Below are 57,351 nucleotides of genomic sequence, written 5' to 3'. Positions count from 1 at the left end.
AGCAGCGGGGATGGAACGGCACACCTTCGTGCCACGCGGGCGCTCTTGTAGAAAAGCGCCTGATTGAAAACCGGATCGGCAATGCGTTGCTGGTTCATCAGCCAAAGGCTCTGGAAAAACCATGTCCGACCGTTTCGAACTCTTCCTCACTTGCCCCAAAGGCCTTGAAGGCCTGCTCATCGAGGAAGCCGTCGGGCTTGGCCTTGAAGAGGCCCGCGAACATACCTCCGCCGTGCGTGGCATGGCGACCATGGAAACCGCTTATCGCCTGTGCCTCTGGTCGCGTCTGGCCAACCGGGTGCTGCTGGTGCTCAAGCGTTTCCCGATGAAAAACGCCGAAGACCTGTACCACGGCGTACTTGATGTCGACTGGCAGGACCACATGCTGGCCGACGGCACTCTGGCCGTGGAATTCAGCGGCCACGGTTCGGGCATCGACAACACCCACTTCGGCGCCTTGAAGGTCAAGGACGCCATCGTCGACAAACTGCGCACTCCGCAGGGCGACCGTCCAAGCATCGACAAGCTCAACCCGGACCTGCGCATTCACCTGCGTCTGGATCGCGGCGAAGCGATTCTGTCCCTCGACCTTTCCGGCCACAGCCTGCACCAGCGCGGCTACCGCTTGCAGCAGGGCGCTGCGCCGCTGAAGGAAAACCTGGCGGCCGCGATCCTGATCCGTTCCGGCTGGCCGCGCATTGCCGCCGAAGGTGGCGCGCTGGCTGACCCGATGTGTGGTGTCGGCACGTTCCTGGTAGAAGCCGGCATGATCGCCGCCGACATGGCGCCGAACCTGCGTCGCGAGCAATGGGGCTTCACCGCCTGGCTCGGTCACGTACCGGCACTGTGGAAAAAACTGCATGAAGAAGCGGTCGAGCGTGCTGCTGCCGGTCTGGCCAAGCCGCCGCTGTGGATCCGTGGTTATGAAGCTGATCCACGGTTGATTCAGCCGGGCCGCAACAACGTTGAACGCGCCGGTCTGAGCGAATGGATCAAGATTTATCAGGGCGAAGTCGCGACCTTCGAACCGCGTCCGGACCAGAACCAGAAAGGTCTGGTCATCTGCAACCCGCCGTACGGTGAGCGTCTGGGTGATGAAGCCAGCCTGTTGTACCTCTACCAGAACCTCGGCGAGCGTCTGCGTCAGGCCTGCCTGAACTGGGAAGCGGCGGTGTTCACCGGCGCGCCGGACCTGGGCAAGCGCATGGGCATCCGCAGCCACAAACAGTATTCGTTCTGGAACGGCGCGCTGCCGTGCAAGCTGCTGTTGATCAAAGTCCTGCCGGATCAGTTCGTCACCGGCGAGCGCCGTACCCCGGAGCAACGTCAGGCCGAGCGCGAGCAAGCCGCCTACGATCAGACGCCGAACGAGCCGCAAGAGCGCAAGTTCAACAAGAACGGCAACCCGATCAAACCGACGCCGGCCCCGGCGCCAGTGATCGAGCAGCCGCGCCTGAGCGAAGGCGGGCAGATGTTTGCCAACCGCCTGCAGAAAAACCTCAAGTCGATGGGCAAGTGGGTCAAGCGCGAAGGCATCGACTGCTACCGCGTCTACGATGCGGACATGCCGGAATACGCGATGGCCATCGACCTGTACCACGACTGGGTGCACGTTCAGGAATACGCCGCGCCGAAGTCGATCGACCCGGAAAAGGCCTCGATCCGCATGTTCGATGCGTTGGCGGCCATTCCGCAGGCGCTGAACATCGACAAGAGCCGCGTGGTGGTCAAGCGCCGCGAACGTCAGAGCGGCACCAAGCAGTACGAGCGCCAGGCGGCCCAGGGCAAGTTCAATGAAGTGACCGAGGGCGGCGTGAAGTTGCTGGTCAACCTCACCGACTACCTCGACACCGGGCTGTTCCTCGACCACCGGCCAATGCGCATGCGGATCCAGAAAGAGGCCGCCGGCAAGCGCTTCCTCAACCTGTTCTGCTACACCGCGACCGCCAGCGTACACGCGGCCAAGGGCGGCGCGCGCAGCACCACCAGCGTCGACCTGTCGAAAACCTACCTCGACTGGGCGCGCCGCAACCTGTCGCTCAACGGTTTCTCCGACAAGAACCGTCTGGAGCAGGGCGATGTGATGGCGTGGCTGGAGAACTCCCGCGACGAATACGACCTGATCTTCATCGATCCGCCGACGTTCTCCAACTCCAAGCGCATGGAAGGCATCTTCGACGTGCAGCGTGACCAGGTGCAGTTGATCGACCTGGCCATGGCGCGTCTGGCAGCGGGCGGGGTGTTGTACTTCTCCAACAACTTCCGCAAGTTCCAGCTCGAAGACAACCTGGCCGAGCGTTACGCGGTCGAGGAAATCACCGCCAGCACCATCGACCCGGATTTCGCCCGTAACGGCAAGATCCACCGCGCCTGGAAAATCACGGCTCGTTGACACTCTGCGAAATTGGATCCACAGAGCCTTGATTTTTAAAGGCTCTTGGATCCGTTCAGAACTAGCCAAATTAGTGGCTAATAGCTATAACTCACACACGGCCGATGGGGTTTTTCCCGCAGATGCTGACGTAGTGAGTGGCTTTTATGTCGTTGCACCCCGTGCGCCCGAAGATATTGGGTTTTATCAGCGAAGACGTCTCGGCCTGGCTGGTCGGGCTGCTGGTATTGCTCGCCGGCGGGATTCTCACGGGGCTGCTGGCCTGGGGCACCCTCAATCAGTTTCATAGCCAGTTGCGCCAACGCTTTCAGCTACTGGCCAACGAGCGCTACAGCCGCATCGAAGAACGTTTTCAGGATCAGGAGCAACGCCTTGATGGCCTGCGACGGTTCTTCGCCAACTCCGAATCGGTGTCCCGCGCCGAATTCGACGGCTATACCCGACCTTTATTACTGCGCACCCAGGCCTATTCGTTCGCCTTGCGGGTGAGCGGCGCCGAGCGTGCAGCGTTCGAGAAACAGGTGCGAGACGAGGGCCTGACCACCTTCAGCGTGCTCGAACTCAATGCACGCGGCGAACTGCAACTGGCCGCGGCTCGCGATGAATACGTCGTGGTGGTGTACAGCCAGACCCAGAGTCGGCTCGGCTCGCCGCTGGGGTATGACTTGCTGGCGCAACCGTTGCGCCGATCGACCCTTGAACGGGCTGACCAGCTCCACGGTCTGGCGGTGTCGCAGCCGATGCATCTGGTGTCTATCGAGCCGGCTTATGCACGCGGCGTCCTGCTGGTCGCGCCAGTGGTTCGTCAGGGCGAAAACGTCTCTTTCGGTTATGTGATGGCAGTGATCAGCATGCGTCAACTGCTGGCGGACGGCTTGCCGGACGCACTCAATGACTATCTGTCAGTACGCATTCTCGATCTGTCCAACAGCGATCAACATGAAGTGTTGTTCGAGTCGACCAATGAACCGGCGCCAAGCGATCTGTCCGCCACCCGGCTGGTGCGCATGGCCGATCACGACTATCAGGTGGATATTCTTCCCAGCGAAGCGTTCATGCAGGCCAACCATTCGTCGGTTGGCAGCGTGGTGGTGCTGGGCGGATTGCTCAGTCTCCTGTTGAGCGCGCTGCTTTATGTGCTGGTCAGTCAGCGCCAGCGCGCGTTGCGCATGGTCGAGTTGCGCACTCAGGAACTGCATGAGCGTGAACAGGAACTGCGCGGCACTCACGGCCAGTTGCGCGGGGTGCTGAACGCGGCGACCCAGGTTGCAATCATCGCCACCGACCTGCGTGGCGTGATCAACACCTTCAACCCCGGTGCCGAGCAGATGCTCGGTTATCGCAGTGTTGAAGTGGTCGGCCACATGACCCTGGAGAACCTGCATTTCCCTCGGGAACTGGTGGCTCGCGCGGCGGAGCTCAGCACCCGTTATGGCAAGGTCATTCCGACCTGTCAGGCGATGCTGGTGGAGGGCGGCGAAGTCGGCGGGCACGAGGCGCGAGAGTGGACGCTGGTGCGCAAGGATGGCAGCCACATTCCAGTGAACATGCTGGCCACGCCGGTGCTGGACGAGCAGGGGCTGTGGGTCGGCCATCTGGCGATCTGCATCGACATCACCGAACGCAAGCGCGTGCACGAAGCGCTGGCCGCACGGGACGTACTGTTGAAGAAGCTCAGCGCGCACGTTCCCGGCGGGATCTATCAATTCAAAATGGAGTTCGACGGGCGCTTCAGTGTGATCTACGCCAGCGACGGGATTCGCGAAATCTACGAGCTGGAGCCGGACGTGCTGCTGCTCAACGCCGAAGCGATCTTCACCCGCATCCATCCGCAGGACGTCAGTCGTGTGCGCAAGTCGATCCGCGCCTCGGCGGACAACCTCAGTCCGTGGCGCGAGGAATATCGCGTGCAGTTGCCCGAACGCGGCCTGCGCTGGGTTCGTGGCGAGGCGACCCCGGAGGAACTGCCGGGCGGCGGCGTGCTGTGGCACGGTTATATTTCCGACATCTCCGATCTGAAGCGCGTCGAAGAAGAGTTGCGCGCCTTGTCGGTGACCGACGCCCTGACCGGGATTCACAACCGGCGCTATTTCCAGGAGCGCCTGACCACCGAAATGGCGCGGGTAGAGCGTGGTGGTGGTGAGTTGTCGGTGATCATGCTCGACATCGACCACTTCAAACGGATCAACGATCAGTACGGTCATGCGGTGGGCGACCGCGTGTTGCAGGCGGTCTGCGAGCGCATCGGCCATCGTCTGCGGCGTACCGACGTGTTCTGCCGGTTGGGCGGCGAGGAATTCATGGTGCTGTGCCCGGACATCGACGGTGATCACGCCCTCATGCTGGCCGAAGAGTTATGGCACAGCCTGCGCAGTGCACCGATCGACGTGGTGGGGGTGGTGACGGCCAGTTTCGGGATTGCCAGCTGGCGACCGGGAGAGGGCGCGGACGCGCTGTTGCTGCGGGCGGATTCCGGGGTGTACGCGGCGAAGCAGGGCGGACGGGATCGGGTCGAGCGGCAGATGAACTGACCCATTCGAATGATCGTTCCCACGCTTTACGTGGGAATGCCTCCGGGGACGCTCCGCGTCCAATGACGCAGAGCGTCACGGGCTGTATTCCCACGCGGACGGTTCGACGCCTCGACGTGGGAACAATCAGGTTTGGGGGGGCGGCAGTTTCGGCTGTGATGATTGTTCCCACGCAGAGCGTGGGAACAATCATTTACGGGGATTACAGGACCGAAGCAGTCTGCGGCGTCCGTGGCTGTTTATAAAGATCCAGCAGCACCTGATCCAGTACCGACGACGCGCCGAACGGGGCCTTGTCGTTGAGGATCGCCACCACCGCCCAGGTGTTGCCGTTGACGTCGCGGCTGAAACCGGCAATCGCCCGTACGGTGTTCAGGGTGCCAGTCTTGACGTGGGCTTCGCCGCGCATCGCGGTGGTCTTCAGGCGTTTGCGCATGGTGCCGTCGGTGCCGGCAATCGGCAGCGAGCTGATGTATTCGGCAGCATATGGGCTGTGCCAGGCCGCTTGCAGCATGTTGGCCATTTCACGGGCACTGACTCGCTCGGAACGCGACAGACCGGAGCCGTTCTCCATCACCAGATGCGGCGCGGTGATGCCTTTCTTCGCCAGCCACTGGCGCACCACGCGTTGCGCGGCCTTGGCGTCATCGCCGTCGGCGTCGTTGCGGAATTTCTGGCCCAGGCTCAGGAACAGCTGCTGAGCCATGGTGTTGTTACTGTACTTGTTGATGTCGCGGATGATTTCCGCCAGATCCGGCGAGAACGCGCGAGCCAGCACTTTGGCGCTGCTCGGCGTCGGGGCCAGACGATCCTTGCCCTGGATGCTACCGCCCAGTTCTTTCCAGATTGCCCGGACGGCGCCGGCGGTGTAGGTCGCGTGGTCGAGCAGCGACAGGTAAGTCTGCGAGCTGCAACCTTCGCCCAACTGACCGGCCACGGTCACGGTCACGCTGCCATCGGCCTGCGGCACCGGGTTGTAGCGCACGCCGCCGGTGCATTGTTTGGAGTTGAGCGCTTTGACGGTGTTCTCGATGTTGATGCTGGCAATCGGCGGTTCGACCGAGATCAACACCCGGCCATTGTCATTGCGGGCCACGAAACGCAGGGCCTTGAGGTTGACCAGCAGCGAATCCGGCTTGACCAGAAATGGCTTGTTCTCGTCGTTGCCGTCGTCGTTGAATTCCGGCAGTTGCGGCTGCACGAAGAAGCTGCGGTCCAGTACCAGATCACCGGTGACCTGGGTCACGCCGTTGGCGCGCAGGTCGCGCATCAGCAGCCAGAGTTTTTCCATGTTCAGCTTCGGATCGCCACCACCCTTGAGGTAGAGGTTGCCGTTGAGAATCCCGCCGTTCAGGTCGCCGTCGGTGTAGAACTCGGTTTTCCACTGATGGTTGGGGCCGAGCATTTCCAGCGCCGCGTACGTGGTGACCAGTTTCATGGTCGAGGCCGGGTTGACCGACACGTCGGCGTTGTACACGGTCGGCGTGCCCGGGCCGTCCAGCGGCACCATCACCAGCGACAGGGCAGTGGGCTGCAGCTTGCTGGCCTTGAGGGCTTTTTCGACGTTGGGGGTCAGGGCGGTATTGATGGTGGCAGCGGAGACGGGCAAGGCCAGTGGCAGAAGAAGACCGGCCAGGAGCAGAGGACGCAACGATTTGATCATATGAAATAAAACCCTACAGCCGAGGGGAAAAAAGACGAGGACATGGATGAAAAGGCCCTCAGTGGTCATGAAAGTGTCGGCATTATGCCCCAAGGTGTAACAGCTTGTGCCTTTCGCAAGGGTGCCAATTCGTTATTTTTTTACAGGCGGTCGCACGCACGTCCCGGATAGGCGGGCAATCGCCGGCTTAAACTGGTAAAGTGCCGGCCGTTATTACTTAAGAGGATTGTTCCAATGGCGACTAACCGTTCCCAGCGTCTGCGCAAAAAACTGTGCGTCGATGAATTTCAAGAGCTGGGTTTCGAACTGAACCTGGACTTCAAAGAAGATCTGTCCGAAGAAGCCATTGATGCTTTCCTCGAAGCTTTCATCAAAGAAGCCATGGACGCCAATGGTCTGGGCTATGTCGGCGGCGAAGGCTTCGGTCTGGTTTGCCTGCAGAAGCGTGGTTCGGTTTCCGAAGAGCAGCGCGCTGCCGTGGAAGCCTGGCTGAAAACCCGCACCGAGCTGACCAAGACTGAAATCAGCCCGCTGCTGGACGTCTGGTATCCGGAAAAGCCGATCAACGCGGCCAAGTGATACTGAAAAAACGGCGACCCGAGGGTCGCCGTTTTTTTATGCCTGTTTTTTCATCAGGCCTTGCGCCAGTTGAGGATCAGCAAGGTCAACACCCCCGCGACAATCCCCCAGAAGGCCGAACCGATGGAAAACAGCGTCAGCCCCGACGCCGTGACCATGAAGGTGATCAGCGCCGCTTCCCGTTCCTTCACCTCGGTCATGGCGATGCTCAAGCCGTTGATGATCGAACCGAACAGCGCCAAAGCAGCAATCGACAGCACCAGTTCCTTGGGCAGCGCGGCAAACAGCGCCGCCAGCGTGGCGCCGAACACCCCGGCAATCCCGTAGAAAATCCCGCACCACACCGCAGCGGTGTAGCGTTTGTTGCGATCCTCATGGGCATGCGGCCCGGTGCAAATCGCCGCGCTAATCGCTGCGAGGTTGATGCCGTGGGAACCAAACGGCGCCAGCAGCAGGGACGCGATGCCGGTAGAGGTAATCAGCGGCGAGGCCGGGACGTTGTAACCATCGGCCCGCAGCACGGCGATGCCGGGCATGTTTTGCGAGGTCATCGCCACAACAAACAGCGGAATGCCGATGCTGATGGTCGCGGCCAGGGAAAAATGCGGCGTGGTCCAGACCGGTGTCGCCACCTCCAGGTGAAAACCGCTGAAGTCCAGCAACCCCATGACGCCCGACAGCGCGGTGCCGATCAGCAGCGCAGCGAGCACCGCATAACGGGGCGACAGGCGTTTGACGATCAGATAAGTGAAGAACATCCCCAGCACCAGGCCGGTGCGGTGCTGCGCGGCGACGAAAATTTCGCTGCCGATCTTGAACAGAATCCCTGCCAGCAGCGCCGCGGCGAGGGAGGCCGGGATCTTTTTCACCAGCCGTTCGAAGCTGCCGGTCAAGCCGCAAATGGTCACCAGCACCGCGCAGGTGATATAGGCGCCAATCGCTTCGCCATAGGTCACGCCGCCAAGGCTGGTGATCAACAGCGCCGCGCCGGGCGTCGACCAGGCGATGGTGATCGGCGTGCGATAACGCAGCGACAGGCCGATCGAACACACCGCCATGCCGATGGAAATCGCCCAGATCCACGAAGAAATCTGCCCGCTGCTCAGGCCCGCCGCTTGCCCTGCCTGGAACATCAGCACCAGCGAACTGGTGTAGCCGGTCATCATCGCGATGAAGCCGGCGACGATGGCGGAGGGCGATGTGTCCGCCAGCGGGCGCAGTCGGGTGTGGGTAATTTCGTTCATGACAGGGGTATTCCTTGTACCAATGAAGATATTCGCAGCTACGCGAAACCCTTGTGGGAGCGAGCTTGCTCGCGATGACGGCGGAACAGTCGACATAGGAGTTGAATGTCCAACCGCTATCGCGAGCAAGCTCGCTCCCACAGGGATCGCGGATTCTGCGATCAAGCCTAAACTCAAACGTAACGAAGCGTTGCAATACAGCCGAAGCCACAAACAGCCGTACAGTCGTGTTGCCACCTTCCATTGTGTACAATCGCGCTGTTTTTTACGCGATACTTGCCAGCGACCCACTGTGCCGTATTACAGTCACGGTCAATTCGCCGCCGTTCTTCCCGACTCGAGTGCCCATGAACGAACAGTTGCAACCCCTCAAGAAACAACCGCGAGCAGGCAAAGCCGGCCGCAGCGGAACCCAGGACGATATTGTCTATGCGCATATCTTCGAGGCCATCCTCGAACAGCGCCTGGCGCCCGGCACAAAGTTGAGCGAAGAAGCGCTGGGGGAAATTTTCGGGGTCAGCCGAACCATCATTCGCCGCGCGCTCTCGCGTCTGGCCCATGAAGGCGTGGTGCTGTTGCGGCCGAACCGTGGCGCGGTCGTGGCCAGCCCGAGCGTTGAAGAGGCGCGTCAGGTGTTCCTCGCCCGACGTCTGGTGGAACGCGCGATCACCGAGCTGGCGGTGCAGCACGCCACCGCCGAGCAAATCGCCGAACTGCGCCAGATGGTCAATGACGAACGCGACAGTTTCTCCCGTGGCGATCGCGGCGCCGGCATCCGGTTGTCGGGTGAATTTCACCTGAAACTGGCCGAGGCAGCGAAGAACGCGCCGTTGATCAGCTTCCAGCGCAGCCTGGTTTCGCAGACGTCGCTGATCATCGCCCAATATGAAAGCGGCAACCGCTCACACTGTTCCTATGACGAGCACACCCAGTTGATCGACGCCATCGAAGCACGCAACGGCGAGCTGGCGGTGGACCTGATGATGCATCACATGGATCACATCGACAGCAAGCTCAACCTCGACGAGGAAAGCGCTTCGGACGATCTGCATGCAGTGTTCTCGCACTTGTTGCAGACCAAGAAGCCGGGGCGGCCGGCGGTCAAGCTCTGACAGGCACCGAGTCGCGGCATTCGCGAGCAAGCCCGCTTTGAAATGCATTCCCCCTGTGGGAGCGGGCTTGCTCGCGAAGACTTCCTGACAGGCAATAAAAATCCCCCGGACTAAAAAGTACCGGGGGATTTTTTTGTCTGCGGAAAACTAGCGTCCTGATCGTTCCCACGTCGAACCGTCCGCGTGGGATGCAGCCCGTGACGCTCCGCGTCACTGGACGCGGAGCGTCCCCAGAGGCATTCCCACGCAGAGCGTGGGAACGATCGAGCAATCAGTTAGCGCTGGTGCACCAGCGCGCCCGCCGCGTAGGTCTGAGCTACGGTGCGGTCATCGCCCAGGGTCATCAGTACGAACAGCGTTTCAGCAATGTTGTTGGCCTGCTTCAAGCGATAGCTCATCAGCGGCGTGGCATTGTAGTCCAGCACCAGGAAGTCGGCGTCGGAGCCCGGTTGCAGGTTGCCGATCTTGTCTTCCAGACGCAGCGCCCGCGCGCCGCCGAGGGTGGCGAGGTACAGCGACTTGAACGGGCTCAGGCGCGCACCTTGCAGTTGCATCACTTTGTAGGCTTCGTTCAGGGTTTGCAGCAGCGAGAAACTGGTGCCGCCGCCGACGTCAGTCCCGAGGCCGACGTTCAGTTTATGCTTCTCGGCCATCGGCAGGTTGAACAGGCCGCTGCCGAGGAAGAAGTTCGAGGTCGGGCAGAACGCGACCGCTGAACCGGTCTGCGCCAGACGCGCGCATTCGTCGTCGCACAGGTGCACGCCGTGGGCAAACACCGAACGCTCGCCGAGCAATTTATAGTGATCGTAAACGTCCAGGTAGCCTTTGCGCTCCGGGAACAGCTCCTTGACCCACTCGACTTCCTTGAGGTTTTCGCTGATGTGGGTCTGCATGTACAGATCCGGGTATTCGCTGAGCAACTGGCCGGCGAGGGTCAGCTGTTCCGGGGTGCTGGTCGGGGCGAAACGCGGGGTGACGGCATAGTGCAGACGGCCCTTGCCGTGCCAGCGCTCGATCAGCGCCTTGCTGTCGACGTAGCTCGATTCCGGGGTGTCGGTCAGGTAGTCCGGCGCGTTGCGGTCCATCATCACCTTGCCGGCAATCATCCGCAGATCCAGCTTCTCGGCGGCTTCAAAGAACGAGTTGACCGATTGCGGGTGCACGCTGCCGAACACCAGCGCGGTGGTGGTGCCGTTGCGCAGCAGTTCCTTGATGAAGATGTCCGCGACTTCATCGGCGTGGGCCTTGTCGGCGAACTGGCTTTCGCACGGGAAGGTGTAGGTGTTCAGCCAGTCCAGCAGTTGCTCGCCGTAGGCGCCGACCATGCCCGTCTGCGGCAGGTGGATGTGGGTATCGATGAAGCCCGGGGTGATCAGCGCATCCTTGTGATGCGTGATCTCGATGTCCGCCGGCAGGGTCGGCAGCAGTTCGCTGGCGTGGCCGAGGGCGCTGATCTTGCCGCCATCGACCACCAGCAGGCCATCCTCGAAATACTCGTAGGAGGCTTCGATGCCGACCTCGGCAGGGTCGGCAATGCTGTGCAGGATGGCGGCGCGGTAAGCTTTGCGAGTCAGAGGCATGAGGGTTCTCTAATCAGTTTGAGGCTTTGAGTGTGGCGGCCTGACTGCGCCGGGAAACCGGCAGCAGTTTGGCAATCGGTTCGGCACTGGCGGTGTGCTGGCCGAAATTGGCGTTATAGGTGGCGATGATTTCGCCGGCGATGGAGATGGCGATTTCCACAGGCAACTTGCCTTTGACTTCGCCGATGCCCATCGGGCAGCGCATGCGTTGCACGACGCTGGCGTCGAAACCACGGTCACGCAGGCGATGTTCGAACTTGGCCCGTTTGGTTTTCGAGCCGATCAGGCCGAACCAGGTGAAGTCGTTGCGCTTGAGGATCGCGGCGGTGAGTTCCAGATCCAGTTGATGGTTGTGGGTCATGACGATGCAGTAGCTGCCGGCGGGCAGGTCGTCGATTTCATCCACAGGCTCCTCGGCGACGATTTTGCGCACGCCGTGGGGAATCTGCTCGGGGAATTCCTCTTCCCGGGAATCGATCCAGCGCACCCGGCAGGGCAGGCTGGCGAGCAAGGGGACCAGCGCGCGACCGACATGACCGGCGCCGAACACGGCGATCTGCGCCTGCACCTGGCCCATCGGTTCGAACAACAGCACTGTCGCGCCGCCGCAGCACTGGCCGAGACTGGCACCGAGGCTGAAGCGCTCCAGATGGGTGTCCTGCTTGCCGCTGGCGAGCATCTCGCGGGCGATCTGCATGGCTTTGTATTCCAGGTGCCCGCCACCGATGGTGTCGAAGGTCTGGCGGGCGCTGACGACCATTTTCGAGCCGGCATTGCGCGGCGTCGAGCCGAGCTCTTCGATGATCGTCACCAGAACGCAGGGTTCGCCCTGGTTCTGCAGGTCGGCGAGGGCGTCGATCCAGTTGTACATGTTCACCTCGACATCTGTCGTTGTCTATTCGGGCCTCTTCGCGAGCAAGCTCGCTCCCACATTGAATTTGCACAAGTCCAACAGTCAGCGCATATCTCTGTGGGAGCGGGCTTGCCCGCGAAGGCCGCGCCTCGGTCCTTAGAGCGGAGCCAACTCGGTTTCAGCCTCGACGGCTTTCACCGCCTTGAGCTGGCGCATCTGCTCGCAACCCCACAACACCCGCTCCGGGGTCGCCGGCGCGTCGATCTTCGGTTGATGCCTGTAGTCGCCGAGGCTGGCCACCGCATCCTTGATCGCGCACCACGCGGCGATGCCAAGCATGAACGGCGGCTCACCGACAGCCTTGGAGTGGAACACGGTGTCCTCCGGGTTCTTGCGGTTTTCCACCAGCTTCACCCGCAGGTCCAGCGGCATGTCCGCCACGGCCGGGATCTTGTAGCTGGCCGGGCCATTGGTCATCAGCTTGCCCTTGTTGTTCCACACCAGTTCTTCCATGGTCAGCCAGCCCATGCCCTGAACAAAGCCGCCCTCAACCTGGCCGATGTCGATGGCCGGGTTCAGCGAGGCGCCGACGTCGTGGAGGATGTCGGTACGCAGCATCTTGTACTCGCCGGTCAGGGTGTCGACGAGCACTTCGCAGCACGCCGCGCCGAAGGCGAAGTAGTAGAACGGCCGGCCACGGGCCTGGCTGCGGTCGTAGTAGATTTTCGGGGTTTTGTAGAACCCGGTGCTCGACAGCGACACCTGGTTGAAATACGCCAGCTGGATCAGCGCTTCGAAGGTCATGATGTGGTCGCGCACACGGACGTGGCCGTTGTGGAATTCCACGTCTTCTTCGCTGACCTTGTAGTGCCGTGCGGCGAATTCGACCAGGCGTTGCTTGATGATTTCTGCTGCGTTCTGTGCAGCTTTGCCGTTGAGGTCAGCACCGCTGGAAGCCGCGGTCGGCGAGGTGTTCGGCACCTTGTCGGTGTTGGTCGCGGTGATCTGCACGCGGTCCATTTCCACCTGGAACACTTCGGCCACGACCTGCGCGACTTTGGTGTTCAGGCCCTGGCCCATTTCCGTGCCGCCGTGGTTCAGATGGATGCTGCCGTCGGTATAGACGTGCACCAGCGCACCAGCCTGGTTGAGGAAGCTGGCGGTGAAGGAAATGCCGAATTTTACCGGGGTCAGCGCCAGGCCTTTTTTCAGGATCGGGCTGTTGGCGTTGTAGCGACGGATCGCTTCGCGGCGCTCGGCGTACTGGCTGCTTTCTTCAAGTTCAGCGGTCATTTCCTCGAGCATGTTGTGCTCGACGGTCTGGTAGTAGTGAGTGACGTTGCGCTCGGTCTTGCCGTAGTAGTTGGCCTTGCGCACGGCCAGCGGATCGAGGTTCAGGTGACGGGCGATGGCGTCCATCACTTCTTCGATCGCGACCATCCCTTGCGGGCCGCCGAAACCACGGTATGCGGTGTTCGACGCGGTATTGGTCTTGCAGCGGTGACCGTTGATGGTCGCATCGCCGAGGTAGTACGAGTTGTCCGAGTGGAACATCGCCCGGTCAACGATCGAGGCCGACAGGTCTGGCGAGCAACCGCAGTTGCCGGCCAGATCCATCGCAATCCCGTGCAGGCGTCCGGTGCTGTTGAAGCCCACGTCGTACTCGACATAGAACGGGTGACGCTTGCCGGTCATCAGCATGTCTTCGACCCGTGGCAGGCGCATCTTGGTCGGCTGGCCGGTGAGGTGCGCGATCACCGCGCACAGGCATGCCGGGCTCGCGGCCTGGGTTTCCTTGCCGCCGAAACCACCGCCCATGCGGCGCATGTCGACCACGATTTTGTTCATCGATACGTCGAGGACTTCGGCCACCAGCTTCTGCACTTCGGTGGGGTTCTGAGTCGAGCAGTAGACGATCATGCCACCGTCTTCGGTCGGCATTACCGAGGAGATCTGCGTCTCCAGATAGAAGTGTTCCTGGCCGCCGATGTGCAGCGTGCCTTGAATGCGATGTTCGGCGGTGGCCAGAGCCGTGGTCGAATCGCCACGTTGATGAGTGTGGCTGTCTAGCACGAAATGGCGTTTGCGCAGGGCTTCGACCACGTCCAGCACCGGCTCCAGATCTTCGTATTCGATGATCGCGGCCATCGCGGCCTTGCGTGCAGTTTCCAGGTCTTTCGCGGCAACGGCCAGCACCGGTTGACCGACGAACTGCACGTCATCGATGGCCAGCAGCGGATCGCCCGGCAGCAACGGGCCGATGTCTTTCAGGCCCGGCACGTCTTCGTGAGTGATGGCGATGCGCACGCCTTCGAAGGCATAGCAGGGTTTGGTGTCGATGCTGATGATTTTTGCGTGGGCGCGATCCGACAACCGTGCGTAAACGTGCAACTGGTTAGGGAATTCCAGGCGGTCATCGATGTACTGCGCTTCACCGGACACATGCTTGGCGGCGCTGTCATGCTTGACGCTGCGGCCGACGCCGGTGGTCAGATCCCTGGCGAACAATTCAGCCAGTTCAGCTTGCGTTTTCTCTACGCCGTGATGGTTAGACATAAGCGGTCACCCGAGTCTCGATGTGCGGTGTTTGCAGTTCGATGAAGTATTTGCGCAGCAGGTTCTGCGCGCTGAGCAGGCGGTATTCCTTGCTGGCGCGGAAGTCCGAGAGCGGGGTGAAATCCTCGCCCAGCGCGGTGCAGGCGCGTTCGACCACCGCGTTGTTGAATGGCTGACCGAGCAGCACGGCTTCGCAATGAGCGGCGCGTTTCGGGATCGCGGCCATGCCGCCGAAGGCGACGCGGGCGTCGGTGATCACGCCGTTTTCGACGCGCAGGTTGAAGGCGGCGCAGACGGCGGAGATGTCATCGTCCAGACGCTTGGAGACTTTGTAGGCGCGGAAACGCTGCTCGGCCATGGCGCGAGGCACGATGATTTTCTCGATGAACTCGCTTTCCTGGCGCGCGGTGACCCGGTAATCGATGAAGTAATCCTCGAGCGCCAGCGTGCGGCGGGTCTCGCCCTTGCACAACACGATCTGCGCGCCGAGGGCGATCAGCAGGGGCGGCGAGTCACCTATCGGCGAAGCGTTGCCGATGTTGCCGCCGAGGGTGCCCTGGTTGCGGATCTGCAGCGAGGCGAAGCGGTGCAGCAGCTCGCCGAAGTCCGGGTACTCGGCGTTCAACGCTTCGTAGCAGTCGGAGAGGGCGGTAGCGGCGCCGATTTCAATGCGATCCTCGAAGTGCTCGATGCGCTTCATTTCGGCGACGTTGCCCACGTAGATCATCACCGGCAGGGTGCGGTAGAACTGGGTGACTTCCAGCGCCAGGTCGGTGCCGCCGGCCAACAGGCGGGCCTGTGGATAAGCGTCGTAGAGGTCGGCCAGATCGGCCACGGTCAGCGGCACCAGGCAGCGTTTGTCGCCGCTGTTGAGTTCGCCGATCGACGTCGGGGCAATGGCTTTGAGGCGGGCGATGGTTTCCGCTTCACGGGCGTCGAACTGGTCCGGTTGCTTGGCGCAGCAGGATTGTTCGGCGGCGGCCAGGATCGGCCGGTAACCGGTGCAGCGGCAGAGGTTGCCGGCCAGCGCTTCGTGGGCCTTGGCATGATCCGGTGCATCGCTGTTCTTTTGCAGGGCGAACAGCGACATCACGAAACCGGGGGTGCAGAAACCGCACTGCGAACCATGGCACTCGACCATGGCTTTCTGCACGCTGTGCAGTTCGCCCTTGTGCTTGAGGTCTTCGACGCTGATGAGTTGTTTGCCGTGCAGCGACGAAACGAACGTCAGGCACGAGTTGAGGCTGCGATAGCGAATGTGCTCGCGGCCATCGTCATCCGTCTGCAACTCGCCGACCACCACAGTGCAAGCGCCGCAGTCACCGCTGGCGCAGCCTTCTTTGGTGCCGGATTTACCCACGTGTTCGCGCAGGTAGTTGAGCACAGTCAGGTTCGGGTCCAGGGCGTGCTCGCTACGGAGTTCCTGGTTAAGTAAAAACTGGATCACGGAAGGCCTCGCAGACTCATTATTGTTGTTGAGCGACTTGAGCCGAATTTAGCAGGTCTGACTTTTCGGTCAATGGTTTTCTGACTTAAAGGTCAGGAAAAGCCGTTTTGTCGCTCAACCACGTGTCTCTTCAGTATTGACCCTCATTGGATCAAGCGCTTTTTTGCGGGATTCGTGCCAAAAACCGCTGTGCGGGCACTCCGCCATGACCGCGCATTGCGCTACACTGCGCCGCTTGTGCAGATCGAAGAGTTTGAAGGACAACCATGACGTTCAAGGCGCCGGACAGCCTCGCCGAGCAAATCGCTCACCACCTCGCCGAACGGATCATTCGCGGCGAAATGAAGCCGGGAGAGCGTATCCAGGAACAGAAGGTCACGCTGGCGCTGAACGTCAGCCGCGGCTCGGTCCGCGAAGCCTTGCTGATCCTCGAGCGCCGTCACCTGATCGCGATCCTGCCGCGCCGCGGCGCCCACGTCACTGAGCTGACGGCGCACAAGGTGCAGAGCCTGTGCACGCTGATGAGCGAGCTGTACATCTTGCTCGGCAACGCGGTGGCCAATGGCTGGCAAGTCCAGTCCGACATGGCGCCGTTCGTGCAGATCCAGCAGCGCCTGACCGCCAGCTACGAGCGTCAGGACATCCGCACCTTCGTCGACGACAGTTTCAACGTGATGCGCGCCGCGTACCCGTTCGCCAACAACCCGTACCTGCAGGAAACCGTCGAGAACCTGCAACCGGCCATGAGCCGTGCATATTTCCTCGCGCTGGAGCAGCGCAAGGCCGAGATGAGCGAGTTCCTCGAACTGTTCGAACGCCTGCTGGCCGCCGTCCTCGCCCGTGACCTGCCGCAGATCCGCATCGTGCTGACGGCTTACGCCCAGCGCAGCTGCGATCTGGTGGTGTCCGCCCTGACGGTTGCCTGACCTTGCGGCTCAAGTGCATCAAGCTGGCGGGGTTCAAATCCTTCGTCGACCCGACCACGGTGAACTTCCCCAGCAACATGGCGGCTGTCGTCGGGCCGAACGGTTGCGGCAAGTCGAACATCATCGACGCCGTGCGCTGGGTGATGGGCGAAAGTTCAGCCAAGAACCTGCGCGGCGAGTCGATGACCGACGTCATCTTCAACGGCTCGACCAGCCGCAAACCGGTGAGCCAGGCGAGCATCGAACTGGTGTTCGACAACTCCGACGGCACGCTTTTGGGCGAGTGGGCGGCGTACGCGGAAATTTCGATCCGCCGCAAAGTGACCCGCGACAGCCAGACGACTTATTACCTCAACGGCGCCAAATGCCGTCGTCGCGACATCACCGACATCTTCCTCGGCACCGGCCTTGGCCCGCGCAGCTACTCGATCATCGAGCAGGGGATGATCTCCAAGCTGATCGAGTCCAAGCCCGAAGACCTGCGTAACTTCATCGAAGAAGCGGCAGGCATCTCGAAGTACAAGGAGCGCCGGCGCGAGACCGAAAACCGCATTCGTCGCACCCACGAAAACCTTGCCCGTCTGACCGACCTGCGCGAAGAGCTCGAACGCCAGCTCGAACGCCTGCACCGTCAGGCCGAGGCCGCCAAGAAGTATCAGGAATACAAGGCCGAAGAACGCCAGCTCAAGGCGCAATTGTCGGCCCTGCGCTGGCAGGATCTGAACGATCAGGTCGGCCAGCGTGAGTCGATCATCGGCAACCAGGAAATCAGCTTCGAAGCGCTGGTCGCCGAGCAACGCAACGCCGACGCAGCGATTGAACGCCTGCGCGACGGTCACCATGACCTCTCCGAGCGCTTCAATCTGGTGCAGGGACGCTTCTATTCGGTCGGCGGCGACATCGCCCGGGTCGAGCAGAGCATCCAGCATGGCCAGCAGCGTTTGCGCCAATTGCAGGACGATCTGAAAGAGGCAGAGCGCGCGCGCCTGGAAACCGAATCGCACCTGGGCCATGACCGCACCTTGCTGCTGACCCTCGGCGAAGAGCTCGATCAACTGACTCCCGAGCAGGAAATCACCAACGCCGCCGCCGAAGAGGCCGCCGCGGCGCTGGAAGATTCCGAAGCCGTCATGCACGGCTGGCAGGAGCAGTGGGACGCCTTCAACCTGACCGCCGCCGAACCCCGTCGTCAGGCCGAAGTGCAGCAGTCGCGCATCCAACAGCTGGAAACCAGCCTGGAGCGTCTGGCCGATCGACAAAAGCGTCTGGGTGAAGAGCGGGCGCTGCTGTCGGCCGACCCCGAAGACGCGGCGATCATGGAGCTCAGCGAACAGCTCGCCGAGTCCGAAGCCACCCTTGAAGATTTGCAGACCAGCGAAGCAGCCCAGGTCGAAAAGCTCGAGCAACTGCGCCAGGAATTGCAGCAGGCGCTGACCGCGCAGCAGCAGGCGCAGGGCGATTTGCAGCGTCTCAACGGTCGCCTGGCATCGCTGGAAGCTTTGCAGCAGGCCGCGCTCGATCCGGGCACGGGCACCGCTGAATGGCTGAAGGAACACAACCTTGCCGAGCGTCCGCGTCTGGCCGAAGGCCTGAAGGTCGAGGCCGGTTGGGAGCTGGCGGTGGAGACCGTGCTCGGCGCCGACCTGCAAGCGGTGCTGGTGGATGATTTCGACGGTTTCGATCTGTCCGGTTTTGCCCAGGGCGATCTGCGATTGCTAAGCCCCGGCAATGACGGCGTGCGCGTGGCCGGCAGCCTGCTGGACAAGGTCGAGGCGCAGATTGATTTGTCGCCGTGGCTCGCTCAGGTCAAACCGGTCGACAGCCTTGAACAGGCGCTGGCCCTGCGCGGCCAACTGGCTGCCGGTCAGAGCCTGATCAGTCGCGACGGCTACTGGGTCGGTCGGCACTTCCTGCGGGTACGCCGCGCCAGCGAGGCCGAAAGCGGCATGCTTGCGCGCGGTCAGGAAATCGAATCGTTGCATGCTGAACGCGAAGAGCGCGAAGCCACGGTCGAGGCCATGGAAACCCGTTTGCAGACCCTGCGCGCGCAACAGCGTCAGCAGGAAAACGGTCGCGAACATCTACGTCGCTTGCTGCAAGACGAAGCCCGTCAGCAAGGCGAACTGAAAGCTCAGCTGTCTGCCGGTAAAGCCAAGGCCGAACAGTTGAACTTGCGTCGCACCCGTCTCGACGAAGAACTGGTCGAGCTCGCTGAGCAGCGCGAGCTGGAACACGAAAACATCGGTGAAGCGCGAATCCAGTTGCAGGACGCCCTCGACGCCATGGCCCTCGACACCGAGCAGCGCGAATTACTGCTGGCCCAGCGCGACAGCCTGCGCGAACGACTGGATCGGGTGCGTCAGGAAGCCCGCCAACACAAGGATCACGCCCATCAATTGGCCGTGCGTCTGGGTTCGCTGCGGGCACAGCATGATTCGACGCGTCAGGCCCTTGAGCGTCTGGAAATGCAGGCCGAGCGCCTCACCGAAAAGCGTGAACAACTCAGCCTGAATCTGGAGGAGGGCGAGGCGCCGCTGGAAGAGCTGCGCCTCAAACTCGAAGAGTTGCTCGACAAGCGCATGAGCGTCGACGACGAACTCAAGACCGCCCAGATCGCGCTGGAAGACGCCGACCGCGAACTGCGCGACGCGGAAAAACGCCGGACCCAGGCCGAGCAGCAATCGCAATTGATCCGTGGCCAGCTCGAACAGCAACGCATGGAATGGCAGGCCCTGACCGTGCGCCGCAAGGCCCTGCAGGATCAACTGCTGGAAGACGGCTACGACCTGCACGGCGTGCTCAATACTCTGACCGCCGAGGCCAGCGAGAAGGCTGCCGAAGAAGAACTTGAACGCATCGCCGCGCGCATTCAGCGCCTGGGCGCGATCAACCTCGCGGCGATCGACGAATACCAGCAGCAATCCGAGCGTAAACGTTATCTGGATGCCCAGGACGCCGATCTGGTCGAGGCCCTCGAGACTCTGGAAAACGTCATCCGCAAGATCGACAAGGAAACCCGTAATCGTTTCAAAGATACCTTTGATCAGATCAATGGCGGTTTACAGGCGCTTTTCCCGAAAGTTTTCGGTGGTGGACGCGCGTATTTGGAACTGACGGGCGAAGATCTACTCGATACAGGGGTGACGATCATGGCGCAACCGCCCGGGAAGAAGAACAGCACCATCCATTTGCTCTCCGGCGGCGAGAAAGCCCTGACCGCACTGGCACTGGTTTTTGCGATCTTCAAGTTGAATCCGGCGCCGTTCTGCATGCTCGATGAGGTTGACGCGCCACTGGATGACGCTAACGTTGGACGCTACGCACGGTTGGTCAAAGAGATGTCGCAGACCGTGCAGTTCATCTATATCACCCACAACAAGATCGCCATGGAAATGGCTGACCAGTTGATGGGTGTGACGATGCACGAGCCGGGTTGTTCGCGACTGGTAGCCGTGGATGTCGAGGAGGCGATGGCGATGGTGGATGCCTGAGCCGGCGCTGTCGGAAAAGGTATTTGTAGTCTGTAGGACATATTTACCGGCTTCGACTTGCTGGCCAATCGACATAATCGCGCAAGCCAATGAGACAGACGGTGTAAAGTTGTCTTTGGTCGTGCTAGTTTAATGTCAATTTTTCGTATACGTGGGCAAAACGCCTGTCAGAACATAGAGTTGGCGCCACGTTTTAAAGCGGTTTGCACAGTGTAAACCCCTTATTTTTCAGCATTTTTTATAGAGGCACGGGATTACATGGAAATCGGTCTGCGCGAGTGGCTGATCGTCATCGGCATCATTGTGATAGCCGGTATTCTTTTCGATGGCTGGCGCCGTATGCGCGGCGGCAAGGGAAAACTGAAGTTCCGTCTTGACCGAAGTCTGTCCAACCTGCCGGACGAGGACACCAGCGCCGAGCTGTTGGGCCCGGCCCGCGTGCTGGATACCCATAAAGAGCCGCAACTGGACGAACACGATCTGCCATCGGTGAGCATGCCGGCCCGCGAACCACGCGAGCCTCGCGAGTCCGGTTCCAAGCGCGGCAAGCGTGGCAGCAACGGTCCGGCCCAGGGCGACCTGAACCTCGATCTGGACCTGGACGGCGGTCCGAGCTTCAGCAGCCGCGACGATGATTTCGTCGAGCCTGCCGCCAAGTCCTCGCCGGCCGTTGCCGACAAGGATCAGCCGCAAGCCGAAGAAGTGCTGGTGATCAGCGTGATCTGCCGCGATCCGGCAGGCTTCAAGGGCCCGGCACTGCTGCAGAACATTCTGGAAAGTGGTCTGCGTTTCGGCGAGATGGATATTTTCCACCGTCACGAAAGCATGGCCGGCAACGGTGAAGTGCTGTTCTCCATGGCCAACGCGGTCAAGCCGGGTATCTTCGATCTGGACGACATCGACCATTTCAGCACCCCGGCGGTAAGCTTCTTCCTCGGCCTGCCAGGCCCGCGTCATCCGAAGCAGGCCTTCGACGTGATGGTCGCGGCAGCCCGCAAGCTGTCCCAGGAACTGAACGGCGAGTTGAAAGATGACCAGCGCAGCGTCCTGACCGCACAGACCATCGAGCACTACCGTCAGCGCATCGTCGAATTCGAACGTCGCGCCCTGACCCAGAAGCGTTGATTGAAAAGGTTGCCTCGCAATAAAGGGGCAATCGGCAAAATAGATTGAGCAGCCTCGGCTGCTCTTTTGCTTTATGAGAGAACACCCATGACTGCCGCCAAAGACCGCATTCTAGAGCTGCGCGCTGAGCTCGATCAGCACAACTACCGTTACCACGTCCTCGATGAGCCGAGCATTCCGGATGCCGAGTACGACCGGTTGTTCCACGAGCTCAAGGCGCTGGAAGCGGCCAATCCGGAACTGATCACCAGCGACTCGCCAACCCAGCGCGTCGGCAGCGTGGCGCTGACCGCGTTCACCCAGGTGCGTCACGAAGTGCCAATGCTCAGCCTCGGCAACGCCTTCGAAGAAACCGACATGCGCGAGTTCGACCGCCGGGTGACCGAAGGTCTGGATCTGCCGGCCGGTGACCTGTTCGGCGGTGGCGCGGCGGTGGAATACAGCTGCGAACCGAAACTCGACGGCCTGGCGGTCAGCCTGCTGTATCAGGACGGTGTGCTGGTGCGCGGCGCCACGCGTGGCGACGGCACCACCGGTGAAGACATCAGCGTCAACGTGCGCACGGTGCGCAACATTCCGCTGAAGCTGCACGGCGAAGGCTGGCCGGCGACCCTGGAAGTGCGCGGCGAAGTGTTCATGTCCAAAGCCGGTTTCGAGCGCCTCAACGCCTCGCAACTGGAAGTCGGCGGCAAGACGTTCGCCAACCCGCGCAATGCGGCGGCCGGCAGCCTGCGTCAGCTGGACTCGAAGATCACCGCCAACCGTCCGCTGGAATTCTGCTGCTACGGCATCGGCCAGGTCTCTCACGATATTTCCGACACTCACATCGGCAACCTCAAGCAGCTGCAAGCCTGGGGTCTGCCGATCAGCCATGAGCTGAAACTGGCCAAAGGCATCGGTGAATGCCTGGATTACTACCGCGATATTGGTGAGCGCCGCAACTCGCTGGCCTATGAAATCGACGGTGTGGTGTTCAAGGTCAACAGCATTGCCGACCAGCGTGAGCTGGGCTTCCGCGCCCGCGAACCGCGCTGGGCCATTGCGCACAAATTCCCAGCCATGGAAGAGCTCACCGAACTGCTCGACGTGGAATTCCAGGTCGGCCGTACTGGTGCCGTCACGCCTGTGGCGCGCTTGAAACCGGTCAAGGTCGCCGGCGTCACCGTAGCCAACGCCACGCTGCACAACATGGACGAAGTTGCCCGGCTGGGTCTGATGATCGGCGACACTGTGATCATTCGTCGCGCCGGTGACGTAATCCCGCAAGTGGTGCAAGTAGTCATGGAGCGTCGCCCGGAAGATGCGCGCCCTGTGCAGATTCCCGAGAGCTGCCCGGTCTGCGGCTCCCACGTCGAACGCACGCAACTGGTCAAACGCAGCAAAGGCAAGGAAACCATCAGCGAAGGCGCGGTGTATCGCTGCGTCGGTCGTCTGGCCTGCGGTGCGCAGCTCAAGCAGGCGATCATTCACTTCGTTTCCCGTCGGGCGATGGATATCGAAGGCCTCGGTGACAAGAGCGTCGAGCAACTGGTCGACGAAGGTCTGGTCAGTTCGCCGGCCGATCTTTATGCACTGAAGTTCGACGACATCGTCGACCTCGAAGGCTTTGCCGAGGTGTCGAGCAACAAGTTGCTGGCTGCCATCGAAGACAGCAAAAAGCCGGGGCTGGCGCGCTTCATCTATGCTCTGGGCATTCCGGATGTCGGCGAGGAGACGGCCAAGGTGCTGGCGCGTTCGCTGGGGTCGCTGGAGCGCGTCCGGCAAGCCTTGCCGCAAGTGCTGACGTATCTGCCGGATATCGGCCTGGAAGTGGCGCACGAGATCCACAGCTTTTTTGAAGATGCGCACAACCAGCAGGTGATCACCGAGCTGCTGGGCCACGGTTTGCAGATTCAGGATCAGGGCGAGCTGGGTGCCGAGTTTGCTGCGAGCACCACGCTGGGCGGCTTCCTCGACAAGCTGCACATTCCTTCGGTCGGGCCGGGCGGGGCGCAGAAGCTGGCTGACAAGTTCGAATCGCTGGAAGGGGTGATGAACGCTGACTGGCTGGACATGCGTCAGGCTTTGCCGGAGAAGCAGGCCAATTCGGTACGCGAGTTTTTTGCCTTGCCCGAGCATCGTCAACTGGCTGAAGACGCCGAGAAGCAACTGCGCGATTTCGGCATGCACTGGCAGAGCGAAAAGAAAGTCGTCGAAGGCCTGCCGCTTTCCGGCGAAACCTGGGTGCTGACCGGCAAGGTCGAGCTGATGAGCCGCGACGTCGCCAAGGAACACCTGGAAAGCCTCGGGGCCAAGGTCGCCGGTTCCGTGTCAGCCAAGACTCACTGCGTGGTCGCTGGGCCGGGCGCCGGGTCGAAACTGACCAAGGCCAACGAGCTGGGCGTGAAAGTGATGGACGAAGAGGCGTTCATTGCGTTCCTCAAGGGACACGGTATCAACGCCTAACCGATCGACAGATGATCGTTCCCACGCTCCGCGTGGGAATGCCGCCCCGGACGCAGAGCATCACGGTATGCATTCCCACGCAGAGCCTGGGAACGATCTTTGGGCGGGAATGATCTAGTCTTGGCAAGCCCAAGGGAGAGATCGCCATGTACCGCTTTTTCGAGCAGCTCAGTTCCCGCATCGTCGCGCCGTTCATGGGCGAATCCTCGCGCAACAGCAAGGTCTGGCCGTGCCGTTGCGGCCAGTCGCTGTTCTTTCGCAACAGTCAGTGCCTGGCCTGCAACGCGGCGTTGGGTTATCAGCCGGAACACAGTCGCCTGACCTCGCTGCAACCGGGGCCACAAGAGGGCACCTGGACGCTGGATGTCGATCCCGAGGCCGGGCTGTTCCGGCGCTGCGCCAATCTCGACACCCCGGCGGCCTGCAACTGGCTGCTGCCCGCCAACGATCACGACACCCTGTGCGCGGCCTGCGATCTGAATCGCACCATCCCCGATCTGTCCGTCCCGGAAAACCCCGAGCGCTGGCGCAAAGTGGAAATCGCCAAGCGGCGACTGGTGGCGCAACTGATCAGCCTCGGCCTGCCGGTCGTCCCGAAAACTGTCGACGAAGCCACCGGCCTGGCCTTCGATTTCATCGGCGTCGATCTGCAAGGCAATGCGCCCATGACCGGCCACGCCAACGGCCTGATCACCCTCGACATCGCAGAAGCTGATGACGCCCACCGCGAACAGGTCCGGGCGCAGATGCACGAACCTTATCGCACATTGCTCGGGCACTTTCGTCACGAGGTCGGGCATTACTACTGGGATCGCCTGATCGACAACGGCCCGTGGCTCGGTTCATTCCGCAACCTGTTCGGCGACGAACGCGCCAGTTATGCCGAGGCACTGGAGCGGCATTATCAACAGGGCGCACCGGCGGACTGGGCGCAGCATTACGTCAGCGCCTACGCCACCATGCATCCATGGGAAGACTGGGCGGAAACCTGGGCGCATTACCTGCACATGATGGACGCGGTGGATACCGCGCTGGGTTTCGGCATGAGCGCCCGGGAGATGGACCTGGATTACCAGCCGTTCCCGTCGAGCACGCTGTACGACCCCGAGCATCCCGGCGGCGCGGCGTTCCTGTCGTTCGTCAACGCGTGGATCGAACTGGCCGGCATGCTCAACGAACTGTCGCGCAGCATGGGCCAGCCGGATTTCTATCCCTTTGTGCTGCCGCCGGCGGCGATCGCCAAGCTGCACTTCATTCATCTGGTGATCCAGCAGGAGGGTGGTCGGGCAGACGAGGTGCTTCAGGCGCAATAGCAAGTGCTTGAAGCCCTTCATGTTTTTTATCTGCAACCAGCGGTTGTAACTTCGTCTCAGATAGGTACAATGGCGCGGCTCGCCGACAGGCAAGCGTCGTTATGGTGACCCTATCGGTCCCCCCGCAACGATTACCCGTGAACCTGGTCAGAGCCGGAAGGCAGCAGCCACAGCGGGAACATTGTGTGCCGGGGTGTGGCTGGTAGGGTTGCCACCTTAACGCTGCAATACAATCCAAATTCAAATTTCTACACAGCCCCGATCCAGTTCGGCGTTGTGTTTTTTGCTGTCTGGAGGATTGCCAGCGTCTTTATTTCTGTTTGCCAGGAGGCCTCACATGTCATTTCCCAAGCTCATTCTCTGCCTGATGGCATCCGCCATGCTTGCATCCTGCGCCACGCCGCTGACGCCCCAGGAGCTGAAGGCGCAGGAAGCTGAAACAGCTGCTGCCCGCGACTACTTTTCGCGCAAGGTCGAGCTTACTGATGACGGTGGTGATTCAGCCGGTTACACCACGCTGGAGCTGAAAAACACGGACCAAGGCTACATCCTCGCGTACTACGGCAAGGACAAGGCGACCCCGCTCTATACCGAACAGGTGACCGAGTGCGTCGGCAAGTCCGGTCCGTTTCCTTCGCTCGATTGCAAGCTGTACAACGGCGTTCACCGCTGGGCGGGGTTTTCGTACACCGTGGCGTCTGAAGACACGGTCGTGAAAGACCCTCGACTGATTCCGATGCAAAGCCGGATCAACGTCAAAAAAGGCGACATCATCGTGATGACGCGCCACTCTCCTCAGCACTGGCGGTTTGCAGGTCGTTTCGCCCAGGAGTAACGCGCAGTCCATCGCCGCATTGAGGTTGATGGCGACCATGAGGTCGGCGTGTGCGCTGAAACGCCAAGGGGGCTCATTCTTATGAAGCCCCTTTTTCATGGCTTCAATTCGGGGGAAGGCTCTGAGTTGCCGGTATACAACCGGATAATGTCATCAATCTCCCCCGACATTTTCATCCGCAGCAACGTCCTCAATATCCGCTGCACCGGCACATTAGGATCATTGCGCACGTAGCAGCCGACCTTCTGTTCCTGTAACACTGCCACCCCTTGTAGTTGCTCTGCCGGCGACAGCCGCTGATTGAACCAGTCCAGTGTCCATTGATTGCTCACGGCGTAGCGGTAGCGGCCGGCCAGCAGTTTGTCTAGTACCTGCTCCTGATTGCGCGCGTCTTCGCGCCATACTCGATCGGCGTCAAATATCGGTTGCAGTGTGGGGTAGCTGTAGCCAAGCACGGTGCCGATCGACTGGCGGGGCAGGAGGGCCGGGTCGGCGTTGGGCGGTTGGTCCTGACGGCTGATCAGCAGGTCGCGCTGGAAGAACAGCGGGATGCTCCAGATGTAATCCCCGGACAGGTTCGGCAGCCAGGATTGTGCGGCATAGCAGCGCACGTCGACTTCGCCGTGTTCCATGGCGTTCTGCACCCGGGCGCGGGGCAGGACGTGAAATTGTGCCGGCACGCCGACCTGGGTCGCCAGGCTGAGCATCATGTCGTAGAGGATGCCCTGGGTCGGGCGGCCGCGTTCGATCTGCACCATCGGCATCGCCCAGCTGTCGGCAACGACGAAGCGCAGCGGCGGTTGCGCCGCCATCGCGCTCAGGCTCAATCCCAGTAATGCCCCCACGGCCCACCGCATAAACGCTCCGGTAATTCCCGATCCCGAACCGACAAAAGCCCTCGCTCATGCAGCTTAGCCAGAATAGACGAGCACACCGGATGCAATTTTGCCCTTGCTCCGCTAGCATTAGCCGCTTCTGCTTCCTTTGCCGCGACGGTTTTCGATGAGTTATCAGGTTCTTGCACGTAAATGGCGTCCGCGCTCGTTCCGCGAAATGGTCGGCCAGACCCATGTGCTCAAGGCTCTGATCAATGCCTTGGACAGCCAGCGCCTGCACCACGCCTACCTCTTCACGGGTACTCGGGGCGTCGGCAAAACCACGATTGCGCGGATCATCGCCAAATGCCTGAACTGTGAAACAGGTATCACTTCAAGCCCGTGTGGCGAGTGTTCGGTGTGCCGCGAGATCGATGAAGGCCGTTTCGTCGACCTGATCGAGATCGACGCCGCGAGCCGGACCAAGGTCGAGGACACCCGCGAGCTGCTCGACAACGTGCAGTACGCCCCGAGCCGCGGGCGCTTCAAGGTCTACTTGATCGACGAAGTGCACATGCTCTCCAGCCATTCCTTCAATGCGCTGCTGAAAACCCTCGAAGAGCCGCCGCCCTACGTCAAGTTCATCCTGGCGACCACCGACCCGCAGAAACTTCCGGCAACGATTTTGTCGCGATGCCTGCAGTTCTCTCTGAAGAACATGACCCCTGAGCGTGTGGTCGAGCATCTGACCCACGTTCTGGGCGCCGAAAACGTCCCGTTCGAAGACGACGCCCTGTGGCTGCTCGGCCGCGCGGCCGACGGTTCGATGCGTGACGCCATGAGCCTGACCGATCAGGCCATCGCCTTCGGTGAAGGCAAGGTGTTGGCCGCCGATGTGCGGGCGATGCTCGGTACGCTGGATCACGGGCAGGTTTACGACGTGCTGCACGCGCTGATCGAAGGCGACGCCAAGGCGTTGCTCGAAGCCGTGCGTCATCTGGCCGAACAGGGGCCGGACTGGAACGGCGTGCTCTCGGAAATTCTTAACGTGCTGCACCGCGTCGCCATCGCCCAGGCCTTGCCGGAAGGTGTCGACAACGGCCACGGCGACCGTGACCGGGTGCTGGCCCTGGCCCAGGCATTGCCGGCCGAAGACGTGCAGTTCTATTACCAGATGGGCCTGATCGGTCGCCGCGACTTGCCGCTGGCGCCGGACCCGCGAGGCGGTTTCGAAATGGTCCTGCTGCGGATGCTGGCCTTCCGGCCGGCAGACACGGCGGACGCCCCGAGGCAACCGCTAAAGCCAGTGGGGATCAGCCAGGCCACAGTTGATTCCGCAAACTCAGTGGCTGCCGCGCCGAAACCTGCGCCGGTAGTTGCTGCGGCTGTTGCGCCGGCGTCAGCGCCGGTGGTTGCACCTGCGCCGGCTCCCGAGCCTGCACCGGTTGCCCCGGTGATTGCGCCTGAACCCGTTCCTGAGCATGAGCCCGAGCCGGTCGCCGTCGAAGAAGTCGTCGACCTGCCATGGAATGATCCGGTAGAACCGGCGCCTGTGCAGCAGCCAGCGGTCGAGCCGGTGCTGGAAACCACCGCCGAACAGCCGGACCTGCCGCCAATGCCGCTGCCGACGCCGGACAGCGTCGTGCCGGACGCCCCGGAGTGGGCCGCCGCGCCGATCCCCGAGCCGTCGGTCGCCGACGTCGATGCCGCTACACCGGGCATGGACATGGACGACGAGCCACCGCTCGACGAGGACTATATCGAGCCGGACATGGATTCGGCCTACAGTTACCTCGACGATCTGGCCAGCGAACACGCCGCAGAACCGGCACCCGAACCCGAGCCGGAACCCGCCGCCGTGCCGGCCACAGGTCTGGCCCTGCAATGGCTGGAGCTGTTCCCGCAACTGCCGATCTCCGGCATGACCGGCAGCATCGCCGCCAACTGCACGCTGATCGCGGTCGATGGCGACAACTGGCTGATGCACCTGGACCCGGCCCACAGCGCCTTGTTCAACGCCACCCAGCAGCGTCGCCTGAACGATGCGCTGAACCAGTTCCACGGACGCACGCTGACCCTGACCATCGAGCTGATCAAGCCCGAGCAGGAAACCCCGGCCCAGGCTGCGTCCCGTCGCCGTGCCAACCGTCAGCGCGAGGCGGAGGAATCGATCCACGGCGATCCGTTCATCCAGCAGATGGTGCAGCAGTTCGGTGCGGTCGTGCGACACGATACTATTGAACCTGTCGACGCCCTGGTCAGTCAGGGCTAATAACTGAGGGCGTCCGGCCTGTATGGCCGGGCGCTGTTTTGATCCAAGTACTTTTGAGGTGATTCCCATGATGAAAGGTGGCATGGCCGGCCTGATGAAGCAGGCGCAGCAGATGCAAGAAAAAATGGCCAAGATGCAGGAAGAACTGGCCAACGCCGAAGTCACCGGCAAGGCTGGCGGCGATCTGGTCACCGTGGTAATGACCGGCCGTCATGACGTGAAAAAGGTCAGCATCGACCCGAGCGTACTGCCGGGCCTGGACGAAGATGACCGCGAAGTGGTCGAGGATCTGGTGGCTGCAGCCGTCAACGCCGCCGTGCGTCAGATCGAAGCCAACAGCCAGGCCAAGATGGGCAGCATGACCGCTGGCATGAACCTGCCGGCCGGTATGAAACTGCCGTTCTGATTCGCCTTTGCGGGTTGGATGAGCTACAAAAAATGCCAGGCATCGCGCCTGGCATTTTTGTTTCCGGCCGGTAGAGATGTGTTGGCTGTAATGACGCCTTCGCGAGCAAGCCCGCTCCCACATGGGATTGCATTTCAAATGTGGGAGCGGGCTTGCTCGCGAAAGCGTCAACACGATTTGCCGTAATAAACATCGAACACCCCACCGCCCCAAGGGTCTGCTTCCTATACCCTCGAATTCATCATTCAAAGGAGACGCTGACATGTCCGACCCTCTGACCCTCAACCAACGCTTTGTGCTGGCCTCGCGGCCGGTAGGCGCGCCGACACCCGAGAACTTCCGTCTGGAGCGAGAGGCGCTGCCGGACCTTGAAGACGGCCAGGTGTTGCTCAAGACCCTGTACCTGTCGCTCGACCCCTACATGCGCGGACGCATGAGTGATGCACCGTCCTACGCGGCGCCGGTACAAATCGGCGAGGTGATGACCGGCGGCGCTGTCAGCCGGGTCGAACAGTCGCGTCATCCGAAATTCCACCCCGGCGATCTGGTCGTCGGTGCCACCGGCTGGCAAAGCCACAGCATCAGCGACGGCCGCAACATCATCCCGATCCCGTCCGGCCTGCCGAGCCCGTCGATGGCCCTCGGCGTGCTGGGCATGCCCGGCATGACCGCGTATATGGGCCTGATGGACATCGGCCAGCCAAAAGAAGGGGAGACCCTTGTAGTCGCCGCCGCTTCCGGCGCGGTGGGCTCGGTGGTCGGCCAGGTCGCCAAGATTAAAGGTTTGCGCGCCGTCGGCGTGGCCGGTGGTGCGGACAAATGCAAATACGTGGTCGAGGAACTGGGCTTTGACGCCTGCATCGATCACAAGGCGCCAGACTTCGCCGAACAACTGGCCAAGGCCTGCCCCAATGGCATCGACATCTATTATGAAAACGTCGGCGGCCATGTCTTCGATGCGGTCGTCCCGCTGCTCAATCCCAAGGCGCGGATCCCGCTGTGCGGCCTGATCGCCGGCTACAACGCTTCGGAAGCGCCGAAAGGCCCGGATCGTTTACCCGCCTTGCAACGCACCTTGCTGACCAAGCGTGTGCGGATTCAGGGCTTCATCGTGTTCGACGACTACGGTGACCGTCAGCCGGAGTTCATCAGCGCCATGGTGCCGTGGGTGCGCGATGGCAAGGTGAAATTCCGCGAAGACGTGGTGGATGGCCTGGAGCAGGCGCCGCAAGCGTTTATCGGGCTGCTGGAGGGGCGCAACTTCGGCAAACTGGTGGTGAAGGTCGCCCAGGACTGAGGATTTGACGCTGGCCGGAGGCGCGGGTATAAACCGCGTCTCGTTGTTTTGTCGGACTTTTTCCCCATGAGCTTCAGCCCTTTGATTCGCCAACTGATCGACGCCCTGCGAACCTTGCCGGGCGTGGGTCAGAAAACTGCCCAGCGCATGGCGTTGCAGTTGCTCGAACGTGACCGCAGCGGCGGTACGCGCCTGGCCCAGGCCTTGAGCCAGGCCATGGAAGGGGTCGGACACTGCCGCCAGTGCCGCACGTTGACCGAAGACGATCTGTGCCCACAATGCGCCGACACCCGCCGCGACGACACGCTGCTGTGCGTGGTGGAAGGGCCGATGGATGTCTACGCGGTCGAGCAGACCGGGTTCCGCGGGCGCTACTTCGTGCTCAAGGGGCACCTGTCGCCGCTGGACGGCCTGGGCCCGGAGGCCATCGGCATTCCGCAATTGATGGCGCGGATCGAAGAGGCGGGCACCTTCACCGAAGTCATTCTCGCCACCAACCCGACCGTGGAAGGTGAAGCGACTGCGCACTACATTGCGCAATTGCTCAACAACAAGGGTCTGATCGCCTCGCGCATTGCTCACGGCGTACCGCTGGGTGGTGAGCTGGAACTGGTGGACGGCGGCACGCTGGCTCACTCGTTTGCCGGGCGTAAACCTATATCGCTCTGATTCCGGTGTCTGACCTGACGCCTTCGCGAGCAAGCTCGCTCCCACAGTGAATGGTGTTGCTCATCAAATATGTGAGCGCCGCCAGAATCTTGTTGGAGCGAGCTTGCTCGCGAAGGGTGCGCCTCGGTCTTGCTGAATCTCACAATCCTGTTGAAAACCAAGCAAGCGCTCGGTTAAGTTCGGCGAACCCTTCCATGGAGTTCGCCGATGCCCGCCTTCCAGGAATACTTCGACCCCAGCCACCAAATGGTCCGCGACAGCGTCAGACGTTTCGTCGAACGCGAGATCCTGCCGGACATCGATGCGTGGGAAGAAGCCGAAAGCTTTCCCCGTGAGCTGTACCTCAAGGCCGGTGCGGCCGGCATCCTCGGCATCGGTTATCCCGAAGCGCTGGGTGGCAGCCACGAAGGTGACCTGTTCGCCAAGATCGCCGCCAGTGAAGAACTGATGCGTTGCGGCTCCGGCGGGTTGGTGGCCGGGCTCGGTTCGCTCGACATCGGTCTGCCGCCGATCGTCAAATGGGCCCGGCCCGAAGTCCGTGATCGTGTCGTCCCCCAAGTGCTCAGCGGCGAGAAAATCAGCGCGCTGGCTGTCACCGAGCCGGGCGGTGGTTCCGACGTCGCCAACCTGCAGACCCGCGCCGTACGCGATGGCGATCATTACCGGGTCAGCGGCAGCAAAACCTTTATCACCAGTGGCGTGCGCGCCGACTACTATACCGTCGCGGTGCGCACCGGCGCGCCCGGTTTTGGCGGCATCAGCCTGTTGTTGATCGAGAAAGGCACGCCGGGTTTCACCGTCGGCCGGCAGCTGAAGAAAATGGGCTGGTGGGCGTCGGACACGGCTGAATTGTTCTTCGACGATTGCCGTGTGCCTGTGGGAAATTTGATCGGCGCTGAAAACATGGGATTCGCCTGCATCATGGGCAACTTCCAGAGCGAGCGTCTGGCGTTGGCGCTGATGGCCAACATGACCGCGCAACTGGCGCTGGAAGAAAGCCTGAAGTGGGCGAAGGAGCGGCAAGCGTTCGGCAAGCCCATCGGCAAGTTCCAGGTGATCAAGCATCGCCTCGCGGAAATGGCCACGACGCTGGAAGTCTCGCGGGAGTTCACCTACCGGCAGGCGGCGAAGATGGCGGCGGGGCAGAGCGTGATCAAAGAGATTTCGATGGCCAAGAACTTCGCCACGGACACTTCGGACCGCATTACCAATGAGGCGGTGCAGATTCTTGGCGGGCTGGGTTATATGCGCGAAAGCCTGGTGGAGCGGCTTTATCGGGATAACCGCATCTTGTCGATTGGCGGCGGTACGCGGGAAGTGATGAACGAGATCATCAGCAAGCAGATGGGGCTTTAGATTTTGTGGTGACGCTGCCGGCCCATTCGCGAGCAAGCTCGCTCCCACAGAGGAACGCATTCCAACTGTGGGAGCGAGCTTGCTCGCGAAAGCGGTGGAGCAGGCGCTATTTACTTGTCAGTCAACGCAAACTGCGTCAGGCAGAACGTTGGAATCCCCATGTCCTCAAGACGCTGCGAACCACCCAGCTCCGGCAGATCAATGATCGCCGCCGCTTCATGCACACGGGCGCCCATGCGGCGGATCAGGTTGGCCGCTGCGATCAGCGTGCCGCCGGTGGCGATCAGGTCATCGAACATCACCACCGAATCGCCTTCGCACAGGCTGTCGGCGTGCACTTCGAGGAACGCTTCGCCGTACTCGGTCGCGTAGCCTTCAGCCAGCACGTCCGCCGGCAGTTTGCCTTGCTTGCGGAACAGCACCAGCGGCTTGTTCAACTGATAGGCCAGTACCGAACCGATCAGGAAACCACGCGCATCCATCGCGCCGATGTGGGTGAAGTCGGCTTCCACATAGCGGTGGGCGAAGCTGTCCATCACCAGGCGCAGGGCCTTGGGCGACTGGAACAGCGGGGTGATGTCGCGAAAGATCACGCCCGGTTTCGGGAAGTCGATCACAGGGCGGATCAGGGATTTGATGTCGAAGGAGTCGAAGACCATCGTCGAGGTGTCCTGGCAGGGCTGCAAACGGCGCAGTATACCCGCGGCTGAAACGATACGCTCGGCCGCGGGTCGAGATCAGACTTCGAGCGAGCCGCCAGCCAGGGCGCAGAGCTGGATCGGGTCGAGGATATGGATTTCCTTGCCTTCGGCTGCGATCAGTTCGTTCTGCTGGAAGCGGGTGAAGACCCGGGACACGGTTTCCACCGCCAGCCCCAGATAATTGCCGATTTCATTGCGCGACATGCTCAGGCGGAACTGGTTGGCCGAGAACCCGCGAGCGCGGAAACGCGCCGACAGGTTGACCAGGAACGTGGCGATGCGCTCGTCGGCAGTCTTCTTCGACAGCAGCAGCATCATTTGCTGGTCGTCGCGGATTTCGCGGCTCATCACGCGCATCAACTGACGGCGCAGTTGCGGCAACTGCAGGGCCAGTTCGTCGAGGCGTTCGAACGGAATCTCGCAGACCGAAGTGGTTTCCAGCGCCTGGGCGGAAACCGGGTGTTTCTCGGTGTCCATGCCGGACAGGCCGACCAGTTCGCTCGGCAGGTGGAAACCGGTCAGTTGTTCTTCGCCGGTGTCGCTCAGGCTGAAGGTCTTGAGGGCGCCGGAGCGTACTGCATAAACGGAATCGAAGGTGTCGCCCTGGCGGAACAGGAACTCACCCTTTTTCAGCGGGCGGCCACGTTTAACGATTTCGTCCAGCGCATCCATGTCTTCCAGATTCAGTGAAAGTGGCAGGCAGAGAGGGGCCAGGCTGCAATCCTTGCAATTAGCCTGGTTGTGAGCGCGCAGTTTAACTGGCTCGGACATTTCTTAAATCCTTGTGGGAAAACACACATAAGGCGTAAGGGTAACCCAGCGGAGGACATTCAGGCCAGTCTGTGGCGAGATTGCCCCCACGGCATAAAGCCGCAGGGATGACGGCCGATAAGCAGGTATCTGACGGCATGCAAGGAACCGCTTCGATGACTGCTATAGGTACGCTGACCCCCGGTAACAGTGGCGTTGCGTCGTTGCTGGAAAGTGCTGAAACCTCCGTTGACGATGAGTCCGGCACAGGCGCGGCGTCTTTGGGAAGCCCGACCTTGGTCGAGGGCGTCAAAGTGTCGCTGTCCGGTGCCGCCATCGTGAAATCCGCCGGTTCCGGCGGGAAAAACCGCGATATCGAAGAAAGCGGCCTGCCGGAGAACGTCCAGCAATTGCTCAAGATGATTCGCAAATTTCGCCAGCAGATCGCCGAGAAGAACGCCCAGATCAACGCGCTGATGGCCAACAAGACCCTCTCCAACGAAGAGCGCTTCGCCAAGATTGCTGCCCTTAAAGGCGCCATCTCCGCCCTCAACAACGGTCTGATCACCGCCAACCTGTCTCTGGCCAAAGTCATCGACCAATCGAGCCTGACCGCTGACCAGAACCTGAAAACCAACTCGCTGCTGATGAAGAGCTAAATCACCCGCGAGAAACGCTGGCGGTTTTGCTGTTCCAGATACGCGTCGAACACCATGCACACCGAACGCACCAGCAGGCGTCCGGCCGGTAGCACGGTGATCCGCTCGCGATCCAGTTCGATCAGCCCGTCCTGCGCCATGCCCTGCAATTGTGGCCAGAGCGCGCCGAAGTAACCCTGAAAATCGATGTTGAAGCTGCGCTCGATCTCGGCGAAGTCCAGGCTGAAATTGCAGATCAGTTGCTGAATCACCGCGCGCCGCAAGCGATCGTCGGCGTTGCACACCAGGCCACGGCTGGTAGCCAGTTGCGCGCCGGCGAGGGTGTTCTGGTAGTGATTGAGGTCGCTGCTGTTCTGGCAGTACAGATCACCGATCTGGCTGATGGCCGACACACCCAGCCCGATCAGGTCGCAATGACCGTGGGTGGTGTAACCCTGGAAATTGCGTTGCAGGGTCGATTCTTCCTGGGCAATCGCCAGTTCATCGTCGGGCAGGGCGAAGTGGTCCATGCCGATGTAGCGGTAGCCGGCGGCGGTCAGTTGTTCGATGGTGCGTTGCAGCATTTCCAATTTCTGCGCCGGGCTTGGCAGTTCGTTGCCGTTGATCCGTCGCTGCGGCATGAAGCGTTCCGGCAGGTGCGCGTAGTTGAACACCGAGAGCCGGTCCGGTTGCAGGCTGATGACTTCCTCGACGGTGCGGGCAAAGTTGTCCGGAGTCTGCTTGGGCAGGCCGTAGATCAGGTCGATGTTGATCGAGCGAAACTGCAGGGTGCGCGCCGCGTCGATCACGGCGCGGGTTTCTTCCAGGCTTTGCAGGCGATTGACCGCCCGTTGCACCGCCGGATCGAGATCCTGCAGGCCGATGCTGACCCGGTTGAAACCCAATTCCCGCAGCAGGCCCATGGTCGACCAGTCTGCTTCGCGCGGGTCAATCTCGATGCCGTAGTCGCCGGAGTCGTCATCCAGCAGATTGAAATGCTTGCGCAGGTGCGCCATCAACTGGCGCAACTCATCGTGGCTGAGAAAGGTCGGCGTGCCGCCGCCGAAGTGCAGTTGCTCGACTTTCTGCGTCGGGTCGAGGTGGCAGGCGATCAACTGGATTTCCTGTTCGAGCCGTTGCAGATACGGCAGCGCGCGGCCGCGATCCTTGGTGATGACCTTGTTGCAGGCGCAGTAGTAGCAAATGTTCGCGCAGAACGGCACGTGTACGTACAGCGACAACGGGCGCAGGGCCTTGCGGCTGTCGCGCAGGGCGTGAAACAGGTCGAAGGTGCCGACCTGACTGTGAAATTGCACGGCCGTCGGGTACGAGGTGTAGCGCGGCCCCGCCAGGTCGTAGCGGCGGATCAAATCGGTGTCCCAACGAATGGCGTCGAGCATGCGGGCATTCCCCCGGATAGGCTGGCAGTGTGCCGAGTCTAGGGGAGGGCGCGAAAAGGCATCTTGATTTGCATCAACGGGGATATGTGTGTTGTCAGTGCGGGCCTCTTCGCGAGCAAGCTCGCTCCCACAGTAGATTTGTGGCCTACACAAAACCTGTGGGAGCGAGCTTGCTCGCGATGGCCGCACCGCCGATCAGTGGCCCATCAGCCAGTGCTGGTGCGGCCCCGGCAGGGTCCAGATGCCGAACAGGATCACCAGCAGACCGCCGGCCATGCGTACGCTGCGTTTGCGCAACAGCGCGGTGACCCGCTCGGCGGCGAGGCCGGTCGCCAGCAGCACCGGCCAGGTGCCGAGCCCGAAGGCGAGCATCAGCAACGCGCTGTCCAGCGCATTGCCCTGACTGGCCGACCACAACAGCGTGCTGTAAACCAGCCCGCACGGCAGCCAGCCCCACAGTGCGCCGAGCAGCAGGGCCCGGGGCAGGCTCGACACCGGCAGCAAGCGGGTGGCGACCGGTTGAATGTAACGCCACAGTCCGCGACCGAGGCTTTCGATGCGGGTCAGGCCGCTCCACCAGCCCGCCAGATACAGGCCCATGGCGATCAGCAACAACCCGGCGAGAACGCGCATGAACAAGGCAGCAGGACTGTTCGCCACCGCCCATCCCGCCAGCCCGATCAGCAGACCGGCCGTGGCATAACTGAGAATCCGCCCGAGGTTATAGGCCAGCAGCAATCGAAAGCGTCGGCTGCGTTGTTCCTTGGGAATCGCCAGGGTCAGCGCGCCCATCAGGCCGCCGCACATGCCCAGGCAATGCCCGCCGCCGAGCAGGCCGAGAATCAACGCAGACACCAGCAGCGGCGCCAGTTCAAGCATGGGGTGGCGCCTTGTCGTCCGGTTTGTTCGGGTTGGCTTCGTCCACTGCGGCGGTGTGGTTCGGGTCCTGGTCGTCGAACAGGATGCTGTGGGCCGGGCCGTCGAGGTCGTCGTACTGGCCGCTGTCCACCGCCCAGAAGAAAATGTAGACGGCGATGGCCACGATCAGCAGCGCGGCCGGAATCATCACGTAGAGAGCTGGCATCTGTACTCCATGCCCGCGCGGCTCAGGCCGGCAGCGGGCGGGTTTCTGACGTAGCGTTGACGGCCGGCGCACTCGGCAGGCGAGTCAGGCGCAGGGCGTTGAGCACCACGGTCAGTGAACTGATCGACATGCCGACGGCGGCCCACACCGGAGTGATCCAGCCGAGGGCGGCGAACGGCAACATGAGGCCATTGTACAGCGCGGCCCACAACAGGTTCTCGATGATCACCCGCCGGGTGCGACGGGCCAGCGTGAAGGCTTGTACCAAGGCGTCGAGCCGGTTGGACAGCAGCACCGCATCGGCACTGGTTTTCGCCAGATCAGTGGCCGATCCCATGGCCACGCTGATGTCGGCGGCGGCCAGTACCGGCACATCGTTGACCCCGTCACCGAGCATCAACACCTTGCGGCCGTCCTTGTGCAGTTGTTGCAGCACTTGCAACTTGTCGTCCGGGCGCAGACCGCCGCGCGCCTCATCGATGCCCAGTTCGGCGGCGACACTGGCGACCATCGGCGAACTATCGCCCGACAGCAGCAGCGTGCGCCAGCCGCGCGCCTTGCACGCCGCGAGCAGGGCCGGGGCGTCATCGCGCAGACGGTCGTCGAGGGCGAACCAGGCCAGCGGCCCCTGACGGTTACCGAGCAGTAGCCATTGACCCGGTTCCTTCGGCATCGATGGCACCGGCGCGCCGCTGAGATCACACACAAACGCCGCCTGACCGATGCGCAAACGCTGTTCGCCGATCAAGCCATCAAGCCCCAGGCCCGGCGTGCTGTGGACGTCCTCGGCAGCCAGCGCTGCGCGTCCGAAGGCGCGGGCGATCGGGTGTTCGGAACGGTTTTCAAGGGCGGCGGCGAGGCTCAGGCATTGATCGCTGTCGAGGGCGCCAAGTGGTCGAATCGAACGCAGCACCAGTCGGCCTTCGGTGAGGGTGCCGGTCTTGTCGAAGATCACCGTGTCGATCTGGTTCAGGCCTTCCAGCACATGGCCGCGGGTCAGCAGCAGGCCGAGCTTGTGCAGGGTGCCGGTGGCGGCGGTCAGCGCGGTTGGCGTCGCCAGTGACAGCGCGCACGGGCAAGTGGCGACCAGCATTGCGAGGACAATCCAGAAGGCGCGCGACGAATCCAGTTCCCACCACAGCAGGCCGATGGCGGCCGCCGCGATCAGCGACAGCAACAGAAACCACTGCGCGGCGCGGTCGGCGATTTCCGCCAGCCGTGGTTTTTCCGCCTGGGCGCGATCCAGCAGGCGGACGATGGCCGACAGTCGTGTGTCCTGGCCCAGCGCCTGCACCTCGACGGTCAGCGCGCCTTCCACGTTCAGCGTGCCGGCGGTGACCGCATCGCCTCTGGCGCGCGGCTGCGGCAGGTATTCGCCGGTCAGCACCGATTCGTCGATGCTCGATTGGCCATCGAGGATCTTGCCGTCCGCCGGCAGCACCGAGCCCGGTTGAACCAGCACCCGATCACCGAGGCGCAGTTCGCTGAGCAGGATGCGTTCGCTCTGGCCAGCTTCGTCGAGGCGCAGGCACGAGGCGGGCAGCAGATTGACCAGTTGCGCGGTGGCAGCGGCTGTGCGTTCGCGGGCGCGGCGTTCGAGGTAGCGTCCGGCCAGCAGGAACAGCGCGAACATGCCCACCGCATCGAAATACAGTTCGCCGACCCCGGTGATCGAGGTCCAGATCCCGGCGACATACGCCGCACCGATCGCCAGCGATACCGAAACATCCATGGTCAGATGGCGAGTGCGCAAGTCGCGCATGGCGCCCTTGAAAAATGGCGCGCAGCTGTAGAACACGATCGGCGTGGTGAGGAACAGCGCGACCCAGCGCAGGATCGTATGCAGCTCCGGGCTGAGGTCGATGTTGAATTCCGGCCAGGTCGCCATGGTCGCCATCATCGCCTGAAACCACAGCAGCCCGGCGACACCGAGTTGGCGCAGGGCGAGGCGGTTTTCGCTGGCCAGTTGTTCGCTCGCGCGGTCGGCCTGATAGGGGTGCGCGGCGTAGCCGATGTGGCGCAGTTCGCCGAGGATCTGGCTCAGCGGCAACTGAGCGTCAGCCCAGCGCACATGCAGGCGATGATTGGACAGGTTCAGCCGCGCCTCGGCCACGGCGGGCAGGGTGCGCAGGTGTTTCTCGATCAACCAGCCGCACGCGGCGCAGCTGATGCCTTCCATCAATAAAGTGGTCTCGGCCAGTTCACCTTCATGGCGCACGAAAGGTTGCTGCACGTCGGCGCGGTCGTACAGCGCCAGTTCGTCGACCAGTTGCACCGGCAGCGCTTCGGGGTTGGCTGAAGCTTCGCTGCGATGCTGGTAATAGCTTTCCAGGCCGCCGGCGACGATGGCTTCGGCCACGGCCTGACAGCCGGGGCAGCAGAACTCACGGGACTCCCCGAGCACGACGGCGGTGAAGCGGCTGCCGGACGGGACGGGCAGTGCGCAGTGGTAGCAGGGGGTTGGAATGGTCATGAGGCGTTCCGATGATCGTTCCCACGCTCCGCGTGGGAATGCCTCCCTGGACGCTCCGCGTCCGCTTCGGCTGGGACGCGGAGCGTCCCTGGCTGCGTGCCCACGCAGAGCGTGGGAGCGATCAGAGTAAGGCTTATTTCTTCAGGTCTTCAGCACCCTGCAGCGGCTCATCACCCAGCAACAAATCCTTGTCATGGCTGACCAGCTCTTCTTCGAACATCCGCCACACGTGGTCGTCCTGAGTGCCCAGCAACTCAACAAAGCGCCGGCCTTCGATCTTGTCGCTCAACTGGCCGATGTAGCGGCCGGTTTCAGTCTCGCTGCGAGCCAGGACGATCTTGCGATCCTTCTCCGGCTGGGTCGGCGAGATCAGGTTCAGTTCCAGGGTTTTCGGCTGGCTGTCGCCGCTCAGGCGCAGGTCGACTTCGCCGGTGACGTCATCCAGATGCACGGCGGCGCGCATCTTCAAGGTCTGGGCCAGCAGTTCGCGGTCCAGTGAACGGTTGATGCCCTTGCCGGCCTCGTAGTAGTTGTCGTTGACCAGGTTGTCCGGGTTGTTCACCGCGATGGTCACCATGGACAGCGTCAGGGTCACCGAACAGGCCAGAATCCCGATGATGATCCATGGCCAAAGGTGCTTGTACCAGGGACTTGCGGCGTTTGCTGCGGGCATGTTCAGTTCTCTCAACGATTTTGTGGGCCGATGAAACGGCTCTTGGCTTCTACGTGGACGCTGTCGTCATCGGCATCCTTGAGGATGAATTTCACCTCGTTGGTGCTCGAAGGCAATTGTTCAGGTGCGCTCGACAGTTCGACCGGCATGCTGAAGATTTCCCCGGCCGGCACCTTGATCTCGCGTTTGCCTTGCAGGCGCAGATCCGGCAAGCCGGCAGCTTCCAGCACATAAGTGTGGTCGCGCTGATCCTTGTTCATGATCTTCAGGCTGTAGACGTTTTCGATCCGGCCTTCGGCGTTCTCGCGGTACAGCACGCGGTCCTTGCTGACGTCGAAACCCACCAGCGAGCGCATGAAGAAGGCCGTTACCAACAAGCTGATCATCGCCAGCAGCACAACGGCATAACCGATCAGGCGCGGACGCAGTTTATGGGTTTTCTGCCCGGACAAGTTGTGTTCGGTGGTGTAGCTGATCAGCCCGCGCGGGTAATCCATCTTGTCCATGATGGCGTCGCAGGCGTCGATGCACGCAGCGCAGCCGATGCACTCGATCTGCAGGCCGTCGCGGATGTCGATGCCGGTCGGGCAGACCTGAACGCACATGGTGCAGTCGATGCAGTCGCCCAGGCCCAGGGCCTTGTAGTCGACGCCTTTCTTGCGCGGGCCACGGCTTTCGCCGCGCCGCGGATCGTAGGAAACGATCAGGGTGTCCTTGTCGAACATCACGCTCTGGAAGCGCGCATACGGACACATGTAGATGCACACCTGCTCACGCAGCCAGCCGGCGTTGCCGTAGGTGGCGAGGGTGAAGAAACCGACCCAGAAATACGACCAGCCATCGGCTTGCCCGGTGAAGAACTCGAACACCAGTTCGCGGATCGGCGAGAAGTAGCCGACGAAGGTCATGCCGGTGACGAAGCCGATCAGCAGCCACAGCACATGCTTGGCGAATTTACGCAGGAACTTGTTGGCGCTCATCGGCGCCTTGTCGAGCTTGATGCGCTGGTTGCGGTCGCCTTCGGTGACCTTCTCGCACCACATGAAAATCCACGTCCACACGCTTTGCGGGCAGGTATACCCGCACCAGACCCGCCCGGCATACACGGTGATGAAAAACAGGCCGAACGCGGCAATGATCAACAGGCCCGACAGCAGAATGAAATCCTGCGGCCAGAACGTGGCGCCGAAGATGAAAAATTTGCGTTCCGGCAGGTTCCACCATACGGCTTGATGGCCGCCCCAGTTCAGCCACACCGTTCCGAAATACAACAGGAACAGCGCCGCGCCGCCCATCATCCGCAGATTACGGAACAGGCCGGTGAAAGCACGGGTGTAGATTTTTTCTCGAGAGGCGTAAAGGTCGACGCTGTTGTTCGCGTTCTTGCTGGGTGGCGTGACGTCGTGTACCGGAATCTGGTTGCTCATCATTGCATCCCACGGCAGTGGAAAAATGCCTCGGTCGATACGTGCCGACCGGGGTCAAAAAGGGGTGTTGCGGTGGCGCAATGATACGCCTGTACTACCGACGAACGGGTGCGACCTTTGGTCGCGTTGGGGAAAAAACCTGAATGGTGTAGCGAATGTAACAAAGCATGATGCAGATCAATTGACTTGCTAAGTATGGACGGGTTTTCGGCGCGCGTCGTTCGCGGGCCATGCCTGCTTCTGAACATGCACTGTGACAATGCAGCGTTGGAGGCGAGGCGTGAGCAATTGTAGGGTGCGTGAGTAAAGCGTCCTGGCGCGGCAGTGTCTGTCGGTTCGACGCTTTTCAATCTCGATTTTTTCAAGGATGAACAGATATGGATGACTTCAAGAGCAATGAATGGAGTGTCGCTCAGGAAATAGAGGCGTTGAAGCACCTTTTAAGTGTCAGTGTTCCCGGTTCGCCTTTGGTGGTCTCGTATATACAGGCGGCTCTGGGTGCGCTGGAGTCGACGAAAGGCGAAGGGCTTCAGGTGAGCAACAATCAGTCGAAAACCGGCGACAAGCGCAAACCGCCTGGCGCAATGGACAGTCTGGGTGGCGGCCGGCTTCCCTGATTGATTGCCGGCCAGCGCGCATCAAAAGGTCTCGGAGTTTCGGCTCTCCCACGGGTTGATCAATGCAACGCCGCTGGATTCAAAATCGGCAACATTGCGGGTGACCACCGTCAACCCATGAACCAGCGCCGTTGCCGCGATCAGGGCATCGCTTTCATTGGCCTGATCCGGCACATGAATGCGCGCGCAGCGCAGGGCGACAGCGGCATCGACCGGCAGGATTCGCGCATCGAAGGCCGGCATCACGTGGCGCTTGAGCCAGGTGCGCAGAACCTTTCCCTGAGCCGGATCAAGGCGCTCCATGCGAAGGACGCCGGTCTCCAGTTCCTTTAGCGTAATGGACGAGATAAACATGCGAGGGGAGGTGACGGTTCTGGCCCAGGCGACAACGTTCTTGTCGGCCTGGGGTTTGCGCAGTTCGGAAATTACATTGGTGTCGAGCAAATACATTCAGGACAGATCCACGGGGCGGTGAGTGATCACGGCACGCTCGGTTTCGAACTCGATGTCTGCCGCTTCAGGCATGACCAGCAGATCGACGATGCTCGCGTTGAGGCCGGTGAGTTTTTCGTACTCCTCAATGCTTAGCAGTACGTGGGCGGGCTTGCCACGATCCGTGATGATCACCGGCCCATTGCGCGCGGCTTTTTTGGCACTGCCTGTGTCCTGATTGAATTCGCGGCTGGAAATGGTGGTGATGGCCATCATTGCGACCTCTCCTGAAAAAGATTTGTAGCAACGTTACTACCGCGTGCCTCGTCTCACAACCGGGAAGGTCTGAAGAGCCTGACCGCTGGTCGGCCATTCAATGGGCAGAAACAAAACGGCCCCGCCAATTCTCATTGGCGGGGCCGTTTTTTTGCTTCAGGCGTTGGCCTTACTGGGCCTCGGCTTCCGATGGTTTTTCACCGTGGGACAGGCTGTAAACATAAGCCGCCAGCAGGTGAACCTTGTCGTTGCCTTGCAGTTGTTCCTGAGCAGGCATCTGGCCCTGACGGCCGTAACGGATGGTCTGCTGCAGTTGGGCGAAGCTCGAACCGTAGATGAACGCGGCCGGGTGGGTCAGGTCAGGTGCGCCCATGGCTGGCGTACCTTTGCCCGCCGGGCCGTGGCACGCCACGCAGTTGGCGGCGAACAGTTTCTGGCCGTTGGCCGGATCTGCCTTGGTGCCTTCCGGCAACTTGCGGCCATCCAGATTGGTCAGCACGAACGCGGCCACGTCGGCCACGCCTTGCTCACCGATCACTTCAGCCCAGGCCGGCATCACGGCGTGACGACCGCCCATGATGGTGGTCTTGATGGTTTCCGGCTCGCCGCCCCAGCGCCAGTCGGCGTCGGTCAGATTAGGGAAACCATAAGCGCCCTTGGCGTCGGAACCGTGGCAGACCGAGCAGTTGGAGGCGAACAGGCGGCCACCCATCTTCAGGGCTTGCGGATCCTTCGCCACTTCTTCAATCGGCATGGCGGCGAACTTGGCGAAGATCGGACCGAACTTGGCGTCCGAACGCGCCATTTCCTTTTCCCACTCGTGAACGCCGGTCCAGCCGGTCTGGCCGTTGGCGAACGCGGTCTGCTTCTCGGTATCGAGGTAGTTGTAACCCGGCAGCAGGCCTTTCCAGTTGCCCAGGCCCGGGTACAGCACCAGATAACCCAGAGCGAAGACGATGGTGCCCACGAACAGCATGAACCACCATTTCGGCAGCGGGTTGTCGTACTCCTCGATCCCGTCGAAGGAGTGGCCCACGGTCTCGTCCGTCTGTTCGCTGCGCTGGCCCTTGCGGGTCGACAGCAACAGCCAGGTCAGGGAAAAGATCGTACCGAGACTGAGGACTGTGACGTACAGACTCCAGAATGTAGTCATTCTTTGTTACTCCTAGAAGCTTGCTCGACGTGCTTGATGGCTTCGGGATCATCCGCGAAGGGCAGCAAGGTCGCGTCTTCAAACTCCGACTTGCGCTTGGGGCTGAACACCCACAACGCCAGACCGATGAAGGCAACCATCACGACAACGGTGCCCAGGCCTCGAATCATCCCGATATCCATTAAGAATCACCGTTTGCTTTTGATGATGGTGCCCAGGCCTTGCAGATAGGCCACCAGCGCGTCCATTTCGGTTTTGCCCTTCACGGCATCCCTGGCACCGGCGATGTCTTCGTCGGTGTAAGGGACGCCGAGCGTGCGCAACACTTCCATTTTCTTGGCCGTGTCTTTGCCATCGAGCTTGTTTTCTACGAGGAACGGGTAGGCCGGCATTTTCGACTCGGGGACGACGTTGCGCGGGTTGTACAAGTGCGCACGCTGCCAGTCATCGGAGTAACGACCACCGACGCGGGCCAGGTCCGGGCCGGTACGTTTGGAACCCCACAGGAACGGGTGATCCCAGACGCTTTCACCGGCGACCGAGTAATGGCCGTAGCGTTCGGTTTCGGCACGGAACGGACGGATCATCTGCGAGTGGCAGCCGACACAGCCGTTGGCGATGTAAACGTCGCGGCCTTCCAGTTCAAGGGCGGTGCGCGGCTTCATGCCTTCGACCGGCTTGTTGGTGACGTCCTGGAAGAACAGCGGAACGATTTGGGTCAAGCCACCGACGCTGACGGCGATGACCATGAAGAAGGCCAGCAGGCCAATATTCTTCTCGACAGCTTCATGCTTCATCAGTGAGCTCCAACTACGGCGATCTTGGCGGCGGCTTCAGCTTCAGCCGGGTCCGAGGCGCGAACGGTGCGCCACACGTTGTAGGCCATCAACAGCATGCCGCTGGCGAAGAACGCACCGCCCAGGGCACGGACGATGTAGCCAGGATGGCTGGCCTGCAGCGCTTCGACGAACGAGTAGGTGAGGGTGCCGTCGTCGTTGATTGCACGCCACATCAGGCCTTGAGTGATGCCGTTGACCCACATCGAAGCGATGTACAGCACGGTACCGATGGTCGCGAGCCAGAAGTGCGCGTTGATCAGACCGACGCTGTGCATCTGCGCGCGGCCGAACAGTTTCGGGATCATGTGGTAGATCGCGCCGATCGAGATCATCGCTACCCAGCCGAGTGCGCCGGCGTGTACGTGGCCGATGGTCCAGTCGGTGTAGTGCGAGAGCGAGTTGACGGTCTTGATCGCCATCATCGGACCTTCGAAGGTCGACATGCCGTAGAACGCCAGCGATACCACGAGGAAGCGCAGGATCGGGTCGGTGCGCAGCTTATGCCAGGCGCCCGACAGGGTCATCATGCCGTTGATCATGCCGCCCCAGCTCGGGGCCAGCAGGATGATCGACATCGCCATGCCCAGCGATTGTGCCCAGTCCGGCAGCGCGGTGTAGTGCAGGTGGTGCGGACCGGCCCAGATGTACAGGGTGATCAGCGCCCAGAAGTGCACGATCGACAGACGATAGGAGTAGATCGGACGTTCGGCCTGTTTCGGCACGAAGTAGTACATCATCCCCAGGAAACCGGTGGTCAGGAAGAAGCCCACGGCGTTATGGCCGTACCACCACTGGATCATCGCGTCGGTGGCGCCCGAGTAGGCCGAGTAGGACTTGAACAGGCTGACCGGCAGCGACATGTGGTTGACGATGTGCAGCATCGCGGTCACCACGATGAATGCACCGTAGAACCAGTTACCGACATAGATGTGCTTGGTCTTGCGCTTGGTGATGGTGCCGAAGAACACCAGACCGTAGGTGACCCAGACAATGGCCAGCAGAATGGCGAGAGGCCATTCCAGTTCCGCGTATTCCTTGGTGGTGGTGTAACCCAGCGGCAAGGTAATGATCGCGCCGACAATGACCGCTTGCCATCCCCAGAAGGTGAAGGCCGCGAGGCTGTCGGAAATCAGTCGCGTCTGGCAGGTTCGCTGCACGACATAGTAGGAAGTGGCAAACAGTGCACAACCACCGAAGGCGAAAATCACCAGGTTTGTGTGCAACGGGCGCAGGCGTCCAAAGCTCGTCCACGGCAGACCGAAATTCAGCTCCGGCCAGACCAGTTGCGAGGCGATGAAGACACCGAGCCCCATGCCAAGGATCCCCCAGACCACCGTCATGATGGCGAACTGGCGGACTACCTTATAGTTATAAGCAGTCGGACTGATTGCTGTGCTCATTCTAAGGTTCCACGGTTTGGGTGTTTTATTAGGATTAAAATCGGCCGCAAGTATGTAGAAAGCAGGGGGTCAATGCAACGCGCCATGACCTGGGTCAATGCTTTCCAACGCTGATTCTGCGGCCTTTCCATGCGCCGCGTAAGGACAAAATTGCCCTCGGGCAAAATGTCGCAGCGGACGAAAAAAGCGAGGGGTCCCGGTCGGATGTAACGGGGTGTGTTCGAACGCTCGGTTCGGGTGACGGACGGTAATCGGCACGACAGCCGGTATCTACCGGCCTTTGCGGCCATGTCAGTCAGCCGATTCGTTCAACGCCTCGCTCAGGGTCGACCTGGAACCGGCACGGGCCAGTCCGCATCGAGCAAGCGTAGACCCGAATCCGGGTAACCGAAAGGAGAGGGGGTGAAGGGGTGCGACAATGCGTCGCAAAGGGGCTGGAAACTGCCGCACTGGAAACGTGCGGCAGTCTTGTACGCAATAATTACTTTTTATTGTCCTTGGTAATCAGTTTTTCTGTATTCAATCCATTGCTCAGGCTGTACACATAAGCGGCCAGCAATTGCACTTTATCGTTGCCGAGCAGCTCGCTCTGAGCTGGCATGTGGCCTTGACGGCCATGGCGAATGGTTTGCTCAAGTTGGGTCAGGCCGGTGCCGTAGATGAAACCGGCCGGATGCGTCAGGTTCGGCGCGCCCATGGCTTCGGTGCCCTGGCCGTTTGCCCCGTGACAGGCGGTGCAGGTTGTGCTGAACGCCTGCTGACCCGCTTGGAGATCAGCCTTGTTGTCCGCCGGCAGTGGCAGCCCCGCCAGTTCATGACGCACATAGGCGGCGACGTTTTTCACGCCAGTCTCGCCCAGCACTTCACCCCACGCCGGCATCGCCGCCATCCGGCCACCCATGATGGTGGTCTTGATGGTTTCGGCGCTGCCGCCCCAACGCCAGTCCTTGTCGGCGAGGTTAGGGAAACCGAACGCGCCTTTGGCGTCCGAGCCGTGGCACACCGAGCAGTTGGAGGCGAACAGACGGCCACCCATTTTCAGCGCCTGCGGATCCTTCGCCACTTCTTCCACCGGCATGGCGGCGAATTTGGCGAAGATCGGCCCGAATTTGGCGTCGGCCTTGCTCATTTCCTTTTCCCACTCGTGGACGCCGGTCCAGCCGTCCTCGTAGCCGGGCAGGATGCCTTTCCAGTTGCCCAGGCCCGGGTAAAGGATCAGATAGCCCACGGAAAACACCAGCGTGCCGGCGAACAGCATGAACCACCACTGCGGCAGCGGGTTGTCGTACTCCTCGATGCCGTCGAAGCTGTGGCCCATGGTCTGGTCGACGCTGCCCTTGGTTTCGCCCCGACGGGTGCCGACCAGCAGCCAGGTCAGGCCGATCAGGCTGCCGATGGTCAGTACGCAGATCCACGTACTCCAGAAGGTGGTCATGGCCGGGTACTCCTTGTTTCAGATGCTTGGGTTGGGTCGGGTTGCGGCTCGTCGGCAAACGGCAGCAGGCGCGCTTCGGCGAATTCCGGCGTGCGCTTGCGGTTGAACACCCAGAGGGTCAGGCCGACGAAGGCCACGAACACCACGACCGTGCCGAGGCCGCGAATCAGCCCCGCGCTCATTTCTAAGGCCATCTCGATCACCTCTTGCTCTTGATCGCAGTGCCAAGCACTTGCAGGTAGGAGACGAGGGCGTCCATTTCGGTCTTGCCCTTGAGGCTGGCCACCGCGCCGCTGATGTCGTCGTCGGTGTACGGCACGCCGAGGGTGCGCATGACCTTGAGCTTGGTTTCGGTGTGGCTGCTGTCGACCGGTTGGGTAACCAGCCACGGGTAGGCCGGCATCTTCGATTCCGGTACAACGTTGCGCGGGTTGTACAAGTGCGCGCGGTGCCAGTCATCCGAGTAGCGCGCGCCAACGCGGGCCAGGTCCGGACCGGTACGCTTGGAACCCCACAGGAACGGGTGATCCCACACGCTCTCGCCGGCCACCGAGTAGTGGCCGTAGCGTTCGGTTTCAGCGCGGAACGGACGGATCATCTGCGAGTGGCAACCGACGCAGCCTTCGCGGATGTAGATGTCGCGGCCTTCCAGTTGCAGCGCGGTGTAGGGCTTCATGCCTTCCACCGGTTTGTTGGTCACGTCCTGGAAGAACAGCGGGACGATCTGGGTCAGGCCGCCGATGCTCACGGCGAACACCATCAGCAGCATCAGCAGGCCGACATTCTTTTCAATCGTTTCGTGTTTCATGGCGGACTCCTCAGGCCATCTGCGCGGCAGCAACGACGTCAGCAGGCTGCGAGGCCCGCACGGTGCGCCAGGTGTTGTAAGCCATCAGGAACATGCCGCTGAGGAAGATCGCCCCGCCAATCAGCCGCACGACGAAGCCTGGGTGGCTGGCCACCAGGGTTTCGACGAAGGAGTAGGTCAGCGTGCCGTCCTCGTTCACCGCACGCCACATCAGGCCCTGGGCGATGCCGTTGACCCACATCGAGGCGATGTAGAGCACGGTGCCGATGGTCGCGAGCCAGAAATGCGCGTTGATCAGGCCGATGCTGTGCATCTGCTCTTTGCCGAAGATTTTCGGGATCATGTGGTACAGCGCGCCGATGGAAATCATCGCCACCCAGCCGAGCGCGCCGGCGTGGACGTGGCCGATGGTCCAGTCGGTGTAGTGGGAGAGGGCGTTGACGGTTTTGATCGCCATCATCGGACCTTCGAAGGTCGACATGCCGTAGAACGCCAGCGATACCACCAGGAAGCGCAGGATCGGGTCGCTGCGCAACTTATGCCAGGCGCCCGAAAGGGTCATCATCCCGTTGATCATGCCGCCCCAGCTCGGCGCCAGCAGAATCAGCGACATCACCATGCCCAGCGACTGCGCCCAGTCCGGCAGCGCGGTGTAGTGCAAGTGGTGCGGGCCGGCCCAGATGTACAGGGTGATCAGCGCCCAGAAGTGCACGATCGACAGGCGATACGAATACACCGGACGTTCGGCCTGTTTCGGCACGAAGTAGTACATCATCCCGAGGAAACCGGCGGTGAGGAAAAAGCCTACGGCGTTGTGGCCGTACCACCATTGCACCATCGCATCGGTTGCACCGGCGTATACCGAGTAGGACTTGGTGAAGCTCACCGGCAACTCAAGGTTGTTGACGATGTGCAGGATCGCCACGGTGATGATGAACGCGCCGAAGAACCAGTTGCCCACATAAATGTGCTTGGTCTTGCGCTGCATGATCGTGCCGAAGAACACGATGGCGTAGGCGACCCAGACGATGGTGATCAGGATGTCGATCGGCCATTCCAGCTCGGCGTATTCCTTGGAACTGGTGTAACCCAGTGGCAGGCTGATGGCCGCCAGCAGGATCACAAGCTGCCAGCCCCAGAAGCAGAAGGCGGCAATTTTCGGCGCAAACAGTTGGGTCTGGCAGGTGCGCTGCACCGAGTAGAACGAACTGGCGAACAAGGCACAGCCACCGAACGCGAAGATCACCGCGTTGGTGTGCAGCGGGCGCAGGCGTCCGAAGCTGGTCCACGGCAGGTTGAAGTTGAGTTCGGGCCAGACCAATTGAGCCGCGAGAAAAACCCCGAGGCCCATGCCGACGATGCCCCACACCACCGTCATAATGGCGAATTGGCGGACCACCTTGTAGTTGTAGGCGGTACTGATAGAAGTGTTCATGGTTCCCCATCCACGGTTCAGCCGAAGTGAGCGCGCGCAGAAAACGCCGCGAATCCTTCGCCTGGAGTTATAGGCAGACTAAAAGCGAGGCAAGCATGGACAAACAGCACAAGGCCAGTATTGACGGGGATCAATGGGCGCAGTGCCTGCGGGATCACGGGTGGCTTTGGGATGCGGCCAGTGGTGAGGCTTCGGCGACGCTCATTCTTGCCCATGGTGCCGGGGCGCCGATGGACAGCGACTGGATGAACGATATGGCTGGGCGCCTTGCCGGGCTTGGTATCAACGTGTTGCGGTTTGAGTTTCCTTATATGGCGCAGCGGCGGGTTGATGGGGTTAAGCGACCGCCGAATCCTGCGGGGAAATTGCAGGAGTGCTGGCGTGAGGTTTTCGCTGAAGTGCGACGTCATGTCGCTGGGGTTTTGGCGGTTGGCGGGAAGTCGATGGGGGGGCGGATGGCCAGTCTTCTTGCCGATGAGTTTGGCGCTGATGCTTTGGTTTGCCTGGGGTATCCGTTTTATGCGGTTGGGAAACCGGAGAAGCCTCGGGTTGAGCATTTGGCTTCTTTGCAGACTCGGACGTTGATTGTTCAGGGGGAGCGGGATGCGCTTGGCAATCGGGACGCTGTCGGGGCTTACGATTTATCACCGAGTATTGAGGTGTTTTGGTTGGTCTCTGGGGATCATGATTTGAAGCCGCTCAAGGTTTCCGGGTTTACGCATGAGCAGCATTTGGCTTCGGCGGCGGAGAGGGTGGCAGGGTTTCTTCAGATGTAGCCCTGACCGGTAAAGTCCGGGCACATCCTTTATGTCGGAAACCGCGAAAGCTATTAACTGATCACCAGGTTAAAGCGTCCGATGGGCTGTGTCCGATAGCCATGACTTTTGAAATTTGCTTCAAAAGTACCTACTGCGATTCCCTTGGCAGGATCGAGGTCTATGATCAGGGTGGCTTCATCGGCATCGACTACAGTCCAGCCATTAAAGCCATCCGGGGCGGGAATTGAATGGCTGTGTTTGAAACTCAGTTTGTCTTTAAGTGTGTAGGTGGCTTTGAGAGGGGCGTCATTGATGTACGGGATAGTCATGTTGTAGGCGAAGTAGTCGCTGTCAAGAATTGATCCAGTCGATCCTGAGATTGACCAGTTCCGTTCACCTGTTGGCGGAAATTCATGCAAATAAAACAGGGAACGATCAGCCGTCACTTCAGGGTTGCTCCCGAATTTCCAGTGAAACTGATTTGCAAGGATCGCCGGGCTATTGGATTTAGGGACAAAAACAGTATGGCTGCTCATCTTGAATTCCTTTTTCATGAAGGGTGATTGGCGTTCTTTTAATAGATCGCCAGACACTTGATATGCCTTCTTCAAGATGAGCGTCTACTGTCAAACCTGACAGCTAGGCGACCAGTTCCATATGTGTTTAATTGAACCGGGACGGTGTGTATATCCGTTGCTGCGGTGATGGCTGCTTAGGGTTTCGCCCTTACGGCGACTCACTTTTTTGACAAACGCCTCAAAAAAGTAAGCAAAAAAAGGCTTGCTCCTACGTTCGGCCCGCTCGCTGAGGCTCGGGGTTCCTTCGCTCCGGGATTCATCCGGGGGCATCGCCTACGGTTTGCTTCGCTGCACCTCCTCTCGATGCGTTTGGCTTCGCCAAACGGTCGCTGCGCTCCCACCCCCGGATAAATCCCTCTGCTCAGCCTTCCGACGTCGCCCGAGGATCAAAAGCGGTACTCGAGCTAACGCTCATCGTGTTGAGTGGTGAGAAGCGGATGCGAGCTGCTTTCGTTTCTGTGGGAGCCAGCCTGCTGGCGATGGCGGCCTGACAGCCGACCAGTTTCCTGCAGACTGCATGCGATCCCTGTGGGAGCGAGCTTGCTCGCGATGGCGGCCTGACAGCCGACCAGTTTTTACAGACTGCACGCAATCCCTGTGGGAGCGAGCTTGCTCGCGATGGCGGCCTGACAGCCGACCAGTTCTTGCAGACTGCACGCAATCCCTGTGGGAGCGAGCTTGCTCGCGATGGCGGCCTGACAGCCGACCAGTTCTTGCAGACTGCACGCAATCCCTATGGGAGCGGGCTTGCTCGCGATGGCGGCCTGACAGCCGACCAGTTTTTACAGACTGCACGCAATCCCTGTGGGAGCGAGCTTGCTCGCGATGGCGGCCTGACAGCCGACCAGTTCTTGCAGACTGCACGCAATCCCTGTGGGAGCGAGCTTGCTCGCGATGGCGGCCTGACAGCCGACCAGTTCTTGCAGACTGCACGCAATCCCTATGGGAGCGGGCTTGCTCGCGATGGCGGCCTGACAGCCGACCAGTTTTTACAGACTGCACGCAATCCCTGTGGGAGCGAGCTTGCTCGCGATGGCGGCCTGACAGCCGACCAGTTCTTGCAGACTGCATGCAATCCCTGTGGGAGCGGGCTTGGTCCGGGTGGCGATCCGACGAAAGCGGTCTGCCAGAGCACAGCAAAGGAACAGTCAAACATCCGGCTTTTTGGCGCATAAACGTAATTCTGCAACCACGTTTAAAGTACACGAGCCGTTACGCCATAAGGGCTACAACACCTTGCGTCGTTGCCTACGCGTACGCCAGAATCCGCCGGCTTACGCAGCTTGGAGAGGGCTATATCGTTTCCCTGTCACTGAAAAGTGGCTGGGTTTGGTAGCCCGATTCGAGTTGTGGTTATTGCGACACCTTCAATGCTGTCTCTTTTCTGAGGTTCAGCTTTGTATGGTGGGCATGCGTGGGGCTCATTCGTGAGCGCCGGGTTTCCCAATTCGACCGGTCTACCAACCCGCGCATGGCCGCCACCCGCCGTTTGGTAGCGAGGGTGATGGCTCCTATTTTTCGAATTGGAGTTCTATCTATGTTCAAAGCCACACCAAACCCACCAGATACCGATTCAATCCCGTATGACGTTGCACTCGAAGCCGAAAACATAAAATCGGCAACCGAGCGGGCGATCAATCATTACCTTGATCCTGGGGCGCAGAAGACGTCCAAGCCATCGCGCAAGCCCGGCAGGATCTATCTGGTCAATCCCACAATGGATGACGAAACGCTGCTGGTCGAAGCGTGCGAAACGCTGTCGTCAGCCAGTGACATGGCCCGGGACATTGGCGACACCGTCGATCCGTCGCAGCGCAAGGCGATGCAGATTCTGCAGCAGGTCATCATGCTGAGTGAGCTGCTGGTCAATCGTGTGCTCGATAACCATCACGTCTCGCGGTAGTTGCCGCCTCGGTGAGGGGGGGTGTCCCCTCACTGCCTGGCAGCCGTCTACACAAATTCTCAAGCGACTCTTGTCCGGAGTTTTAGCTGATGTCCAAGACCGTCATTCCACCGTTAGAAGATCCGGTGTCCCCGTACGAATTTCCCGATTCAAGAAAACTCCATGACGCGGCCGAACGCGCCCTCGACTATTACTTGACCCCCGCAGCCAAGATCATGGCCACGCCCTACACCCCAAACGACATGTTCATGGTCAACCCGCAAACCGACACGGAGTCCCTGCTGGCCAACGCCTGCGAGTCGCTCGCGTCAGCCACGGTCATGCTCGGCGACTTTGCCGGCCTGCTGGAAGGGCCGAACCGCAAGACCCTGTTGGGTATTGCGCAAGTCGTGATGTTGGGCGAGCTGGCGGTGAATCAGGCGTTGGATAACCTCGTGCCGAAGGAGTAAACGGCACAAAAAAACCGGAAGCGTTTGGCTTCTGGTTTTTTTATCGATATCAAAGGTCACAGCCTGCGAGTGATCACAAATTTATCGAATGCTTTCTGCCCATCACGCGCCGCTCGCCGCACATCAAGGAATTTCAGTTCACCCCGAACTTCCTTTCTCACAGGTTTGTCCGTCGTGACCATCTGATTCTGCGTAGGGGATGTATTCATACTGGCTAGCCCTTGTGAATAGATTTGAACGACAAACTAGAGCCAGGCTTCATCGCCTGCCAGTCAGTTGGGTCTGATTCAGTTGTAGGCACTGTCCGCGCCTTTCGAGTGAGATTTTCGCCAGCAGGCCGGGCCTCTTCGCGGGCAAGCCCGCTCCCACAGTGGGCGGGTGGTGTTATGAGGTTTTGTGGCCAATGCTAAAGCCTGTGGGAGTGGGCTTGCCCACGAAGAGGGCGGTGCTGGCCACATCCGTTTCAGACAGGCAATAAAAACCCCGGAAGCTTTCGCTGTCCGGGGTTTCTTTATTGCCAGAACAATCAGCGGTTAAACCGCTCCACCAACGAATACTGCGTATTAGCCGTCTTCGTCAGCTCTTCACTCAGCAACGCCGAGTTATGCGCCTGTTCCGAGGTCTGGTCCGCCAGTTCCGAGATGTTGCTGATGTTGCGGCTGATTTCTTCAGCCACGGCACTTTGCTCTTCGGTGGCGGCGGCGATCTGGGTGGTCATGTCGGTGATGTTGGCCACCGCTTCGCTGATGCCGACCAGGGCCTGGTCCGCTTCCAGAACCCGTGCCACACCTTCTTCCGCTTGGCGATGGCCGGCTTCCATGGTTTGTACGGCGCTGGTGGCGGTCTGCTGCAACTTGGCGATCAGGGCGTGGATCTGGCCGGTGGATTCGCTGGTGCGTTGCGCCAGTTGGCGGACTTCGTCGGCCACCACGGCAAAACCGCGGCCCATTTCGCCAGCGCGGGCGGCTTCAATTGCAGCGTTGAGTGCGAGCAGGTTGGTCTGGTCGGCGATGCCTTTGATCACGTCGACCACGCCGCCGATTTCGTCGCTGTCCTTGGCCAGTTGGGTCACGGTCAGGCCGGTTTCGCCGACAACGACAGACAGGCGCTGGATGGCTTCGCGGGTTTCGCCGGCGATGTCGCGGCCGCGACCGGTCAGGCGATTGGCTTCCTGGGTGGCGTCGGCGGTGCGCTGGACGTGGCTCGCCACTTCCTGGGTAGTGGCGGCCATCTGGTTGACGGCGGTGGCGACCTGTTCGGTTTCCACGCGCTGACGTTCCAGACCGCTGGAGCTGTTGTGCGCCAGGGCGTCGGACTGCTTGGCCTGATCGGTCAGGTGCTCGGCGGTGTCCTGCAGACGGGTCAGGCAGGTTTTCAGGCGCGCTTCCTGGCTGAGGATCGACATCTCCAGACGCGCCTGGGCGCCACGGCTGTCGGTGTACATCTGCGCGATCAACGGGTCGGAGGTGGTCTGCTCGGCCAGGCGCAGCAGGCGCTTGAGCCCGCGTTGTTGCCATTGCAGGCCCAGCAGGCCCAGCGGCACCGACAGACCGGCGGCGAGGGCGAAGCCCCACTGCGAGTTCAGGGTGGCGCCGATCATGAAGCTCAACTGGCTGACCAGAATGAACGGCAGCCAGTCCTGCACGATCGGCAGCCATTTGTCGCTCGAAGGAATCGCCGACTTGCCCTGGTTGATGCGTTGGTAGAGCGCTTCGGCACGGCGGATCTGTTCGGCGGTGGGTTTGACCCGCACCGACTCGTAACCGATCACCTGATTGCCGTCGAACACCGGCGTTACATAGGCGTTCACCCAGTAATGATCACCGGTCTTGCAGCGATTCTTGACAATGCCCATCCATGGCAAGCCTTGTTTCAGTGTGCCCCACATGTGCGAAAACACCGCCGCCGGGACGTCGGGGTGACGAACCAGGTTGTGCGGCGCACGGATCAGTTCCTCACGCGAAAACCCGCTGATCTCGACAAAAGCGTCGTTGCAGTAGGTGATCACGCCCTTGGCGTCGGTTGTGGAAATCAACCGTTGCTGAGCCGGGAAAGTCCGTTCGCGTTGTGTAATGGGCTGGTTGTTACGCATGGTTTTTCAATCCGCAAGGCTTTGAAAGGTTGTCGGCGGGGTCGGCCATTTATTGAAATTTTTTTTCATTTATAAGTACGGCGTCGCAAAACGGCCCTTGCTTCAACCCGCGAGCATCGGATAGGTGAACAGACCGAAATGCAGCAGGTTCAGGCCAAAGTGCGTGGCGATTGCCGCACCAAGCCCGCCGAAACGATAGGCCAGACCATAGCCGACACCCGCCAGGCTCGCCAGCAACACCCATTGCCAGCCAGCGCCCACATGCACCAGGCCGAACAGCAGGGACGCCAGCAGCAGCGCGAGGTTTTCGCCGTAGGGCAGGTGTTTGAAGTAACGAGTGAGACCGCCCTGGATATAGCCACGAAACAGCGCCTCTTCGACCAGCGTCACCAGCAGCAGATTGTTCAGCACCCACAGCCACGCTTGGTCGGGCCATTTCGGTGCCCAGGTGATCATGCCCAGCAACACCGCGCCGCCCAACGCCAGAATCACGCTCAGCGTCAGTGCCAGCGCGGTCGCGTAGACGGTCAGGCGCAACGAGCGCCGCGCTACGATCCATGGGCAGACCATCAGCAGCCAGAAGCCAATCAGTGGTTTGTCGAGATTCAGGTACATCGAGAACGGCACCGCGTTGTCGGTGAAGCGCTGCGGTTCGATGACCCGACCGTTGTAGAAGCCCGGAAGCCAGTGCAAGGCCAGCGCCAGCGCCAGCACGATAAACAGACCATGACCGAGATAACGCCCGACCGGCACGGTTTGCTGGCGCACGGCGTAACCGGCGAAAACCAGCAGTGCAATGGAGATCAGCGCCAGCCAGCCGAGCTGGCCGAAACTCAGCGCTAATCCGTAACCAAGGCTTAGAAGCCCGAGATAGAGCCATGGCAGAGCGGTCATGGAAAGTCCTTGTGCACGATTTGTGGACAGGCTTTCTACACGGGTAGGGGCGAGGGGACAAGTGAAGGTGTGGGGGAAATCAGGGACAGCGCCAATCCCTGTATGAGACGTGAAGGAGGGCAAGGCCCCCCTGTGGGAGATTCTATGGTTGAGGGGCAACCCTCAACTTGCTTTCGGCTGGTATTCGCTCTGCCCCTTTAGTAGTGCGAATACGACCCGAGCAAGTTTA

48 protein-coding genes and 1 other RNA gene are annotated in these 57,351 nt (G+C 61.1%); 21 read left to right on the top strand and 28 right to left on the bottom strand.

All coding sequences use genetic code 11. The features are described 5' to 3' along the window. Positions 1–121: 121 nt before the first annotated feature. Together rlmKL and CAF63_RS26210 are read left to right on the top strand one after the other, a co-directional pair. Positions 122–2,392 carry a bifunctional 23S rRNA (guanine(2069)-N(7))-methyltransferase RlmK/23S rRNA (guanine(2445)-N(2))-methyltransferase RlmL gene (gene rlmKL, locus CAF63_RS26215; protein ID WP_085690191.1) on the top strand — a complete coding sequence of 757 codons (2,271 nt, stop codon included), beginning with the start codon at positions 122–124 and terminating at the stop codon, positions 2,390–2,392. Positions 2,393–2,538: 146 nt separating this feature from the next. Beyond that, entirely contained in the window at positions 2,539–4,923 is a 2,385-nt protein-coding gene (locus CAF63_RS26210; protein ID WP_085690189.1) for a diguanylate cyclase, read from the top strand. 202 nt (positions 4,924–5,125) lie between these two features. Here CAF63_RS26210 and dacB read toward each other — a convergent pair whose 3' ends face one another. Then, the gene (dacB, locus tag CAF63_RS26205) at positions 5,126–6,586 is read right to left on the bottom strand and encodes a D-alanyl-D-alanine carboxypeptidase/D-alanyl-D-alanine-endopeptidase (protein WP_039770010.1); all 1,461 of its coding nucleotides are present in this window, start codon (positions 6,584–6,586) and stop codon (positions 5,126–5,128) included. A 234-nt stretch (positions 6,587–6,820) separates the two neighbouring features. Between dacB and CAF63_RS26200 the strand changes: the two genes are divergently transcribed. After that, positions 6,821–7,165, top strand: coding sequence for a YggL family protein (locus tag CAF63_RS26200; protein WP_085690187.1), 345 nt, complete (start codon positions 6,821–6,823; stop codon positions 7,163–7,165). 53 nt (positions 7,166–7,218) lie between these two features. Here the strand turns inward: CAF63_RS26200 and CAF63_RS26195 are convergent, their stop codons facing one another. Continuing rightward, positions 7,219–8,409, bottom strand: coding sequence for a benzoate/H(+) symporter BenE family transporter (locus CAF63_RS26195; protein ID WP_085690185.1), 1,191 nt, complete (start codon positions 8,407–8,409; stop codon positions 7,219–7,221). Between the two features lie 347 nt (positions 8,410–8,756). Here CAF63_RS26195 and CAF63_RS26190 point away from each other — a divergent pair, with 347 nt between their 5' ends. Continuing rightward, positions 8,757–9,521 carry a GntR family transcriptional regulator gene (locus CAF63_RS26190; protein WP_007952027.1) on the top strand — a complete coding sequence of 255 codons (765 nt, stop codon included), beginning with the start codon at positions 8,757–8,759 and terminating at the stop codon, positions 9,519–9,521. Between the two features lie 275 nt (positions 9,522–9,796). Here CAF63_RS26190 and guaD read toward each other — a convergent pair whose 3' ends face one another. The 4 genes from guaD to xdhA form a co-directional block, all read right to left on the bottom strand. Beyond that, the gene (gene guaD / locus CAF63_RS26185; protein WP_085690183.1) at positions 9,797–11,101 is read right to left on the bottom strand and encodes a guanine deaminase; all 1,305 of its coding nucleotides are present in this window, start codon (positions 11,099–11,101) and stop codon (positions 9,797–9,799) included. 13 nt (positions 11,102–11,114) lie between these two features. Further along, positions 11,115–11,972 (bottom strand): xanthine dehydrogenase accessory protein XdhC, encoded by an 858-nt coding sequence (gene xdhC / locus CAF63_RS26180; RefSeq protein ID WP_007952025.1) that lies wholly within the window; start codon positions 11,970–11,972, stop codon positions 11,115–11,117. 138 nt (positions 11,973–12,110) lie between these two features. Beyond that, on the bottom strand, positions 12,111–14,510 hold the full coding sequence (xdhB, locus tag CAF63_RS26175) for a xanthine dehydrogenase molybdopterin binding subunit (RefSeq protein WP_085690181.1): 2,400 nt from the start codon (positions 14,508–14,510) through the stop codon (positions 12,111–12,113). Further along, positions 14,503–15,957, bottom strand: coding sequence for a xanthine dehydrogenase small subunit (xdhA, locus tag CAF63_RS26170; RefSeq protein WP_085690179.1), 1,455 nt, complete (start codon positions 15,955–15,957; stop codon positions 14,503–14,505). Before xdhA ends, xdhB begins: the two co-directional genes overlap by 8 nt. Before the next feature lie 266 nt (positions 15,958–16,223). Here xdhA and CAF63_RS26165 point away from each other — a divergent pair, with 266 nt between their 5' ends. The 7 genes from CAF63_RS26165 (at position 16,224) to CAF63_RS26135 (ending at position 26,092) form a co-directional block, all read left to right on the top strand. Beyond that, positions 16,224–16,883 (top strand): GntR family transcriptional regulator, encoded by a 660-nt coding sequence (locus tag CAF63_RS26165; protein WP_007952019.1) that lies wholly within the window; start codon positions 16,224–16,226, stop codon positions 16,881–16,883. Positions 16,884–16,885: 2 nt separating this feature from the next. Next, the gene (smc, locus tag CAF63_RS26160) at positions 16,886–20,374 is read left to right on the top strand and encodes a chromosome segregation protein SMC (RefSeq protein WP_085690177.1); all 3,489 of its coding nucleotides are present in this window, start codon (positions 16,886–16,888) and stop codon (positions 20,372–20,374) included. Between the two features lie 258 nt (positions 20,375–20,632). After that, on the top strand, positions 20,633–21,499 hold the full coding sequence (zipA, locus tag CAF63_RS26155; protein ID WP_085690175.1) for a cell division protein ZipA: 867 nt from the start codon (positions 20,633–20,635) through the stop codon (positions 21,497–21,499). An 87-nt stretch (positions 21,500–21,586) separates the two neighbouring features. Next, positions 21,587–23,944 carry an NAD-dependent DNA ligase LigA gene (ligA, locus tag CAF63_RS26150; RefSeq protein ID WP_085690173.1) on the top strand — a complete coding sequence of 786 codons (2,358 nt, stop codon included), beginning with the start codon at positions 21,587–21,589 and terminating at the stop codon, positions 23,942–23,944. A 146-nt stretch (positions 23,945–24,090) separates the two neighbouring features. After that, complete coding sequence (locus CAF63_RS26145) at positions 24,091–25,257, top strand: putative zinc-binding metallopeptidase (protein ID WP_085690171.1); 1,167 nt, start codon at positions 24,091–24,093, stop codon at positions 25,255–25,257. A 111-nt stretch (positions 25,258–25,368) separates the two neighbouring features. Beyond that, an RNA gene (gene ffs / locus CAF63_RS26140) (signal recognition particle sRNA small type) lies at positions 25,369–25,465 on the top strand. A 129-nt stretch (positions 25,466–25,594) separates the two neighbouring features. After that, complete coding sequence (locus tag CAF63_RS26135; RefSeq protein WP_085690169.1) at positions 25,595–26,092, top strand: hypothetical protein; 498 nt, start codon at positions 25,595–25,597, stop codon at positions 26,090–26,092. A 95-nt stretch (positions 26,093–26,187) separates the two neighbouring features. Here the strand turns inward: CAF63_RS26135 and CAF63_RS26130 are convergent, their stop codons facing one another. Further along, positions 26,188–26,949, bottom strand: coding sequence for an ABC transporter substrate-binding protein (locus CAF63_RS26130; RefSeq protein WP_085690168.1), 762 nt, complete (start codon positions 26,947–26,949; stop codon positions 26,188–26,190). 145 nt (positions 26,950–27,094) lie between these two features. Here CAF63_RS26130 and dnaX point away from each other — a divergent pair, with 145 nt between their 5' ends. The 5 genes from dnaX (at position 27,095) to CAF63_RS26105 (ending at position 32,907) form a co-directional block, all read left to right on the top strand. Then, on the top strand, positions 27,095–29,179 hold the full coding sequence (gene dnaX, locus CAF63_RS26125; RefSeq protein ID WP_085690164.1) for a DNA polymerase III subunit gamma/tau: 2,085 nt from the start codon (positions 27,095–27,097) through the stop codon (positions 29,177–29,179). Positions 29,180–29,246: 67 nt separating this feature from the next. Continuing rightward, complete coding sequence (locus CAF63_RS26120) at positions 29,247–29,585, top strand: YbaB/EbfC family nucleoid-associated protein (RefSeq protein ID WP_007951650.1); 339 nt, start codon at positions 29,247–29,249, stop codon at positions 29,583–29,585. 262 nt (positions 29,586–29,847) lie between these two features. After that, on the top strand, positions 29,848–30,882 hold the full coding sequence (locus tag CAF63_RS26115) for an NADP-dependent oxidoreductase (protein WP_085690161.1): 1,035 nt from the start codon (positions 29,848–29,850) through the stop codon (positions 30,880–30,882). Positions 30,883–30,948: 66 nt separating this feature from the next. Further along, a complete protein-coding gene (gene recR, locus CAF63_RS26110; RefSeq protein ID WP_047599078.1) occupies positions 30,949–31,551 on the top strand; it encodes a recombination mediator RecR in 603 nt (200 codons plus the stop codon). A gap of 207 nt (positions 31,552–31,758) precedes the next feature. Then, complete coding sequence (locus CAF63_RS26105) at positions 31,759–32,907, top strand: acyl-CoA dehydrogenase family protein (protein ID WP_085690159.1); 1,149 nt, start codon at positions 31,759–31,761, stop codon at positions 32,905–32,907. 110 nt (positions 32,908–33,017) lie between these two features. Here the strand turns inward: CAF63_RS26105 and CAF63_RS26100 are convergent, their stop codons facing one another. Together CAF63_RS26100 and fnr are read right to left on the bottom strand one after the other, a co-directional pair. Continuing rightward, complete coding sequence (locus tag CAF63_RS26100) at positions 33,018–33,566, bottom strand: adenine phosphoribosyltransferase (protein WP_003223345.1); 549 nt, start codon at positions 33,564–33,566, stop codon at positions 33,018–33,020. A 78-nt stretch (positions 33,567–33,644) separates the two neighbouring features. Then, positions 33,645–34,379, bottom strand: a complete 735-nt coding sequence (gene fnr, locus CAF63_RS26095; RefSeq protein ID WP_007951654.1) for a fumarate/nitrate reduction transcriptional regulator Fnr — start codon at positions 34,377–34,379, stop codon at positions 33,645–33,647. 155 nt (positions 34,380–34,534) lie between these two features. Here fnr and CAF63_RS26090 point away from each other — a divergent pair, with 155 nt between their 5' ends. Next, entirely contained in the window at positions 34,535–35,017 is a 483-nt protein-coding gene (locus CAF63_RS26090; protein WP_085690157.1) for a hypothetical protein, read from the top strand. Here the strand turns inward: CAF63_RS26090 and hemN are convergent. From hemN to ccoG, 6 genes are all read right to left on the bottom strand, one after another. Next, on the bottom strand, positions 35,014–36,396 hold the full coding sequence (gene hemN / locus CAF63_RS26085; protein WP_085690155.1) for an oxygen-independent coproporphyrinogen III oxidase: 1,383 nt from the start codon (positions 36,394–36,396) through the stop codon (positions 35,014–35,016). The genes CAF63_RS26090 and hemN overlap by 4 nt on opposite strands. 195 nt (positions 36,397–36,591) lie before the next feature. Continuing rightward, entirely contained in the window at positions 36,592–37,275 is a 684-nt protein-coding gene (locus CAF63_RS26080) for a sulfite exporter TauE/SafE family protein (RefSeq protein ID WP_085690153.1), read from the bottom strand. Then, entirely contained in the window at positions 37,268–37,480 is a 213-nt protein-coding gene (ccoS, locus tag CAF63_RS26075) for a cbb3-type cytochrome oxidase assembly protein CcoS (RefSeq protein WP_016984738.1), read from the bottom strand. Before ccoS ends, CAF63_RS26080 begins: the two co-directional genes overlap by 8 nt. A 22-nt stretch (positions 37,481–37,502) precedes the next feature. After that, positions 37,503–39,953 (bottom strand): heavy metal translocating P-type ATPase, encoded by a 2,451-nt coding sequence (locus CAF63_RS26070; protein WP_085690151.1) that lies wholly within the window; start codon positions 39,951–39,953, stop codon positions 37,503–37,505. 133 nt (positions 39,954–40,086) lie between these two features. Further along, positions 40,087–40,626, bottom strand: coding sequence for a FixH family protein (locus CAF63_RS26060; protein ID WP_007951661.1), 540 nt, complete (start codon positions 40,624–40,626; stop codon positions 40,087–40,089). Positions 40,627–40,637: 11 nt separating this feature from the next. Beyond that, positions 40,638–42,053, bottom strand: a complete 1,416-nt coding sequence (ccoG, locus tag CAF63_RS26055; protein WP_085690147.1) for a cytochrome c oxidase accessory protein CcoG — start codon at positions 42,051–42,053, stop codon at positions 40,638–40,640. A gap of 377 nt (positions 42,054–42,430) precedes the next feature. Between ccoG and CAF63_RS26050 the strand changes: the two genes are divergently transcribed. Beyond that, complete coding sequence (locus tag CAF63_RS26050; protein ID WP_085690145.1) at positions 42,431–42,670, top strand: hypothetical protein; 240 nt, start codon at positions 42,431–42,433, stop codon at positions 42,668–42,670. A 21-nt stretch (positions 42,671–42,691) separates the two neighbouring features. Here the strand turns inward: CAF63_RS26050 and CAF63_RS26045 are convergent, their stop codons facing one another. The 10 genes from CAF63_RS26045 to ccoN (CAF63_RS26000) form a co-directional block, all read right to left on the bottom strand. Beyond that, positions 42,692–43,120 (bottom strand): type II toxin-antitoxin system VapC family toxin, encoded by a 429-nt coding sequence (locus CAF63_RS26045; RefSeq protein ID WP_085690143.1) that lies wholly within the window; start codon positions 43,118–43,120, stop codon positions 42,692–42,694. Next, entirely contained in the window at positions 43,121–43,375 is a 255-nt protein-coding gene (locus tag CAF63_RS26040) for a type II toxin-antitoxin system Phd/YefM family antitoxin (protein WP_178081326.1), read from the bottom strand. A 172-nt stretch (positions 43,376–43,547) separates the two neighbouring features. Next, on the bottom strand, positions 43,548–44,531 hold the full coding sequence (gene ccoP, locus CAF63_RS26035) for a cytochrome-c oxidase, cbb3-type subunit III (protein WP_085690139.1): 984 nt from the start codon (positions 44,529–44,531) through the stop codon (positions 43,548–43,550). Continuing rightward, complete coding sequence (locus CAF63_RS26030; protein WP_003175465.1) at positions 44,528–44,713, bottom strand: CcoQ/FixQ family Cbb3-type cytochrome c oxidase assembly chaperone; 186 nt, start codon at positions 44,711–44,713, stop codon at positions 44,528–44,530. The genes ccoP (CAF63_RS26035) and CAF63_RS26030 overlap by 4 nt, the downstream gene beginning before the upstream one ends. Before the next feature lie 6 nt (positions 44,714–44,719). Further along, a complete protein-coding gene (gene ccoO / locus CAF63_RS26025) occupies positions 44,720–45,328 on the bottom strand; it encodes a cytochrome-c oxidase, cbb3-type subunit II (RefSeq protein WP_011333287.1) in 609 nt (202 codons plus the stop codon). Next, on the bottom strand, positions 45,328–46,770 hold the full coding sequence (ccoN, locus tag CAF63_RS26020) for a cytochrome-c oxidase, cbb3-type subunit I (RefSeq protein WP_085690137.1): 1,443 nt from the start codon (positions 46,768–46,770) through the stop codon (positions 45,328–45,330). The genes ccoO (CAF63_RS26025) and ccoN (CAF63_RS26020) overlap by 1 nt, the downstream gene beginning before the upstream one ends. A gap of 481 nt (positions 46,771–47,251) precedes the next feature. Beyond that, positions 47,252–48,205, bottom strand: a complete 954-nt coding sequence (ccoP, locus tag CAF63_RS26015) for a cytochrome-c oxidase, cbb3-type subunit III (RefSeq protein ID WP_085690135.1) — start codon at positions 48,203–48,205, stop codon at positions 47,252–47,254. Next, a complete protein-coding gene (locus CAF63_RS26010; protein WP_085690240.1) occupies positions 48,202–48,399 on the bottom strand; it encodes a cbb3-type cytochrome c oxidase subunit 3 in 198 nt (65 codons plus the stop codon). The genes ccoP (CAF63_RS26015) and CAF63_RS26010 overlap by 4 nt, the downstream gene beginning before the upstream one ends. A gap of 5 nt (positions 48,400–48,404) precedes the next feature. Continuing rightward, positions 48,405–49,013 carry a cytochrome-c oxidase, cbb3-type subunit II gene (ccoO, locus tag CAF63_RS26005; RefSeq protein ID WP_007960355.1) on the bottom strand — a complete coding sequence of 203 codons (609 nt, stop codon included), beginning with the start codon at positions 49,011–49,013 and terminating at the stop codon, positions 48,405–48,407. Between the two features lie 10 nt (positions 49,014–49,023). Next, a complete protein-coding gene (ccoN, locus tag CAF63_RS26000) occupies positions 49,024–50,448 on the bottom strand; it encodes a cytochrome-c oxidase, cbb3-type subunit I (RefSeq protein ID WP_085690133.1) in 1,425 nt (474 codons plus the stop codon). Positions 50,449–50,543: 95 nt separating this feature from the next. Between ccoN (CAF63_RS26000) and CAF63_RS25995 the strand changes: the two genes are divergently transcribed. Continuing rightward, entirely contained in the window at positions 50,544–51,224 is a 681-nt protein-coding gene (locus CAF63_RS25995; RefSeq protein WP_085690131.1) for an alpha/beta family hydrolase, read from the top strand. A 53-nt stretch (positions 51,225–51,277) separates the two neighbouring features. Here the strand turns inward: CAF63_RS25995 and CAF63_RS25990 are convergent, their stop codons facing one another. Further along, positions 51,278–51,742 (bottom strand): hypothetical protein, encoded by a 465-nt coding sequence (locus CAF63_RS25990; RefSeq protein ID WP_085690129.1) that lies wholly within the window; start codon positions 51,740–51,742, stop codon positions 51,278–51,280. Between the two features lie 1,579 nt (positions 51,743–53,321). On the opposite strand from CAF63_RS25990, the gene CAF63_RS25985 reads away from it, so the two are divergent. Both CAF63_RS25985 and CAF63_RS25980 read left to right on the top strand, forming a co-directional pair. Next, positions 53,322–53,687: a DUF6124 family protein gene (locus tag CAF63_RS25985; RefSeq protein ID WP_085690127.1), complete on the top strand. Its 366-nt coding sequence runs from the start codon at positions 53,322–53,324 to the stop codon at positions 53,685–53,687. 89 nt (positions 53,688–53,776) lie between these two features. Beyond that, the gene (locus tag CAF63_RS25980) at positions 53,777–54,136 is read left to right on the top strand and encodes a DUF6124 family protein (RefSeq protein WP_085690125.1); all 360 of its coding nucleotides are present in this window, start codon (positions 53,777–53,779) and stop codon (positions 54,134–54,136) included. 526 nt (positions 54,137–54,662) lie between these two features. Here the strand turns inward: CAF63_RS25980 and CAF63_RS25975 are convergent. Together CAF63_RS25975 and CAF63_RS25970 are read right to left on the bottom strand one after the other, a co-directional pair. Continuing rightward, positions 54,663–56,228 (bottom strand): PAS domain-containing methyl-accepting chemotaxis protein, encoded by a 1,566-nt coding sequence (locus tag CAF63_RS25975; protein ID WP_085690123.1) that lies wholly within the window; start codon positions 56,226–56,228, stop codon positions 54,663–54,665. 102 nt (positions 56,229–56,330) lie between these two features. Next, the gene (locus CAF63_RS25970; protein ID WP_085690121.1) at positions 56,331–57,122 is read right to left on the bottom strand and encodes a CPBP family intramembrane glutamic endopeptidase; all 792 of its coding nucleotides are present in this window, start codon (positions 57,120–57,122) and stop codon (positions 56,331–56,333) included. Positions 57,123–57,351: the final 229 nt, after the last annotated feature.

It is taken from the genome of Pseudomonas sp. B20(2017), assembly GCF_002113125.1.
Lineage (GTDB): Bacteria > Pseudomonadota > Gammaproteobacteria > Pseudomonadales > Pseudomonadaceae > Aquipseudomonas.
This window is presented reverse-complemented; position numbering and strand designations above follow the sequence as displayed.

Excerpts from the sequence above, each read along its gene's own strand:
- dnaX (WP_085690164.1), top strand. The coding sequence starts at position 27,095 with ATGAGTTATCAGGTTCTTGCACGTAAATGGCGTCCGCGCTCGTTCCGC.
- CAF63_RS26145 (WP_085690171.1), top strand. The coding sequence starts at position 24,091 with ATGTACCGCTTTTTCGAGCAGCTCAGTTCCCGCATCGTCGCGCCGTTC.
- CAF63_RS25980 (WP_085690125.1), top strand. The coding sequence starts at position 53,777 with ATGTCCAAGACCGTCATTCCACCGTTAGAAGATCCGGTGTCCCCGTAC.
- CAF63_RS26100 (WP_003223345.1), bottom strand. The coding sequence starts at position 33,566 with ATGGTCTTCGACTCCTTCGACATCAAATCCCTGATCCGCCCTGTGATC.
- CAF63_RS25970 (WP_085690121.1), bottom strand. The coding sequence starts at position 57,122 with ATGACCGCTCTGCCATGGCTCTATCTCGGGCTTCTAAGCCTTGGTTAC.
- CAF63_RS26010 (WP_085690240.1), bottom strand. The coding sequence starts at position 48,399 with ATGGCCTTAGAAATGAGCGCGGGGCTGATTCGCGGCCTCGGCACGGTC.
- CAF63_RS26195 (WP_085690185.1), bottom strand. The coding sequence starts at position 8,409 with ATGAACGAAATTACCCACACCCGACTGCGCCCGCTGGCGGACACATCG.
- CAF63_RS26130 (WP_085690168.1), bottom strand. The coding sequence starts at position 26,949 with ATGCGGTGGGCCGTGGGGGCATTACTGGGATTGAGCCTGAGCGCGATG.
- CAF63_RS25990 (WP_085690129.1), bottom strand. The coding sequence starts at position 51,742 with ATGAGCAGCCATACTGTTTTTGTCCCTAAATCCAATAGCCCGGCGATC.
- ccoO (WP_011333287.1), bottom strand. The coding sequence starts at position 45,328 with ATGAAGCATGAAGCTGTCGAGAAGAATATTGGCCTGCTGGCCTTCTTC.
- CAF63_RS26135 (WP_085690169.1), top strand. The coding sequence starts at position 25,595 with ATGTCATTTCCCAAGCTCATTCTCTGCCTGATGGCATCCGCCATGCTT.
- zipA (WP_085690175.1), top strand. The coding sequence starts at position 20,633 with ATGGAAATCGGTCTGCGCGAGTGGCTGATCGTCATCGGCATCATTGTG.
- xdhB (WP_085690181.1), bottom strand. The coding sequence starts at position 14,510 with ATGTCTAACCATCACGGCGTAGAGAAAACGCAAGCTGAACTGGCTGAA.
- ccoP (WP_085690139.1), bottom strand. The coding sequence starts at position 44,531 with ATGACTACATTCTGGAGTCTGTACGTCACAGTCCTCAGTCTCGGTACG.
- CAF63_RS26105 (WP_085690159.1), top strand. The coding sequence starts at position 31,759 with ATGCCCGCCTTCCAGGAATACTTCGACCCCAGCCACCAAATGGTCCGC.
- ccoP (WP_085690135.1), bottom strand. The coding sequence starts at position 48,205 with ATGACCACCTTCTGGAGTACGTGGATCTGCGTACTGACCATCGGCAGC.
- ccoG (WP_085690147.1), bottom strand. The coding sequence starts at position 42,053 with ATGAGCAACCAGATTCCGGTACACGACGTCACGCCACCCAGCAAGAAC.
- fnr (WP_007951654.1), bottom strand. The coding sequence starts at position 34,379 with ATGTCCGAGCCAGTTAAACTGCGCGCTCACAACCAGGCTAATTGCAAG.
- xdhC (WP_007952025.1), bottom strand. The coding sequence starts at position 11,972 with ATGTACAACTGGATCGACGCCCTCGCCGACCTGCAGAACCAGGGCGAA.
- recR (WP_047599078.1), top strand. The coding sequence starts at position 30,949 with ATGAGCTTCAGCCCTTTGATTCGCCAACTGATCGACGCCCTGCGAACC.
- ccoN (WP_085690133.1), bottom strand. The coding sequence starts at position 50,448 with ATGAACACTTCTATCAGTACCGCCTACAACTACAAGGTGGTCCGCCAA.
- CAF63_RS26030 (WP_003175465.1), bottom strand. The coding sequence starts at position 44,713 with ATGGATATCGGGATGATTCGAGGCCTGGGCACCGTTGTCGTGATGGTT.
- CAF63_RS25985 (WP_085690127.1), top strand. The coding sequence starts at position 53,322 with ATGTTCAAAGCCACACCAAACCCACCAGATACCGATTCAATCCCGTAT.
- ccoO (WP_007960355.1), bottom strand. The coding sequence starts at position 49,013 with ATGAAACACGAAACGATTGAAAAGAATGTCGGCCTGCTGATGCTGCTG.
- CAF63_RS26040 (WP_178081326.1), bottom strand. The coding sequence starts at position 43,375 with ATGGCCATCACCACCATTTCCAGCCGCGAATTCAATCAGGACACAGGC.
- CAF63_RS26120 (WP_007951650.1), top strand. The coding sequence starts at position 29,247 with ATGATGAAAGGTGGCATGGCCGGCCTGATGAAGCAGGCGCAGCAGATG.
- ccoN (WP_085690137.1), bottom strand. The coding sequence starts at position 46,770 with ATGAGCACAGCAATCAGTCCGACTGCTTATAACTATAAGGTAGTCCGC.
- rlmKL (WP_085690191.1), top strand. The coding sequence starts at position 122 with ATGTCCGACCGTTTCGAACTCTTCCTCACTTGCCCCAAAGGCCTTGAA.
- ccoS (WP_016984738.1), bottom strand. The coding sequence starts at position 37,480 with ATGCCAGCTCTCTACGTGATGATTCCGGCCGCGCTGCTGATCGTGGCC.
- dacB (WP_039770010.1), bottom strand. The coding sequence starts at position 6,586 with ATGATCAAATCGTTGCGTCCTCTGCTCCTGGCCGGTCTTCTTCTGCCA.
- hemN (WP_085690155.1), bottom strand. The coding sequence starts at position 36,396 with ATGCTCGACGCCATTCGTTGGGACACCGATTTGATCCGCCGCTACGAC.
- CAF63_RS26045 (WP_085690143.1), bottom strand. The coding sequence starts at position 43,120 with ATGTATTTGCTCGACACCAATGTAATTTCCGAACTGCGCAAACCCCAG.
- guaD (WP_085690183.1), bottom strand. The coding sequence starts at position 11,101 with ATGCCTCTGACTCGCAAAGCTTACCGCGCCGCCATCCTGCACAGCATT.
- CAF63_RS25975 (WP_085690123.1), bottom strand. The coding sequence starts at position 56,228 with ATGCGTAACAACCAGCCCATTACACAACGCGAACGGACTTTCCCGGCT.
- CAF63_RS26210 (WP_085690189.1), top strand. The coding sequence starts at position 2,539 with ATGTCGTTGCACCCCGTGCGCCCGAAGATATTGGGTTTTATCAGCGAA.
- CAF63_RS26200 (WP_085690187.1), top strand. The coding sequence starts at position 6,821 with ATGGCGACTAACCGTTCCCAGCGTCTGCGCAAAAAACTGTGCGTCGAT.
- CAF63_RS25995 (WP_085690131.1), top strand. The coding sequence starts at position 50,544 with ATGGACAAACAGCACAAGGCCAGTATTGACGGGGATCAATGGGCGCAG.
- CAF63_RS26165 (WP_007952019.1), top strand. The coding sequence starts at position 16,224 with ATGACGTTCAAGGCGCCGGACAGCCTCGCCGAGCAAATCGCTCACCAC.
- CAF63_RS26090 (WP_085690157.1), top strand. The coding sequence starts at position 34,535 with ATGACTGCTATAGGTACGCTGACCCCCGGTAACAGTGGCGTTGCGTCG.
- CAF63_RS26070 (WP_085690151.1), bottom strand. The coding sequence starts at position 39,953 with ATGACCATTCCAACCCCCTGCTACCACTGCGCACTGCCCGTCCCGTCC.
- CAF63_RS26190 (WP_007952027.1), top strand. The coding sequence starts at position 8,757 with ATGAACGAACAGTTGCAACCCCTCAAGAAACAACCGCGAGCAGGCAAA.
- CAF63_RS26060 (WP_007951661.1), bottom strand. The coding sequence starts at position 40,626 with ATGCCCGCAGCAAACGCCGCAAGTCCCTGGTACAAGCACCTTTGGCCA.
- CAF63_RS26050 (WP_085690145.1), top strand. The coding sequence starts at position 42,431 with ATGGATGACTTCAAGAGCAATGAATGGAGTGTCGCTCAGGAAATAGAG.
- CAF63_RS26080 (WP_085690153.1), bottom strand. The coding sequence starts at position 37,275 with ATGCTTGAACTGGCGCCGCTGCTGGTGTCTGCGTTGATTCTCGGCCTG.
- ligA (WP_085690173.1), top strand. The coding sequence starts at position 21,587 with ATGACTGCCGCCAAAGACCGCATTCTAGAGCTGCGCGCTGAGCTCGAT.
- CAF63_RS26115 (WP_085690161.1), top strand. The coding sequence starts at position 29,848 with ATGTCCGACCCTCTGACCCTCAACCAACGCTTTGTGCTGGCCTCGCGG.